Source organism: Pseudomonas sp. S1(2024), assembly GCF_046557535.1.
In genome coordinates this window covers 1-56,943 of the sequence record NZ_JBKGFP010000044.1, presented here as the reverse complement: position 1 = coordinate 56,943, position 56,943 = coordinate 1, and the positions used below count along the sequence as shown (strand labels likewise).

The following is a 56,943-nucleotide window of genomic DNA, read 5'->3' as shown; positions in this document are numbered from 1 at the left end:
TCACTGGGTTTGTGCAGGCCGGGCAGCAGGATGATGAACTCATCGCCACCCAGGCGGGCCACGGTGTCGACATCACGCACCTGCTCTTTCAGGCGTTGGGCGATGCCCTTGAGTAGCAGATCGCCGACCGGGTGGCCGAGGCTGTCGTTGATGTGCTTGAAACGGTCGAGGTCAAGGAACAGCACCGCGCCCTTGCGGTTGGAGACCTGCGCGCAGGTGAGCGCGGCCTGCAGGCGGTTCTCGAACAGGGCACGGTTGGGCAGGCCGGTCAGTGGGTCGTGGTGGGCCTGGTAGTCAAGCTTGGCCTGGGCGTGCTTGAGGCTGGAGATGTCGGCGAACACAGCGACGAAGTGGGTAATCTCGCGCTCGCTGTTGCGCACGGCGCTGATGGTCAGCCAGCCGGGGTACAGTTCGCCGTTCTTGCGCTTGTTATAGATCTCGCCTTGCCAATGGCCTTCATCGGTCAGCTGGTGCCACATGGCGGCATAGAACGCACTGTCGTGCTGGCCGGAGGCGAGCAGGCGTGGGGTCTGACCGAGGGCTTCGATCTCACTGTAACCGGTGATTTCGCTGAAGGCGCGGTTTACGGCACTAATGTGCTGGTCGATGTCGGTGATCAGCACGCCTTCGGCGGTGTTCTCGAACACGGTGGCGGCCAGCTGCAGCTTTTCCTGCATCAGATGGCGCTCAGTGATGTCGCGGGCGATGGTCAGTATGCAGTCGTCGCCAGCAATCGGCAGCGGCCGTGCAGAGAGTTCGCAGAGGCGAATCTGCCCGTCGCTGCGGCGCAGGTGGCACGTGAAGTCGCGTACGAAGCCGTCGCGTTTTAGCTGTTGGACCAGACGCTTGCGCTCGTTGAGGTCGACCCAGATGCCCAGGTCCAGCGAGGTCTGGTCGATGGTCGGGCTGAGGTCATAGCCGGTCAGGCGGCAGAAGCCTTCGTTCACTTCGAGCAGCAAACCGTCGCTCTGGCGCGACAGCAGCAGGCCATCGGGCGAGGCATGGAAGGCCTTGGCGAATTTCTCTTCCGAGGTTTGTAGCTGCTCCTGGGTTTCCTTGAGCTGGCTGATATCGCGTACCGCCACCACCAGCGCGAGGTTGCCGTCGAGTTCAAAGGTTTCGGCCGAGGTCAGGCCGGTGAAGAGTTGGCCGTTGCTGCGGCGGAAGCTCATTTCCAGGTTGCGGATACCGCCTTGGTGCAGGCGTTCGAGCAGCCGCGGGCCGTCGCCTTCGACGCCCCACAGGTTGAGCTCGGTGGCGGTGCGGCCAATTACCTGGCTCGGGGTGAGGCCGATCTGCTCTTCGAAGGCCTCGTTCACCTCCAGCAGGCAGCCATCGCTGTGGCGGGCGATCAGCAGGATGTCGGGGCACTGCTGGAACACCGAGGCGAACTTCTGCTCGGACAGGCGCAGGGCGTCCTCGGTGCGCTTGGTCTCGCTGATGTCGATCATCAGGCCACGCATCACCGGCTGGTGGCCATGCTCGATCATGCTGACGATGTTGCGTACCCACAGTGGCTGGCCATCGGCCCTGATCACCCGGTAGTCGAGGCTGTGGTCGCGGCCGGCGGCAGTCTCGCTGTCGCAGTAGGCCTGGGCCCAAACGGCATCCTCCGGGTGCAGGATGCTGCGCCAGAAGCCAGGTTTGAGCCAGTCGGCCAATGGGTAGCCGAGCAGGCCTTCTGCGTGGGGCGAGACGTAGCTGTAGGTGAAGTCGTTGGCGTCGGCCTCCCAGGCTATGGCGGACAGGCTCTCGACCAGGCTGCGATAGTGGTACTCGCTGCTGCGCAGTTCCTGCTCCAGGGCGATGCGCCGTGAAATTTCCGAACTGAGCCGGCGGTTGATGCGGATGACCGCTGCCAGCACGGCCATCAATACCAGCACCGTGGGCAGGCCATACACCAGCAGGTCCGACCAGAACATCCGTTGGTCGACCACATTGCCCACCCAGCGTTGCTGGATCTGGCTGACTTCGCTGCTGCTCATGTCGGCTATCACTTTGTCGAGAATGCCGACCAGTACTTTCTTGTCGCGCGGGGCGGCCATGGCCAATTGGTAGCGGTAGGGCGTTTCGCCGCTGACGTAGAGGCCGTCGAGCTTGAGCTGGCGCAGGCTCCAGATGCTTGAAGCGAGGTCACCGACCACGGCGTCCACTTCGTCGGTGGCCAGGGCCTGCAGGGTAGAGCTGACGTTAGGCAGGGCCACCAGGTTGAGGTCTGGGTGTTGGGTGCGCAGCAGTTCGTGCGGGGCGTAGTTTTCGACCACGGCAATCTTCAGGCCGTAAAGGTCGTCCAGGTTGCGCGGCTGTGCACCGCCTTTGTGGGCGAGGATAACGATGGGAAAGTCGAGGTACGGCCGGGTGAAGGCCAGGTAGCCTTGGCGCTCGGGGGTGGACATGATGCCGGGCAGCAGGTCGATGCGGCTTTCGCGTGCCTGCGCCAGTACCTCGGTCCAGCTGCTGGGTTCGACCGGTTTGAGCGTCACGCCCAGGCGTTGCTGGATCGTGGCGATGTAATCGGCGGCCAATCCCTGGTACCGGCCCTCCTGGTCGCGAAACTCGAACGGTGGCCAAGAGGCGTCTACACCCAGGCTTAGCTGCGGGTGGGCAGCCAACCAGGCTTTCTCCTCGTCTGTCAGGGTCAGGGCGCCGGCCGCTGTGTTCCACAAAATCAGGAGCAGCAACAGGATGGCCGGCATCAGCGGCATAGCGGCCTCACATTCAAGTGGTATGAAGTCGAGTGTAGACGGGCATTGCTGTAGGTGTGCGGTGGAAGGACGGGCTTTGTGTTCTGGCTGTCGGAAGGGGAAGGTAATGAGGAAATGGGGCTGCTGCGCAGCCCATCGCCGGCAAGCCAGCTCCCACAGGGATCGCGCAAGGCTGAAAGGTGGCGCAGTACCTGTGGGAGCCGGCTTGCCGGCGATGAGGCCAGAACAGGCAGTGGAAGGGCCGGAAAAGAAAAACCCCGGCCTGGGCCGGGGTTTTGTCTTCACTCGTCGAGGAAGGAGCGCAGATGCTCGCTGCGAGTCGGGTGGCGCAGTTTGCGCAACGCCTTCGCTTCGATCTGACGGATCCGCTCGCGGGTCACGTCGAACTGCTTGCCCACCTCTTCGAGGGTGTGGTCGGTGTTCATGTCGATCCCGAAGCGCATACGCAGCACCTTGGCTTCGCGGGCGGTCAGGCCCGAGAGCACGTCACGAGTGGCTTCCTTGAGGCTTTCGACCGTGGCCACGTCAATCGGGGACTGCATGGTCGAGTCCTCGATGAAGTCGCCCAGGTGCGAATCTTCGTCGTCACCGATCGGGGTTTCCATGGAGATCGGCTCTTTGGCGATCTTCAGTACCTTGCGGATCTTGTCCTCAGGCATTTCCATGCGCTCGCCCAGCTCTTCCGGGGTCGGTTCGCGACCCATTTCCTGCAGCATCTGGCGGGAAATACGGTTGAGCTTGTTGATCGTCTCGATCATGTGCACCGGAATACGGATGGTGCGCGCCTGGTCGGCGATCGAACGGGTGATCGCCTGGCGGATCCACCAGGTGGCATAGGTCGAGAACTTGTAGCCGCGACGGTATTCGAACTTGTCCACCGCTTTCATCAAGCCGATGTTGCCTTCCTGGATCAGGTCGAGGAATTGCAAGCCACGGTTGGTGTACTTCTTGGCGATGGAGATCACCAGACGCAGGTTCGCCTCGACCATTTCTTTCTTGGCGCGGCGGGCCTTGGCTTCACCGATCGACATGCGACGGTTGATTTCCTTGATCTCGGCAACGGTCAGGCCGGTTTCGGTCTCAAGGTCGATCAGCTTCTGCTGGCAAGCGACGATGGCAGCGTCCTTTTCACCCAGGGCGGCAGCCCATTTGGTGTTGCGCTTGGCCAGGTCACCGCTCCAGGTCTGGTCGGTTTCGTTGCTCGGGAACATGCGCAGGAAGTCGGCACGCGGCATGCGGGCGTCACGCACGCACAGCTGCATGATGGCGCGTTCCTGCTGGCGCAGGCGGTTCAGGGCGTCACGAACACGCTCTACCAGTACCTCGAACTGCTTCGGTACCAGCTTGATCGGCATGAACAAATCCGCCAGGGCCTGCAGGGCGTCGATGCTTTCCTGGTGGGTGCGACCATTCTTCTTCAGAACCTTGTTGGTGGCCTGAAGCTGGTCGTTGACCGCGCCGAAACGCTGACGGGCGACTTCCGGGTCCGGGCCGCTCTCGGCCTCTTCCTCGTCGTCACCGCTTTCGGATTCGTCCTCGTCGTCGTCGGACTCTTCCTTCGCAGCGGCGGCCTTGGTGCCCGGGATCGGCACTTCTTCGGTCGGCGCGGCGATATTGTCGTCAGGATCGATGTAACCGCTGAGAACGTCCGACAGACGGCCGCCTTCGCTGGTGACACGGTCATATTCGCTGAGAATGTAGTCGACAGTGCCCGGGAAGTGAGCGATGGCGCCCATGACTTCACGGATGCCTTCCTCGATACGCTTGGCGATTTCGATCTCGCCTTCGCGGGTCAGCAGCTCGACGGTGCCCATTTCGCGCATGTACATGCGCACCGGGTCGGTCGTGCGGCCGATATCGGTTTCAACTGCCGCCAACGCAGCAGCGGCTTCTTCGGCCGCGGCTTCGTCGGTGTCGGCTTCCGCCAACAGAAGGGCATCCGCATCCGGAGCACTCTCGAATACGTTGATCCCCATGTCGTTGATCATGCGGATGATGTCTTCCACCTGTTCCGGATCTGAAATATCCTCAGGCAGGTGGTCGTTGACCTCCGCGTAAGTCAGGTAGCCCTGCTCACGACCGCGGGTGATCAACTCTTTGATACGAGACTGCTGTTGCGCTTTTCCGGACATAACACCCTATCCACTGAAGGTCTTGGCGGGCAAAAAACAAGCCGAGGATTATACCCGAGCATGGGCCTCACGCGCCAGATGAGGTCGGCGTTTGTGCGGGAACATTCCGGCTCAGCAGGGCGAGGAGCTGGTTTTTTTCCTCGCTGGTCAATTCGCTTTGACGTGATTTCCTGAGCAGTTGTTCCAGGCTGCGCTCGCGTTGGCGGGCGGACAAGCTAGTTATAGTGTCGAAAAACTGTTGTTCAAGGTTGTCGGCCACGATCAGCCATTCCTTTTCCGCCAGGGCCCGCAGCAGGCGCCCCTGTTCGGTGCCGTGCCAACGTGCGATCAACTGCATTGAGCTTAGCCCAGGATTTTTCTGCGCGGCTTCGATCAGTGCCACCAGCAGCTGGCTGTACAAGTGTTCTTCATCGGCGAAGTGGCTGGCATCTTCCACCTTGCCGGCCAGCAGAGGGTGGTGCAGCAAGGTGCGCAGGGCGGCCAGGGTGGGTGGCTCGACCGGGGCCGGTACGCGTGGTGGTGCTTCGTCACGCTGCTGCCATGGCTTGCCACCCTTGCGGTTCTTGTCCCAGGGTTTGTCGCCCCATTGCTTCTTGCCAGCGCCCTTGTTCGGCTTCCACTCCTGTTCCTGATGAACGGGGGCGAAGTCGTGCTGCGGCATGTCGCCGTAATCGGGGGTATAGCTGGCCATGGCGTCATAGTCGTAGCCAGGGTCGTAGTCCGGCACGCTGCTGGTGGCCGGGGCGTGTTGCGCCAGTTGCTCGACCTGCTGCGGGTCGAGGCCGGTGATTTCCTTAAGCCGGTTGCGCATCAGCTGGCGCAGGTTGGCGCCGGGGATCTTTTCGATCAGCGGTGCGGCAAGGGTCGCCATGTGCGCCTTGCCTTCCAGCGAGCGCGGGTCGGCTTCAACGCTTAGCTGCTCGAAGAAGTAATCGGCCAGCGGCTGGGCGTGCTGGTTGATGCGGGCCATGAAGGCGTCGGTGCCTTCGGCGCGCACCAGGCTGTCCGGGTCTTCGCCTTCGGGCAGGAACAGGAAGCGCGCGCGGCGGCCGTCCTGCAGGTTCGACAGGGTCGACTCCAGGGCGCGCCAGGCGGCCTTGCGCCCGGCCTGGTCACCGTCGAAGCAGAACAGCACGCTGGGTACCACGCGGAACAGGCGCTTGAGGTGCTCTTCGCTGGTGGCGGTGCCGAGGGTGGCCACGGCGTTGCGCAGGCCCTGCTGGGCCAGGGCAATGACGTCCATGTAGCCCTCGACGACGATGATTTCGTCGAGGTTGCGGTTGTGCTTGCGTGCCTCGTACAGGCCGTAGAGTTCCTGGCCCTTGTGGAACACCGGGGTTTCCGGGGAGTTCAGATACTTGGGCTTGTCGTCGCCGAGCACTCGGCCACCAAAGGCGATGATGCGTCCGCGGCTGTCGCGGATCGGGAACATCACCCGATCGCGGAAACGGTCGTAGCGCTTGCCGCTTTCGGCGTTTTCGATCAACAGGCCGGCATCGATCATCACCTTCTGCTGCAAGGTGTCGGCACCCAGGTGCTTGAGCAGGTTATCCCAGCCTGGCGGGGCGAAGCCCAGGCCGAAGTCACGGGCGATTTCCCCGGACAGGCCGCGGCCCTTGAGGTAATCCACCGCTGCCTTGCGGGTCGGGTGGCTGCGCAGGGCCTGGCGGTAGAACTCCGAGGCGGCGTCCAGCAGCGGGTACAGCGGCGAATCGGTTGGCTGGCGCGGCTTGTGGTCGCGGCGACCTTGCTCGCGGGGTACTTCCATGCCGGCGGCGCGGGCCAGCTCCTCGACCGCCTGGGGGAAGTCCAGGTTGTCGTGGTCCATTACGAAGCCCAGGGCGTTGCCGCCGGCGCCGCAGCCGAAGCAGTAGTAGAACTGCTTGTCGGGGCTGACCGTGAAGGAAGGGGTTTTTTCCTTGTGGAACGGGCAGCAGGCGGAATAGTTCTTGCCGGTTTTTTTCAGCTGGACGCGCGAACTCACCACGTCGACGATGTCGAGGCGGTTGATAAGGTCGTCAATGAAACTCTGGGGAATCAGCCCGGCCATGGCAGTCTCGTCATCTGGCAGCTGGCAAGTCTAATCGCTCACGCGCCGAATGGGGCGAGTGCCGCTTGGGAAAGTGCGAGGGAATGTGTGCTCGTCGCCAGCCCCTGAGGGCTCGTCAGTCGGACGTGCACGTCTGGTCATACAACAAGGAGGACCAGCTCTGACGTTTCAGGCAGGTTGCCCATGTGCAGTTCGCATGAAGCTTGTGCAGGGCCTTGAGCTAGCTGCTCAAGTTTGAAGCGACCACTGCCATCGCCCGGCGGTTAGCCGGGCAGGGCAGAAGCTTTGCGTAGAACGTCTGTATTAGTACAGACGAACGGCGCGGCGCTGTTCGCGCTGAACTTTCTTGGCGTGACGCTTAACAGCAGCAGCTGCTTTGCGCTTACGCTCGGCGGTCGGCTTCTCGTAAAACTCGCGGCTACGAACTTCAGCCAGTACACCGGCTTTTTCGCAGGAGCGCTTGAAACGACGCAGAGCTACGTCGAAGGGTTCGTTCTCTTTAACTTTGACGGCTGGCATCCAGGGCTACCTTAATTCATTACCGGGGTAGACGTGCTCCTGGCAAAACAAAGGTGTGCTGGAGAACGTCGGTTTTCAAGGGTTGCGGATGTTAACCCTTAGCAAGCCGGAATGCAAAGCCTCTGATCGAAAACCGCTGGTCGGCATCCGACACGGGGACTATCATGCGCGGCTTCGAATTCAGCCCCCACAAGGGACGAACCCATGCTAGTACTGGGATTGGAAACATCCTGCGACGAAACTGGCGTCGCATTATACGACAGCGAACGCGGTTTGTTGGCCGACGCGCTGTTCAGCCAGATCGACCTACACCGCGTGTTCGGCGGTGTGGTGCCTGAGCTTGCCTCGCGCGACCACGTCAAGCGCATGCTGCCACTCATCCGCCAGGTGCTGGATGAGGCCGGCTGCGTCGCCACCGAAATCGACGCCATCGCCTACACCGCGGGCCCTGGCCTGGTCGGTGCCCTGCTGGTGGGGGCCTCCTGTGCCCAGGCGCTGGCCTTTGCCTGGGACATCCCGGCGATTGGCGTACACCACATGGAAGGCCACCTGCTGGCACCCATGCTGGAAGAAAACCCGCCGGAGTTTCCGTTCGTCGCTTTGTTGGTTTCTGGTGGCCACACGCAGTTGGTGCGGGTCGATGGCATCGGCCAGTACGAGCTGCTAGGCGAGAGCCTGGACGACGCCGCCGGCGAAGCGTTCGACAAGACCGCCAAGCTGATCGGCCTGAACTACCCCGGTGGCCCGGAAATCGCCCGCCTGGCCGAGCGCGGCGTGCCTGGCCGCTTCGTGTTCCCGCGGCCGATGACCGACCGCCCGGGCCTGGAGTTCAGCTTCAGCGGCCTGAAAACCTTTGCCCTGAACACCTGGCAGCAGTGCCGCGATGCCGGCGACGACAGTGAGCAAACCCGTTGCGACCTGTCCCTGGCATTCCAGCAGGCGGTGGTGGAGACTTTGACCATCAAGTGCAAGCGGGCGTTGAAACAGACTGGCCTCAAGCGCCTGGTCATTGCCGGTGGCGTCAGCGCCAACAAGGCACTGCGTGCGTCCCTCGAGGGCATGCTCGGCAGCATCAAGGGCAACGTGTACTACGCGCGCCCGCAGTTCTGTACCGACAACGGTGCGATGATCGCCTATGCCGGCTGCCAGCGGTTGTTGGCCGGGCAACAGCAAGACCTGGCAATCAGTGTGCAGGCACGCTGGCCGATGGAGCAGTTGCCGCCGCTTTAAGCTTCAGAAGTGCCGTTCGCGGCCTGCGAACAGGTCGCGCAGGTTGCTGCGATGGCGCCATACGATCATTGCCGTCAACACAGTGATCGGCAGCAGGGCCTCTGGCTCGCGCCAGGCCAGCAACGGCAAGGTCAGTGGTGTGGCGATCAGTGCCGCCAGCGAACTGGTGCGGGTGAGGTAGAAAGTCAGCAGCCATGCGCCGATGGCCAGCAGCGCGGCTGGGAAATACAGGGCCATGAGCATGCCGGCGGCGGTTGCCACGCCCTTGCCGCCCTGGAAGCGGAAGTACAGCGGGAACAGGTGGCCCAGCACTGCGCAAACGCCAATCCAGGCCTGCGCTTGCAGGTCCAGGCCGGCGCCGCGGGCAAGCAATACCGGCAACAGGCCCTTGCACAGGTCGCCAAGCAGGGTCAGGATCGCCAGTTTGCGGCCTGCCAGGCGTAGCATGTTGGTAGCGCCGGCATTGCCTGAACCGCTGGAACGCGGGTCCGGGCTGCCCGTAAGGCGGCTGAGGACGATGGCGAAGGACAGCGAGCCAAGCAGGTAGGCGAGCAACGCCAGTAACCAAAACATGCTAACTATTCCGGGCGAGGACGCCCTGATTCTAACGGCGCCAGTCGCCCTTGTCGTGCTGTGGAGAGAAGTGCTTGGACAGAGTGTTCATCGAAGGCCTGGAAGTCGATACCGTCATCGGTGCCTATGACTGGGAGCGGGATATTCGCCAGTGCTTGCGCCTGGACCTGAGCTTTGCCTGGGATAACCGCCCGGCTGCGGCGGGTGACGACCTGAACCTGGCGCTGGATTATGCCAGTGTGTCGGCCCGTATCCAGGCGTTTGCCGAACAGGCGCGTTTCGAGTTGGTTGAAACTTTCGCCGAGCGCCTGGTGGCGACGTTGATGGAGGAGTTCCACATCCCGTGGGTGCGGTTGAAGCTGACCAAGCCGGGTGCGGTACCGGCGGCCCGTGGCGGTGTTGGCGTGGAGATCGAGCGCGGATGTCTCTGAGCACGGTTTACCTGGGCCTTGGCAGCAACATTGATCGCGAGGTGCATTTGTGCGCCGGGCTCGATGCGTTGGCAGGCATCCTGACCGACATGCGCTGCTCGCCGGCGTTCGAAAGCCAGGCGGTGGGGATCAAGAGCGGTCCGTTCATCAACTTCGTGGTGACTGGGCAGACTGCGTTGCCGTTGATCGAACTGGACCGCCGGTTGAAGTTCATCGAGGCCGACAATGGCCGCTATGCCCCGGACCGCAAGGGGCTGCCGCTGGATATCGACGTGCTGATGTATGACGACTTGCACGGCACGTTCGATGGGCTGGTGTTGCCTCGGGCCGAGATCCTGAAGAACGCCTTTGTGCTGTGGCCACTGTCGCTGCTGGCGCCGGAGCTTGTGCATCCGGGGGTAGGCAAGACAATGGCGCAGTTGTGGCAGGAGGCGCGGATTGATCAGGTGCTGGCGCCGGTTGCCTTTGAGTGGCGTGGGTTGCAGCTGACTCCCGCGTAAGCCTGTTCCGGCCCTTTCGCGGCTAAAGCCGCTCCCACGGGGATCGCACACTTGGCATCATGCGATCCCTGTGGGAGCGGGCGAGCCTTAATGCCGGTCAGTTAAGCAAATTGGGGCCGCTTTGCGGCCCTTCGCGGGCTTGCCCGCTCCCACAGGTTAGGTGCGAGGCTCGGAAAATGTGCAGTTCCTGTGGGAGCGGGCGAGCCCGCGAAAGGGCCGGTATGTTCAACCGAGCTTGTAAGCCTCGAGGACTTTCAGCCGCTCACCTTTGAGCGCTTCACCCAAGGCCTGGCCAGTCAGCCCTGCCTGCACCAACGGCTTGACATCCACTGCCCGCGCCGCCGCCGCTGCCCCTCGCAGGTAGTCGGCCTGTGGATAACCCGCTTTGCCCTCGCCCAGCGCTGTCATCTCGCAAGCGATCAGGAAGTCTTCGAACCGCTGTGGCCGCCGGTACACATCGAACTTCTGCAACAGCTCCAGCAGTGTCGTGGCAGGCAGCTCCTGCGCCTGGTTGCCCAGCTTCAGGCACTCACCCGTCAGCAGCGCCAGCTCCTGGCACTCCCGCGGCGCCTTCAGGCGCTGGTTGATGGCTTTGATCGCGGCTGATGCCAGCGACTGCAGCAGGCAGGCCCAGCGTACATGCAGGGGCTTTTCATGCATTGCCGCCTGTTCCAGCGCCGCCAGGGCCTGGGGGGCGTCACCAAGCTCTGGCAGCAGCTCCTGCAGGGCCCCACAAGCATGCAGCACCTGGAAGAACACCTGCGGCTGCGCCTCCATCAGCGCCCGCTCGATTTCCTTCCAGCTGCGCTCGGCGGTCAGCGCCTGCAATTCGCCAGAGGCACTGATCTGACGCATCAGCTCAAGCGTCTCATCGGCAACCCGGAATCCCAGCGGTGCATAACGGGCAGCAAAGCGCGCGACACGCAGTACGCGCAACGGATCTTCGGCGAATGCCGGGGAAACATGGCGTAAAATGCGTTGATCGATATCGTCCTGGCCATGATAGGGATCGTATACCGTACCCGTCTCGTCCTCGGCCATTGCATTGATGGTCAGGTCACGACGGATCAGGTCTTCTTCCAGGGTCACATCGGGGCTGGCGTGGAAAGTGAAGCCGCCGTAGCCACGCCCGCTCTTGCGCTCGGTGCGCGCCAGGGCGTATTCCTCGCCGGTTTTCGGGTGCAGGAACACCGGGAAATCAGCGCCGACCGGTCGAAAGCCCTTGGCGTGCATTTCCTCGACCGTGGCGCCGACCACCAGCCAGTCGATATCGCTGACAGGGCGGCCGAGCAGGCGGTCGCGCACGGCGCCGCCGACTTTGTAGATGTGCATGTGCAGCTCTCCATAACTGCCGACAGGATAACCCGTCGGCAGCCTTGAAGTTGCACTAGAGGTGGTGAATGACAGCCAGATCCATGCGGCCATAGTCGGCGCTTTCGCCGTGCTCGCCGCGTGGTGGCATGTGGTGGGTTTTCATCACCTGCTCGCCCTGGACGGTCTCCAGGTGGATGTCGAAGCCCCACAGGCGGTGCAGGTGCTTGAGCACTTCATCGGTAGAATCGCCCAGCGGTTTGCGGTTGTGTTGCTGGTGACGCAAGGTCAGCGAGCGGTCGCCGCGGCGGTCAACGCTCCAGATCTGCACGTTCGGTTCGCGGTTGCCCAGGTTGTACTGCGCCGCCAATAGTTCGCGAATGGTCCGGTAGCCGGCCTCGTCGTGGATGGCAGGTACATACAGGTCGTCGCGCTGGTCGTCATCGAGGATGCTGAACAGCTTCAGATCGCGAATGACCTTCGGCGACAGGTACTGCAGGATGAAGCTCTCGTCCTTGAAGCTGCTCATGGCGAACTTGATGGTAGAAAGCCAGTCGCTGCCGGCAATGTCGGGGAACCAGCGCCGATCTTCTTCGGTCGGGTTTTCGCACATGCGGCGGATGTCGGTATACATCGCAAAGCCCAGTGCGTAGGGGTTGATGCCGTTGTAGTAGGGGCTGTCGAAGCCGGGCTGGAATACCACGCTGGTGTGCGACTGCAGGAACTCCATCATGAAGCCTTCGGTGATCAGCCCCTCGTCGTACAGGTCGTTCATCAGCGTGTAGTGCCAGAATGTCGCCCAGCCTTCGTTCATCACCTGGGTCTGGCGCTGCGGGTAGAAATACTGGGCGATCTTGCGCACGATGCGCACCACTTCACGTTGCCAGGGCTCCAGCAGCGGGGCGTTCTTCTCGATGAAATACAGGATGTTTTCCTGCGGTTCGGCGGGGAAGCGCGCATCATCTCGCTCGTTACCCTTGTCGGCGCTCTTCGGAATGGTCCGCCAAAGGTCATTGATCTGCCGCTGCAGGTGCTCCTCGCGTTCCTTCTGCCGCCGCCGCTCCTCTTCGGCGGAAATCGGATAAGGCCGCTTGTAACGGTCGACGCCGTAGTTCATCAGGGCGTGGCAGGAGTCGATCAGGTCTTCCACGGCATCGATGCCATGGCGCTCTTCACACTGGGCGATGTACTGCTTGGCGAACACCAGGTAGTCGATGATCGAGCTGGCGTCGGTCCAGGTGCGGAACAGGTAGTTGCCCTTGAAGAAACTGTTATGGCCGTAGCAGGCATGGGCAATCACCAGTGCCTGCATGCACATGGTGTTTTCTTCCATCAGGTAGGCGATGCACGGGTCGGAGTTGATCACGATCTCGTAGGCCAGGCCCATCTGGCCACGGCTGTAGGACTTCTCCGTGCTGAGGAACTGTTTGCCGTAGGACCAGTGGTGATAACCCAGCGGCATGCCGACCGAGGCGTAGGCGTCCATCATCTGTTCGGCGGTAATGACCTCGATCTGGTTGGGGTAGGTGTCCAGGGCGTAACGCTCGGCCAGGCGGCTGATTTCCCGGTCGTAGGTCTGGATCAGTTCGAACGTCCACTCGGACCCGGTGGAAATAGGTTGGCGTCTCTGTGCTCTGGCGGTCATGTGGCTAACCTGCGCTGGAAGAGTTCACGGAAGACCGGGTAGATATCGCCGGCCGATACCAACTGCTGCTGGGCGAACGTGTCGGGGAAGGCTTCGCCGATGCGCTCGTATTCGTACCACAGCGCCTGGTGTTCACGCGGGGTGATTTCAACGTAAGTGTAGTACTGCACATGCGGCATGATCTGCTTGGCCAGGATGTCACGGCAGATCGGCGAGTCGTCGTTCCAGTTGTCGCCGTCGGAGGCCTGGGCGGCGTAGATGTTCCAGTCGCTGGCCGGGTAGCGTTCGGCCATGACCTCCTGCATCAGCTTCAGCGCGCTGGAAACGATGGTGCCGCCGGTTTCCCGCGAATAGAAGAATTCTTCCTCGTCGACTTCACGTGCGCTGGTGTGGTGGCGGATGAACACCACTTCGATGCGGTCGTAGTTACGCTTGAGGAACAGGTACAGCAGGATGAAGAAGCGCTTGGCGATGTCCTTGGTGGCCTGGGTCATCGAGCCGGACACGTCCATCAGGCAGAACATCACAGCCTTGGAGCTGGGGTTGGGCTGCTTGACCAGCAGGTTGTACTTGAGGTCGAAGGTGTCGAGGAAGGGCAGGCGGTTGATGCGTGCCTTCAGGCGTTCGATCTCGTGTTCGACTTCCTGGATATCGGTGAAGTTGTCTGGCTCCTCGACCTTCAGGCGGGCGAGTTCCTTCTGTGCTTCGCGCAGCAGTGCGCGGCTGCTGCCGGTCAGGGCGATGCGCCGGGCATGGGCCGAACGCAGGGTGCGCACGATGTTGATGCGTGACGGGTTGCCTTCGTTGGCGATACCGGCGCGCACGGTCTTGAAAGTGTCGGCCCCGGTCAGGTGACGTTTGACCAGGTTGGGTAGCTCGAGGTCCTCGAACATGAACTCGAGGAATTCTTCCTGGGTGATCTGGAATACGAAGTCGTCCATGCCTTCGCCGGAGTTGCCGGCCTTGCCGCGGCCGCTGCCACCGCCGCCGCCTTGTGGCCTTGGGATGTGTTCACCGGCAGTGAATTCCTTGTTGCCTGGATGCACGATGGTCTGCTTGCCCCCGCGACCATGGTGCAGCACCGGTTCGTCGATGTCGCGCCCCGGAATGCTGATCTGCTCGCCATGTTCCATGTCCATGATGGAACGGCGGCTCACCGCCTCTTCGACGGCTTTCTTGATGTGTTCGCGGTACCGCCGCAGGAAGCGCTGGCGGTTCACCGTGCTCTTGTTCTTGCCGTTCAGGCGTCGATCTATAACGTAGCTCATGGTCCCTCCGGTAGCTGGGAACAGCTGCACGCTTCAAGCTACGAGCTGCTGCATATAAAGGCAGCAAAGCAGCTGCCGCCGCCCAGGGCTGGCATAGCAGCCCTGGGCGCGCGGTGGGTAGCTTGTCGCTTTATTGCGATTTCCTGACCCGCAGGTACCATTCCGACAGCAGACGAACCTGTTTGTCGGTGTAGCCACGCTCCACCATACGCGTGACGAAGTCGTTGTGTTTCTGTTGGTCCTCCTTGCTTGCCTTGGCGTTGAAGCTGATGACCGGCAGCAGGTCTTCGGTGTTGGAGAACATTTTCTTCTCGATCACCACCCGCAGCTTTTCGTAGCTCAGCCAGCTCGGGTTCTTGCCGTTGTTGTTGGCACGGGCACGCAGCACGAAGTTGACGATTTCGTTGCGGAAATCTTTCGGGTTGCTGATGCCGGCCGGCTTCTCGATCTTCTCCAGTTCTTCGTTGAGGGCGATACGGTTGAGGATTTCGCCGGTTTCCGGGTCGCGGTATTCCTGGTCCTGGATCCAGAAGTCTGCGTACAGCACGTAGCGGTCGAAGATGTTCTGGCCGTATTCGCTGTAGGACTCCAGGTAGGCGGTCTGGATCTCCTTGCCGATGAACTCGATGTAGCGCGGGGCCAGGTATTCCTTCAGGTAGCGCAGGTAGCGTTCGCGCACCTCGGCCGGGAACTGTTCCTGCTCGATCTGCTGCTCCAGCACATACAGCAGGTGCACCGGGTTGGCGGCCACTTCATGTGGGTCGAAGTTGAACACCTTGGACAGGATCTTGAATGCGAAGCGGGTCGATAGGCCGTTCATGCCTTCGTCGACGCCGGCCGCATCGCGGTACTCCTGGATCGACTTGGCCTTCGGATCGGTGTCCTTGAGGTTCTCCCCGTCGTACACCCGCATCTTCGAGTAGATGTTGGAGTTTTCCGGCTCTTTCAGGCGCGACAGCACGGTGAACTGGGCAAGCATCTTCAGCGTGTCTGGCGCGCAGTGCGCCTTGGCCAGCGAGCTGTTGATCAGCAGCTTGTCGTAGATCTTGATTTCGTCGCTGACGCGCAGGCAGTACGGCACCTTGACGATGTAGATCCGGTCGATGAACGCCTCGTTGTTCTTGTTGTTACGGAAGGTGTGCCACTCCGATTCGTTGGAGTGGGCCAGCAGAATCCCGGAGTAGGGGATGGCGCCGAGGCCTTCGGTACTGTTGTAGTTGCCTTCCTGGGTGGCGGTAAGCAACGGGTGCAGGACCTTGATCGGGGCCTTGAACATCTCGACGAATTCCATCAGGCCCTGGTTGGCCCGGCACAGCGCGCCCGAATAGGCATATGCGTCGGCGTCGTTCTGCGGGAATTCCTCGAGCTTGCGGATATCGACCTTGCCGACCAGGGCCGAAATGTCCTGGTTGTTCTCGTCGCCAGGTTCGGTCTTGGCGATGGCGATCTGGTTGAGGATCGACGGGTACAGCTTCACCACCTTGAACTTGCTGATGTCGCCGCCGAACTCCTGCAGGCGCTTGGTGGCCCAGGGCGACATGATGGTGTTCAGGTAGCGCCGCGGGATGCCAAACTCTTCCTCGAGAATGGCCCCGTCTTCGGTGGCATTGAACAGGCCCAATGGCGACTCGAATACCGGCGAGCCCTTGATGGCGTAGAACGGTACCTTTTCCATCAGCTGCTTGAGTTTTTCGGCCAGCGACGACTTACCGCCGCCCACCGGGCCCAGCAGATAGAGGATCTGTTTCTTTTCCTCCAGGCCTTGGGCGGCGTGGCGGAAGTAGGACACGATCTGGTCGATGCACTCTTCCATGCCATGGAAGTCGGCAAAGGCCGGATAGCGGCGGATAACCTTGTTGGAGAAGATTCGCGACAGTCTGGAGTTGGTTGAGGTGTCGATCAGCTCCGGCTCACCGATGGCCAGCAACAGCCGTTCGGCCGCCGATGCGTAGGCACTGCGATCCTCTTTGCACAGCTCGAGGTACTCCTGCAGCGAGAGTTCTTCCTGGCGCGTAGACTCGAAACGTTGTTGGAAGTGGCTAAAAATACTCATGACGTCACCTCGCTCGATACGTGGAGACGACGCCGGATCAGTCAGCTGATGCTGGCATGCAACCGGGGCTGCCGATTGCTGTATACCCCCCAGAACACCCTTTAACGCTACCGATGACCCGCACGCCGGTGTACCGGCTCTCCCCTTTTTCTGGATGGCCTGCGCTTAAGAATAGTTGGTTATCCGCAAGGTCAAGGGCGAGGGGCGGAGAAGTTGCGAACGACCGTTCGTCAGATAAGCCGCAAGCCCGCATGGGGCGCGGGCTGCAGTAAAAATGAAAAAATTATTCAGCAGTGCCCTGGGCGGTTTCGGCCGGGTAGGTGGCGCGCCACAGCTCAAAGCCGCCGTCGACGCTGTATACGTCCGAGAAACCCTGGTTCACCAGATAGGCCGCAGCGCTCTGGCTGGAATTGCCGTGGTAGCACACCACCAGGGTTGGGGCGTCGAGGTCGGCATTGCGGATGAACTCGGCAACAGAATGGTTATCCAGATGCTTGGCGCCAGTGATGTGGCCGGCGGCAAAGGCCTGCGGGTCGCGAATGTCGACGACTACCGCACCTTGCGCGCGAAGGGCCAGGGCCTGTTCGGGAGGGATGCGCTTGAATTCGCTCATGGGTACGGCTTCCTTCAGGATTGATCGTTCAGTGTAGGCGTTTGGGTGGGGAGGCGTAAGTTGCCGTCGTCGCTGCAGTCACAGCGGTGGTATTCGCCGCTGTCGACGTTGTACAGGGTCATGGCACCGCCCCATACGCAACCGGTGTCCAGGGCGATGATGCCGGGCTCGTCGACCTGCCCCTGCAGGGCGGCCCAGTGGCCGAAGATGATCTTCACGTGGCGCGAGCGGCGGCCTTTGTGTGCGTACCAGGGCTTGTAGCCTTTGGGGGCGGTATCCAGGCCTTCCTTGCTCTTGAGGTCGAGCTTGCCCTCGGCGGTGCAGAAGCGCATGCGCGTGAGGCAGTTGGTGATGACCCGCAGGCGTTCGATGCCGGTGAGGCTTTTGCTCCACTTGTTCGGCTCGTTGCCGTACATGCCGTCAAGGTACAGTTTCAGGCGCTCGTCGTCGCGCAGCACTTCCTCGACCTCGGCGGCCAACTCCAGGGCTTTGCCCAAGGTCCATTGCGGTGGAATGCCGGCGTGAACCAGGGCAATGCCGCGGGGTTCGTCGTAATGCAGCAGCTTTTGCTGGCGCAGCCAGTCGAACAGCTGGTCGGCGTCAGGCGCTTCGATGATCTCGCGCAGGGTGTCGCTTTTCTTCAGGCGTTCGACGTTATGCCAGGCGGCCAGCAGGTGCAGGTCATGGTTTCCTAGCACGCACACCAGCGACTGGCGGATCGAATAAAGGAAGCGCAGGGTTTCCAGTGACTCGGGGCCGCGGTTAACCAGGTCGCCGACCAGCCACAGGTGGTCGACGGCGGGGTTGAAATTGACCCGTTCGAGCAGGCACTTGAGTGGCTGCAGGCAGCCCTGCAGGTCACCGACGGCATAGGTAGCCATCAGTGCAGCGCCCCGGGCACCGCCAGGCGGAAGGGGGCGATCTCGGCATCGAAGCGTTTGCCGTCTTCGGCGAACATCTGGTAGCTGCCCTGCATGGTGCCCACGCGGGTGCTGATGACCGCGCCGCTGCTGTAGGTGTGGCTCTGGCCCGGGTCGATATTGGGCTGCTGGCCGACCACGCCGGCGCCACGCACCTCCTCGACCTCGCCGTCACCGTTGGTGATCAGCCAGTGGCGCGACAGCAGCTTGGCCTTGAGCGAGCCATTGTTCTGCACGGTGATGGTGTAGGCGAAAGCGAAACGACTGTTTTCGGGGTCGGATTGTTCTTTGAGGTAGCGGGTCACGACGCTGACGTCGATCTGATAGCGGGGGTCGGACATGCAAGGGCCTTGGGCGAACTGACGCAATAATGCAGTCTAGGCCATTGGGAGGGGGGAGGGCCAGCGGTGAGGGGCTTGGGGATTGTGTTGTCTGTCCCGGCCCTTTCGCGGGTAAACCCGCTCCTACAAGGTACTGCGCAGATTTTGAGAGCTGTGCAGTACCTGTGGGAGCGGGTTTACCCGCGAAGAGGCCGGTACAGGAGATATCAGGCTTGTAGGTCAGCCAACTGGTCAGCCAGGCGCACGAAGGCGGCCAGGTCCAGCTGTTCAGGGCGCAGGCTGCCATCCACGCCGGCAGCTTCGATGGCCGCGCTATCGAGCAGGCCTTTCATGGTGTTGCGCAGGGTCTTGCGACGCTGGTTGAAGGCTTCGCGTACCACCTGCTCCAGCAGCTTTGCGTCCTTGGCCGGGTACGGCAGCACTTCGTGCGGCACCAGGCGTACGATGGCCGAGTCCACTTTCGGCGGCGGGTTGAATGCGCCAGGGCCAACGTTGAACAGGTGCTCGACCCGGCAGTGGTACTGCACCATGATCGACAGACGCCCCCAGTCACCACCGCCAGGGCCGGCGGCCATGCGCTCGACCACTTCCTTCTGCAGCATGAAGTGCATGTCGCGGATCAACCCGGCATGGCTGAGCAGGTGGAAGATCAGTGGGGTGGAAATGTTGTAGGGCAGGTTGCCCACTACCTTGAGGCTGCGCGGTGGCACGCCTAGCTGGTTGAAGTCGAACTTCAAGGCGTCGCCCTGGTGCAGGCGGAAATTGCTGCGGTCGGCGAACTTGTGCTGCAGGATCGGCACCAGGTCCTTGTCCAGTTCTACCACGTCCAGTTGTGCCCCGCTGCCCAGCAGGCCTTCGGTCAAGGCGCCCTGGCCTGGGCCGATTTCCAGCAGATGTTCGCCGGCCTTGGCGTTGATGGCACGCAGGATGCGGTCGATGATGCCGGCGTCGTGCAGGAAGTTCTGGCCGAAGCGCTTGCGCGCCCGGTGTTGGTATTGCTCGTTCATGGTCGGTTCTCGGCCATCTGGTAGGCGGTTTCCAGCGCGACGCGCAGGCTGCCGGTGTCGACCTTGCCGGTGCCGGCCAGGTCGAGGGCCGTGCCGTGGTCGACCGACGTGCGGATTATCGGCAGGCCCAGGGTCACGTTGACCGCAGCGCCGAAGCCTTTGTACTTGAGTACGGGCAGGCCCTGGTCGTGGTACATCGCCAGCACCGCATCGCAGTGCTCCAGATATTTGGGGGTAAACAGGGTATCGGCCGGCAGCGGCCCGCGCAGGTCCATGCCTTCGGTGCGCAGGCGGGCCAGGGTCGGCTCGATGATGTCGATTTCTTCGCGGCCCAGATGGCCACCCTCGCCCGCGTGCGGGTTGAGGCCGCACACCAGGATACGCGGGTTGGCAATGCCGAACTTGTCGCGCATGTCGGCATGCAGGATACGGGTTACACGCTCGACGCGCTCGGCAGTGATGGCGTCGGCAATGTCGCGCAGCGGCAGGTGCGTGGTCACAAGGGCCACGCGCAGGCCACGGGTGGCCAGCATCATCACCACTTGCGCGGTGTGGGTCAGCTCGGCAAGGAATTCGGTATGCCCGGAGAAGGCGATACCGCTTTCGTTGATTACGCCCTTGTGTACAGGGGCGGTGATCATCCCGGCGAAATGCCCTTCCAGGCAGCCTTGCCCGGCACGGGTCAGGGTTTCCAGCACAAACGTGGCATTGGCCTTGTCGAGCTGGCCCGGCACTACCGGGGCCGCCAGGGGGGTATCCCAGACGTACAGGCTACCCGCTGGCGCCGGCTGCTCGGGCCATAGGCCCGGCGCTACCGGCAGCAGGTTGACGGCCAGCCCCAGCTGCGTGGCCCGCTCGGCGAGCAGGTCACGGCTGGTGATGGCGATCAGGGGGTGGGGCTGGGCGTCTGCGGCGAGCAGCAGGCACAGGTCAGGGCCTATGCCGGCCGGCTCGCCGGGGGTGACGGCGAAGCGCAGGGGCTTCACTGGGCGGCCTGGTCAGCGCCAGGCAGCTTGATTTCAACGTAGGCCTCGTCGCGGATCTGGCGCAGCCAGGTCTGCAGCTCTTCGTCGTACTTGCGGTTGCGCAGTACGTTCATGGCCTGTTGCTCACGAGCCTGCTCGGTGCTGTCGGTGGCGCGACGGCCCAGCACTTCCAGGACATGCCAGCCGTACTGGGTCTTGAACGGTTTGGTCACGACGCCTTGCTGGGCGTTGGCCATCTGTTCACGGAATTCCGGTACCAGGCTGTTCGGGTCAACCCAGTTGAGGTCGCCGCCGTTGAGCGCCGAACCCGGGTCTTCCGAGAAGCTCTTCGCCAGCTCGCCGAAGTCTTCGCCGCTCTTGATGCGATCGTACAGGCGCTCGGCCAGTTGCTCGGTGGCCGCCTCGCTGCGGATCTCGCTCGGCTTGATCAGGATGTGGCGAACGTGTACTTCGTCACGTAGCACGTTCTCGCTGCCACCGCGCTTCTCCTCGAGCTTGAGGATGATGAAGCCGTTGGGGATGCGGATAGGCTGGGTAATTTCGCCAACCGGCATGCTGCTGAGCATCTTGGCGAAGTCTGGTGGCAGCTGGCCGGCTTTACGCCAGCCCATCTCGCCGCCTTCCAGCGCGTTTTCGCTGGCGGAGCGGGCAATGGCCATCTGGCCGAAGTCCGCGCCCTGCTTGAGCTGCTGGTACACATCGCCAACCTGGCGTGCGGCGGCCTGGATGGCTTCCGAGTTGGCCGCTTCCGGGGTCGGGATCAGGATGTTGGCCAGGCGGTACTCTTCCGACATCTGCATCTTGCCAAGGTCGGAGTTGAGGAAGTTCTTCACTTCCTGCTCGGAGACCTGGATACGCTCGGCCACGCGGCGCTGGCGCACGCGGCTGATGATCATCTCGCGCTTGACCTGCTCACGGGCGTCGTCGAACGACATGCCGTCACGAACCAGGGCGGCGCGGAACTGGTCCAGCGACATGCCATTGCGCTGGGCAATGGTGCCCATGGCCTGGTTCAGCTCTTCGTCGGTGATGCGGATGCCGGAGCGCTCGCCGATCTGCAACTGCAGGTTCTCGACGATCAGGCGTTCCAGCACCTGCTGATCCAGCGCACTGGCAGGCGGCATGCCGCCGCCACGCTTGGCGATGGTTTGCTGCACCTCTCGGACACGCTGGTCCAGCTGGCTTTGCATGACCACGTCGTTGTCGACGATGGCCACCACGCGATCAAGAGGTTGTACCGCGGCATGCACCGCGCCACTCAGCAATGCAACGCCCAGCAACGCCGGGCGCAGTCGATCAATAAGCTTGGTCTTCACGTTCACGATAACCTTGAATGCCTTGGTCGAGGAAAGATTCGACCTTGTTGCCGACTACACCACCGAGGCCTTTCAGCACGATCTGAAGGAAGATGCCGTGGTCGCCCTTTTCGTTTGTCGGAAGGGCTTGGCTGAAGTCGTCGTAATCGATCCAGTAACGGTTGATCAAACGCAGCTTCCAGCAGCAGTTGTCGTACTCGAAACCGCCCATGGCTTCCAGGGTGCGGTTGCGGTTGTAGTCATGCTGCCAGCGAGCGATGACGCTCCACTGCGGAACGATCGGCCAGATGACCGAGAAGTCATGCTGCTGGATCTTGTAGTAGTCCTTGATGTAGTTCGGGTCGCCCGGGTTGCCATAGTCGCCGCCGCCCACTTTCCAGGTACCGGTGGTGGAGTCGTAGGCGATGGTGTCGTTACGGTAGCGATAACCGAGGTTGACCACCTTGTTCGGGTTGTCTTCAGGCTGATAATGGAACATCGCGCTGCCCGAGCGGGTGCTGCGGCTGTCCGGGTCCCAGTTGAAATCCGAATTGAAGCGCCAGTCGCGGTTGAAATAGTAGTTGTACAGCAGAGCGTACGGCGACACATCGGATTGCGCGTCTTTGCGGTCGCGGTAGTCGATGCCTGGCAACTGGACCTTGCGGTCTTTGAAGTAGTAGGCCTGGCCGATACTGAAGTTCTGGCGCTCGAAGCCGTTTTCCTCGATCCAGCGGGTGGTCACGCCCAGCGACAGCTTGTTCTCGTCGCCGATGCGGTCGACACCGCTGAAGCGGTTGTCGCGGAACAGAGAGTCGTAGCTAAAGAGCGTCTCCCCAGAGTCAAACAGCGGAATGTCGACCTGGTCCTTGTATGGAACGTAGAGATAGAACAGGCGCGGTTCGAGGGTCTGCTTGTAGTTCGTGCCGAACATGGATGTGTTGCGGTCGAAGTACAGGCCACTGTCGACGCTGAAGATCGGAACGTCACGGTTCTGGTTGCTCTTGAAGTCACCGTAAAGATCGATCCGGCCCGGGTTATCGATCAGGTCTTGTTTGCCCTTGCTGTCCAGATCAAGGTCATAATGTGTGTACATGTACTTCAGCTTTGGCGTGATATAGCCATAGCTGGCTTCCATCGGCAGGCTGATCGACGGTGCGACATTGAAGCGGTTGCCCGTGGAGCGAGCTACGCCGAAGATATTTTCGTCGAGTCGCTTACCCGGCACGCCGCCAACGCTGGTGTCTGGGTTGCCATCTTCGTCGAAGACGAAGTCATCTTTCAGATCGCGATCAAAGCGTACTGCTTCCGTCTCGTAACCGAAGTTCAAGCCGCTAGGATGGAACGGCAGCGTACCGTTGAATGTGATTTGCGGCAGGCGATCGTACGGCGTGATCTGGGAGATGGTCGCCATTTCATGGGCGTGCACGTTCAGTCGCGCGGTGTAGCTGTCGCCGCGCCAGGTCAGTGCACCCTGTTGATCCAGGATGTCCTTGCTTTCAACACCGATCTGATCAGACTCCAGGTCCTGGAAATAGAACGGGTCGCTGATGTCGGTGTAGTCCACCTCGGTCATCAGGCGCTCGTCCAGCCCGCCCTTGTGCTGCCAGTTGACCATCCAGCGCTGCTCTTTGTAGTCAGTCTGGTCTTTACGGTCGTCGTTCTTGTCGTTGAGGTACGCGCCACCGAACTGGCCTTCGCTGGAAGGCGTCAGGTAGCGGAACTCGCCTTCCATCAGCAGGCCGCGCTTGGTCATGTAGCGCGGATACAACGTGGCATCGTAGTTCGGCGCCAGGTTGAAGTAGTACGGCGTGACCAGCATGAAGCCGGTATCGCTGGTGCTGCTGAACGATGGCGGCAGGAAGCCGGACTGGCGACGGTCGTCGATCGGGAAGTAGATGTACGGTGTGTAGAACACCGGGAAATCCTTGACCCGCAGCGTAACGTTGGTCGCGGTACCGAAACCGGTGGCCGGGTTCAGGGTGATGTTGTTGCCCTTCAGCTGCCAGGCGTTGCTGCCCGGTTCGCAGGTGGTGTACGTACCGTCCTTGAGGCGGATGATGGCGTTCTCGCCACGCTTGGCGTAAAGGGCACTGCCGCGGATGTGCGACTTGTGCATCACGTATTCGGCGTTGTCGACCTGGGCCTCGCCCGTGTCGAGCTGGATCTGTGCCTCGTCACCGACCACCAGAGAACCGTTGTCACGGATCTTGACGTTGCCCTTGAGCTCGCCACGGTTTTCGGTCTGGTAGAGGTTGGCCTCGTCGGCCTCGGCCTGCATGCTGCCCTGGCGCATCACCACGTCACCGGCGAGGGTAGCGATCTGCTGCTCTTGCTGGTACTTGGATACCTTGGCGTTGATGTAGGTCGGCGACTCGTCCTTTGGCGTGGTGTCGGCCATGCCAGGGCGGGTTGGCTCGATGTAGGCGCCACCGCAGTACGGGCCGGTTTCGGCCAGCTGTGCGGCAGTGAGCTTTTCACGCGGAACCCAGTCCAGGTGGCTGTAGTCTTCGCTACGCGACTTCAGGCCACGGCCCTTGGCCTCGGTGACCAGCATCGGCCGATCCGCGGTTTCGCCTTCGCTCGCGGCTTCGGTGCCGGTGCTGACGGCAGCACCCTCGTGCACCGGGCGCGGCGGCAGGTTGTTGGCTGGGGTCTTGGGCTTGCAGTCCCAACCACCGGAGGCGGACACTTGGCAGTCGAACTGTTCGGCTGCCACCACGTAAGACGTGGCCAGAGGTTGCAGGGCCAGCAGACCGCCGGTTACCAGCAACGGAAACTTTCTACGAAACGCGGGGGATTTCAATGCCATCTTATTAGTCCGGGCTTCCTGCGTGCCATCTGCCCGCGTGTGGGGCCGCACGCCTCTCGATGGTCTGAAAAAGATGCTGGATAATAAAGCATGACCCGCTTGACGGCTAGGGCCGTCGGAGACCCTTGTAATGCCTGAACACGATGTACGCCTGCAACAACTGACGGTCTGGCTCGATGAGCAGCTCAATGATCTTTTCCGGAAAAATGCCTGGGGCGACGTGCCTGCAGGCAGCTTGACCGCGGCCAGCAGCGACGCCAGCTTCCGCCGTTATTTCCGCTGGCAGGGGGCCGGCCACAGCTTCGTGATCATGGATGCACCACCTCCACAGGAAAACTGCCGACCGTTCGTCGCCATCGATCACCTGCTGGCCAGCGCCGACGTGCACGTGCCGCTGATCCATGCCCAGGACCTGGAACGTGGCTTCCTGCTGCTGGGTGACCTGGGCCACCAGACATACCTTGATATCATTGATGCGGACAACGCCGACGGCCTGTTCGCCGATGCCATCGACGCGCTGCTGGCGTTCCAGCGCCTGCCGATGGACGCGCCGTTGCCCAGCTACGACGATGCGCTGTTGCGCCGTGAAGTCGAGTTGTTCCCGGAGTGGTACGTGGGTCGTGAGCTTGGGCTGGCCTTCAGCGATGCCCAGAAAGCCACCTGGCAACGAATCAGCCAGCTGCTGATCGACAGCGCACTGGCCCAGCCCAAGGTGCTGGTGCACCGCGACTACATGCCGCGCAACCTCATGCAGAGCACGCCCAACCCCGGCGTGCTGGACTTCCAGGATGCCGTGTATGGCCCGGTCACCTACGACATCACCTGCCTGTTCAAGGACGCGTTCCTCAGCTGGCCGCAGGCACGGGTCGAAGGCTGGCTGCGCGACTACTGGCAGAAGGCGCAGGCTGCCGGCATCCCGGTGCAGGCCGATTTCGAGGCGTTCCAGCGTGCCAGCGACCTGATGGGTGTACAGCGCCACCTGAAGGTGATCGGTATTTTCGCCCGTATCTGCCACCGTGACGGCAAACCCCGTTACCTGGGCGACGTACCGCGCTTCTTCGCCTATATAGAAGAAGTGATCAGCCGCCGGCCCGAATTGGCGGAGCTGAGTGAGCTGATTGCTGAGTTGCGGGCCGGAGCGCGTGCATGAAGGCAATGATCCTGGCAGCGGGCAAGGGCGAGCGCATGCGCCCGCTTACCCTGCACACCCCCAAACCGCTGGTTCCGGTCGCCGGTCAGCCATTGATCGAGTACCACCTGCGGGCCCTGGCTGCGGCGGGCGTCACCGAGGTGGTGATCAACCATGCCTGGCTCGGCCAGCAGATCGAGGACCACCTGGGTGACGGCAGCCGTTTCGGCCTGAGCATCCGCTATTCGCCCGAAGGAGAGCCGCTGGAAACCGGCGGTGGCATCTTCAAGGCCCTGCCATTGCTGGGTGACGCGCCGTTCCTGTTGGTGAACGGCGATGTCTGGACCGACTATGACTTCGCGCGCCTGCAGGGCCCCCTGCAAGGTTTGGCCCATCTGGTACTGGTCGATAACCCTGGCCATCACGGCCGCGGCGACTTCCGCCTGGTGGGCGAGCGGGTGGTCGATGGTGACGATGCGCCTGGCACGCTGACCTTCAGCGGGCTGTCGGTGCTGCACCCGGCGCTGTTCGAAGGCTGCCAGCCTGGCGCCTTCAAGCTGGCGCCGTTGCTGCGTCAGGCCATGGCTGCGGGCCAGGTCAGTGGCGAGCACTACCGTGGGCACTGGGTTGATGTCGGTACGCTCGAACGCTTGGCCGAGGCCGAGCGCCTGATCGGCGAGCGTGCCTGACATGTGGTGGCCAGGCACGGTGATTGGTGTCGGTGCCGGCTTTGCCGTTGCCAGCATCCCCGGGGCCTTGCTCGGGGCGTTGCTCGGACAGGCCATGGACCGTCGCCTGCGTTTGCAAGGCTGGGAGGACATGCGCGAACGCCTGGGCGGGCGCCCGGCGTTGCAGGACGACGAATTGCTGTTCGTGATGCTCGGGCGCCTGGCCAAGTGCGATGGCCGGGTGGGCGAGCAGCATATTCAGCAGGCACGCCAGGAGATGGTGCGCCTGGACCTGGCCGAAGCGGCTCGGCTGCGTGCGATTGCTGCGTTCAACCGCGGCAAGGCGGGCAAGGACCGGCTGGGTGGGCACCTGCGGCGCATTCGCCAGCAGCCGCATGCGGCCGAAGGTACCCTGCGTGCCTGTTGGCGCATGGTCTGGGCCGACGGCAAGATGGGCAATAAGGAGCGTGAACTGCTGCTGGACTGGGGGCAGAAACTGGGCCTGAGCCGGCGGCAGGTGCAGGCCATGTCGCTGGAGTACGAGCCACGCAAGGCGGCGGGGCCGGAAGGGGTCGCCATGACCTATGCGGCGGCGTTGCGCTTGCTGGCGGTCGAGGCGGATACCGATGGCGACAAGGTCAAGCAGGCGTATCGTCGACTGGTCAGTCGGCATCACCCGGACAAGCTGGCGGGTACTGGTGCCAGTGAGTCGCAGGTGCGTGAAGCGACTGAACGGACCCGGGAGCTGCATCAGGCTTATGCCATGATCCGCAAGCGGTGTGGGCTTTGGTTGCCCCATCGCCGAAAAGCCAGCTCCCACAGGTATTGCACTGACCCTGAACACTGTGGCGTACCTATGGGAGCTGGCATGCCGGCGACAGGGCCATCATGGCAAACCTTACCCCTGCGGACTCATCCACCCCCGCACCCGGCGGAACAGTTGCTCCTGCTCGGCCGCCTTGTTCCCCGGCATCGCAATTAGCGACAACTGTCGGTACTGGCTGTCCTTCTGCCGCTTGCTGGCCTGCAGGCGCTGTGCGGCTGCATTGCGGTCACTGCTGCGGGTGGCGTAGTAGATGTCGGCAGTCGGCACTTTCAAGGTTGGCGCCAGGCTTTCCAGGTCATGCTCCACCCGCGCCGGTGTCTGCGCGGCAACCATCACCAGTTTCTGCACCTGCGGTGGCCGTTTCTCGCTCAGGTAGCGGGCCGCCCAATATGCGCCGCTGCCATGGCCGATCAGCACGATGCTGCGGGCGTTGTGCTGCTGGGCAAAGGTCACCGCAGCATCCAGGCGGGCGAAAATGCGCTCGGCATCGGCTGGGTCGGTTTGTTCGCTGGCCTGTTTGGCGTCAGTGCTCTCTGCGGTGTCGGCATCGGCTGCGGTAGCCTGGGCGACGTTGGCATTGGCATCGGCTGGTACGTCCTTGGCCGGGGCGCTTTCGCCCTTGTCTGGCTGCGGCTCGGTAGCCGGCTTGGCCTCGACCCGCGCCTGCGGGCTGTCGGCGAGCAGGTCGGGCAGGCTGATGCTCAGGCTGTGCCAGCCGATATCGGGGAACTTTTGCCGCAGCGGGCCGACCGCGTTTGGCCAGTCAGCCGTTTCGCCAGCCCCCGGGACGATGATGACCGCGCCCTGTGGATCGCTGTCGTTGGCCGGTTTCCACAAGGCCAGGAAACTGTCGGCACCGGCCTGAAGGGTCTGCTGTTCGGCCTTGGGCGCCAGCCGTTCAAGTGCCTGGGCATCCTCCTGGCTGCGTTCCAGCAGCGGCGGGCGAGGAGCTTGGGCAACGGGTGCCTCGGTGGTGGTGGATGGTTTTTCGGCATCGGCGGCCAGGGCGCCGAGTGGAAGGATCGAGGCCAGGCAGCACATTGCCAGCGTCGTGCGATAAAGTGTGGACATGAGTCAACCCGGGGCCAGAATGATACCGGCAGCCTAATGGTATTTGCCCGTGACGGCCATGCTGCATGGCCGCTTTGCCAAGACGAGCGTGTAGATGAAGCGAGTGCGTCGCCTGTTGGTTATCGGCTGCTTTTGGCTGCCCTTGATTGCATTGGCCAGGCCCGAAGCGGTGCCCACGGTTGCCCTGGAACCGGCCCAGCAGCAATGGCTGGATACACACCGCAGTCTGCGTGTCGGCCTGGTGTTGCAGGCGCCTTACGCTCAGTTCGACCGGCGCCTGCAGCAGCTGTACGGGGCCAACGTGGAACTGGTGAGCAGCCTGGCGCAGGCGCTGCGGCTGGACCTTACCTGGCGCAACTTCGCCGACCAGGCCAGCCTCGAGCATGCCCTCCAGACCGGCGAAATCGACTTTGCCCCAGGGCTTACCCAGACCCCCGCCAGCCTGCGTCTGTGGCTGTTCAGCGACCCATACATGCGCGTGCCGCAACTGGTGGTGGGGCCGCGCACCGGGACGATGGCCGTGGAACTGGAAACGCTCGGAGCCGAGCAGCGGGTGGCGGTGCGCATGCCCAGCCAGCTGGCGGACTACCTGCGCGGTAACTACAGCAACCTCAACCTGCAAGGGGTACCCAACGAGCGCGAGGCCCTGCAATTGGTGGTGGGTAGCCAGGCCAGTTTCGCCGTGCTGGATGAAGCCCAGCTCAGCCGCCTGTCGCGCGAAAGCGAGTTCGGCGAGCTGGCTGTGGTCGGCGATATCGGCCTGCCGCAACTGTTGCGCATCGGTTCGCGGCGCGACTGGCCGCTGCTGGCTGATGTGCTGGAGCGTGGCCTGCAGGCGCTGCCAGCCAAGGAACTGGAGCAACTGCACCAGCGTTGGCTGCAGCCAAAGTACCCACGCTTGAGCGAGTCGACAGGATTCTGGAAGAACCTGGCACTGCTGTTCGGCTTGCTGCTGTTGTGCGCGCTGGCCACCCTGGTGTGGCAGCGTCGGCAACAGCGCCAGCTGGAGCGCAGCCTGTTGGCCACGCGCGAAAGTCTTGTGGAGCGGCAAGTGCGCGAAGAAGCGTTGCGCCTGAGTCAGTTTGCCATCGACCAGAGCACGGTGGGCATCCTCTGGGTCAACTGGGACAGCCACGTACGCTACGCCAACCATGCCGCCGAGCGCATGCTGGGCTACGGCGAAGGCGCACTGCTGGAGCGGCCGCTGAGCGACTTTGAACCCAGCCTGACCATGGATCGCTGGCTGGAGCTGTGGAAGGGCGCACGTACCGGGGCGGGCGGTGTTGGTCAGTTCGAGACGCAGTGCCGCCGGGCTGACCGCAGCCTGTTGCCGGTCGAGCTGTCGCTGAGTTTTCTGCGCTTTCGTGACTCCGAGTACCTGGTGGTGTACCTCGCCGATGTCACCGAGCGCTACCGCGCCTTGGCGGCCCTGCGCGAAAGCGAGGCGCGGCTCAAGGGCATTGCCGGCAACGTGCCGGGGCTGGTGTTCCGCCTGGAGCGCGACCCGGCCGAGGGCGACCTGGAATTCCCCTACATCAGCGAAGGCAGCGAGGCCTTGGTGGGCTATTCGCCCAGTGAGATCCAGGACCCGCAGATGGGCCTGCGCAACCTGGTGCACCCTGAGGACCGTGCCGATTACCACCGGGTGCAGGACCTGGCCTTGGCCAGCGACCAGGACTGGTCATGGCAGGGGCGCATCCTCACTCGCCAGGGTGAACAGCGCTGGGCCGACATCAAAGCCAGTACCCGGCGCCTGGGTAACGGCCGGGTGGTATGGGACGGTGTGGTTTGGGACATCACTCAGGGCAAGCGGGCCGAGTTGGCGCTGGCCAGGTCCCAGGAGCAGCTGCGCGAACTGTCGGCCCACCTGGAAAGCGTGCGTGAGGAAGAAAAAGCCCGCATCGCCCGAGAAGTGCACGATGAACTGGGGCAGATGCTGACCGTGCTCAAGCTGGAAGTGTCGATGTGCGAGCTGGCCTTCGCCGAGCTGGACCCGGGGCTGAACGAGCGGCTGGCCAGCATGAAGCGCCTGATCGCCCAGCTGTTCCAGCTGGTGCGCGACGTAGCCACTGCCTTACGTCCTCCGATTCTCGATGCCGGCATCGCCTCGGCCATTGAATGGCAGGCGCGGCGCTTTGAAGCACGCACGCAAATCCCCTGCCTGGTGCAAGTACCGGATAATCTGCCAGCATTGAGCGATGCCAAGGCCATCGGGCTGTTCCGTATCCTCCAGGAGGCGCTGACCAACGTGATGCGCCATGCCCAGGCGCATAGCGTGGAGATCGAACTGGTGCGTGAGCACGGGCAATTGCGCATGACCGTCAGCGATGACGGCCAGGGCTTTTGCCGCGACCAGCCTCGGCCCACCTCGTTCGGCCTGGTAGGGGTACGTGAGCGGGTGCTGATGCTGGGCGGCAGCATGGCGCTGGACAGTGAACCGGGCGAAGGCACCAGCCTGAGCGTGGCCATACCGTTGGAGTAGGAGAGCGATCGTGATTCGAGTGCTGGTGGCCGAAGACCACACCATTGTCCGTGAGGGTATCAAGCAGTTGATTGGCCTGGCCAAGGACATGCAGGTGGCGGGGGAGGCCGGTAACGGCGAGCAGTTGCTGGAAACCTTGCGCCACACCCCGTGCGAGGTGGTACTGCTGGATATCTCGATGCCAGGCGTGAATGGCCTGGAGGCGATTCCGCGAATCCGCGCGTTGCAGGACGCCCCGGCGATCCTGATGCTGTCGATGCACGATGAAGCGCAGATGGCGGCGCGGGCGCTGAAGGCCGGAGCGGCGGGCTATGCCACCAAGGACAGCGACCCAGCGTTGTTGCTGACCGCGATTCGCCGGGTTGCCGCTGGCGGGCGCTATATCGACCCGGCGCTGGCCGACCGCATGGTCTTCGAAGTGGGCCTGACGGAGTCGCGGCCGTTGCACACGCTGCTGTCCGAGCGGGAGTTTTCGGTGTTCGAACGCCTGGCCCAGGGCGCCAACGTCAACGACATCGCCCAGCAGCTGGCGCTGTCGAGCAAGACCATCAGCACCCACAAGGCGCGCCTGATGCAGAAGCTGAAAGTGAACTCGCTGGCTGAGCTGGTGAAGTACGCCATGGAGCACAAGCTGGTCTGATTGCGACATGCCTGTTCTCGGAACTTGCCGAGGTCCCTGGGGGAGCGGGCGTGCCCGCGAAAGGGCCTGACCTGCCGATCTCTATGGCTGAACCGGCCCCTTCGCGGGCATGCCCGCTCCCACAGGTTGGGCGGGTGGCTCGGATGAGCATTCCAAACCCGCCATCTTTGTAGGGGAATCCCTACAACAAATCTTCCATCCGGATGATGGTATTCTCTCAGCACCCCCGATTTTCCGGCGCTTGCCGCTTGTCTAGTCTATGCCTACGCAGTCATCCAACAAGAAGGTGCAGGCATGAGCGAGGCGAAGTCGAACGCTGCAACCAGCGAAACGCTGGTCAGCTTCCGTGGTGTGCAGAAGAGCTACGACGGCGAGTCGCTGATCGTCAAAGACCTCAACCTGGATATTCGCAAGGGCGAGTTCCTCACCCTGCTTGGCCCGTCCGGCTCGGGCAAGACCACCAGCCTGATGATGCTGGCCGGCTTCGAAACCCCCACCGCCGGTGAAATCCAGCTGGCCGGGCGCTCGATCAACAACGTGCCGCCGCACAAGCGCGACATCGGCATGGTGTTCCAGAACTACGCGCTGTTCCCGCACATGACCGTGGCCGAGAACCTGGCCTTCCCGCTGACCGTGCGCAACCTGAGCAAGACCGACATCAGCGAGCGGGTCAAGCGGGTGCTGAACATGGTCCAGCTCGATGCCTTCGCCAAGCGTTACCCCGGCCAGCTGTCCGGCGGCCAGCAGCAGCGTGTGGCCCTGGCCCGGGCACTGGTGTTCGAGCCGCAGCTGGTGCTGATGGACGAACCGCTGGGCGCGCTGGACAAGCAGCTGCGCGAGCACATGCAGATGGAGATCAAGCACATCCACCAGCGCCTGGGCGTGACCGTGGTGTACGTGACCCACGACCAGGGCGAAGCGCTGACCATGTCCGACCGGGTGGCCGTGTTCCACCAGGGTGAAATCCAGCAGATCGCCGACCCACGCACGCTGTACGAAGAACCCTGCAACACCTTCGTCGCCAACTTCATCGGCGAGAACAACCGCATCAACGGCACTTTGCTGGCCAGTGATGGCAAGCGCTGCCAGGTGCAGTTGCCACGTGGCGAGCGGGTCGAGGCGCTGGCGGTGAATGTCGGCCAGGCCGGCGAGCCGGTGACCCTGTCGATCCGCCCAGAGCGCGTGCGCCTGAACGGCCACAGCGAGAGCTGCGTGAACCGCTTCTCGGGCCGGGTGGCCGAATTCATTTACCTGGGCGACCACGTGCGGGTGCGCCTGGAAGTTTGCGGCAAGGGCGACTTCTTCGTGAAACAGCCGATTGCCGAGCTCGACCCGGCCCTGGCCGTGGGCGATGTGGTACCGCTGGGCTGGGAGGTGGAGCACGCCCGCGCGCTCGATCCGATTGCCGAAGCCCATTGATGGATTGCTTCACCAACCCTGTACTGTGGAGAGAATAATAATGCGCAAGCAGTTGAAACTGACCGCCCTGGCCCTGGGGCTGTTCGCCGCTGGCCAGGCCATGGCCGCAGACCTGACTGTTGTCTCGTTTGGTGGTGCCAACAAGGCGGCCCAGGTGAAGGCGTTCTACGAACCGTGGGAAAAGGCCGGCAAGGGCAAGATCATCGCGGGCGAGTACAACGGCGAGATGGCCAAGGTCAAAGCCATGGTCGACACCAAGAGCGTGTCGTGGAACCTGGTGGAAGTGGAGTCGCCAGAGTTGGCCCGTGGCTGTGACGAGGGCATGTTCGAAGAACTCGACCCGGCCCTGTTCGGTAATGAGGCCGACTATGTGCCGGGTGCCATTCAGCCATGTGGTGTTGGCTTCTTCGTATGGTCCACGGTACTGGCCTACAACGCCGACAAGCTGAAGACCGCACCGACCAGCTGGGCCGATTTCTGGGATACCAAGAAATTCCCGGGTAAGCGCGGCCTGCGCAAGGGCGCCAAGTACACCCTGGAATTCGCCCTGATGGCCGACGGTGTGGCGCCGAAGGATGTGTACCAGGTGCTGGGCACCAAAGAGGGCGTGGACCGCGCCTTCAAGAAGCTCGACGAACTCAAGCCAAGTATCCAGTGGTGGGAAGCCGGCGCCCAGCCGCCGCAGTACCTGGCCTCGGGTGACGTGGTCATGAGCTCTGCCTACAACGGCCGCATCGCTGCGGTGCAGAAAGAGAGCAACCTGAAGGTGGTGTGGAACGGCGGCATCTACGACTTCGATGCCTGGGCCATCCCGAAAGGTGCCAAGGATGTCGAGGAAGCGAAAAAATTCATCGCCTTCAGCGTGCAGCCAGAGCAGCAGAAGACCTACTCCGAGAACATCGCCTATGGCCCGGCCAATTCCAAGGCCGTGAGCCTGCTGTCGGACACGGTGAAGAAGGACATGCCGACCACGCCTGAAAACATCGCCAACCAGGTGCAGATCGATGTGGCCTTCTGGGCCGACAACAGCGAGCAGCTGGAGCAGCGCTTCAACGCCTGGGCGGCGAAGAAGTAAACGACCAGTGTAGGGGGCCGCTTTGCGGCCCATCGCCGGCAAGCCAGCTCCCACAGGGGGCCGCTGCCCTGGAGCCAGCGCAGTATCTGTAGGAGCTGGCTTGCCTGCGATGGGCTGCGCAGCAGCCCCATTTTCAGTTCGTATCGCGGAGTTCGCCATGGCCATTGCAGTGCCCCTCAAAGAAGGCGCAGGTCCAAGTCTCAAGCAGCGCCTCAAGCATGCCGAGCGGGTCAACCGCTGGAAGGCGCAGGCGTTGATCGCGCCGCTGGCGCTGTTTCTCCTGCTGGTGTTCCTGGTGCCTATTGCGGCGCTGCTGTACAAGAGCGTCGGCAACCCGGAAGTGGTTGGCGGCTTGCCGCGCACCGTTGGCGTCATCACCCAGTGGGATGGCAAGAGCCTGCCGGGCGAGGACGTTTACAGGGCGTTGAGCCAGGATTTGGCCGAATCGCGCAAGAACCAGACCTTGGGCGACCTTTCCAAGCGCCTGAACATGGAGCTTGCCGGTTACCGCAGCCTGTTGGCCAAGACCGCGCGGGCGCTGCCGTTCAAGAGCGAACCCGCTTCGTATAAAGATGCCTTGCAGGCTCTCGACGAGCGTTGGGGCGACCCGGCCTACTGGCAGGCAATCCGCCGCAACACCAGTACGGTCACCTCTTTCTACCTGTTGGCTTCGCTCGACCACCGTATCGATGACCTTGGCGAACTGGCCAAGGCCACCCCGGACCAGGCCATTTACCTGGACATCTTCGCCCGCACCCTGTGGATGGGTGTGGTGATTACCGCAATCTGCCTGGTGCTGGCCTACCCGCTGGCGTACCTGCTGGCCAACCTGCCGACCCGGCAGAGCAACCTGCTGATGATTCTGGTGCTGCTGCCGTTCTGGACCTCGATCCTGGTGCGGGTGGCGGCGTGGATCGTGCTGCTGCAGTCGGGCGGCCTGATCAACAGCGCGCTGATGGCCATGGGCATCATCGACCAGCCGCTGGAACTGGTGTTCAACCGCACCGGCGTATACATCTCGATGGTGCACATCCTGTTGCCGTTCATGATCCTGCCGCTGTACAGCGTGATGAAGGGCATTTCGCCGAGCTACATGCGTGCGGCGATCTCGCTGGGCTGCCACCCGTTCGCCAGTTTCTGGCGGGTCTACTTCCCGCAGACCTACGCCGGGGTTGGCGCTGGTTGCCTGCTGGTGTTCATTCTGGCCATCGGCTACTACATCACCCCGGCACTGCTGGGCAGCCCGAATGACCAGATGGTCAGCTACTTCGTGGCCTTCTACACCAACACCAGCATCAACTGGGGCATGGCCACCGCGCTTGGCGGGCTGTTGCTGCTGGCGACCGTACTGTTGTACCTGATCTATAGCTGGCTGGTCGGCGCCAGCCGCCTGCGCCTGAGCTGAGGAGCCTTGTCATGCTGAGCCCTTACATGTCGCCCGTGGAGCGGGTGTGGTTCTACAGCCTGCGCATTCTTTGCGGCTTGATCCTGCTGTTCCTCATACTGCCGGTCCTGGTGATAGTGCCGCTGTCGTTCAACAGTGGCAGTTTCCTGGTGTACCCGCTGCAGGGCTTCTCGCTGCAGTGGTACCAGGACTTCTTCGGTTCGGCCGAGTGGATGCGGGCCTTGAAGAACAGCATCATCGTCGCCCCGGCAGCCACGGTGCTGGCCATGGTGTTCGGCACCCTGGCGGCCATCGGCCTGACCCGTGGCGACTTCCCGGGCAAGTCGCTGGTGATGGCGCTGGTGATTTCGCCGATGGTGGTGCCGGTGGTGATCATCGGTGTGGCCAGCTACCTGTTCTTCGCCCCGCTGGGCATGGGCAACAGCTTCACCTCGCTGATTCTGGTGCATGCGGTACTCGGCGTGCCGTTCGTGATCATTACCGTGTCGGCGACCTTGCAGGGCTTCAACTACAACTTGGTGCGTGCGGCAGCCAGCCTGGGCGCCTCGCCACTGCTGACTTTCCGCCGGGTAACCCTGCCGTTGATCGCGCCCGGGGTGATTTCGGGGGCGTTGTTCGCCTTTGCCACGTCGTTTGACGAAGTAGTGGTGACCCTTTTCCTGGCCGGGCCGGAGCAGGCAACCCTGCCGCGACAGATGTTCAGTGGTATTCGCGAGAACCTGAGCCCGACCATTGCCGCGGCGGCGACCTTGCTGATTGCCTTCTCGGTAGTGTTGCTGCTGACTCTGGAGTGGTTGCGTGGGCGTAGCGAGAAGCTGAGGACCCAGCAGCCTGGTTGAAGGTATGTTGCCTGTGCTGGCCTCTTCGCGGCTAAAGCCGCTCCCACAGGATTTGTGCAGCTTTCGATGCCTGCGCGGTCCCTGTGGGAGCGGCTTTAGCCGCGAAGAGGCCGGTACAGGTTGATGCTAATCAGCCTTCATCCGCTTCCCTGGGTTACAATGCGCGCCACCGTGATTCTGCCAACAGGTGCGCCATGCAGCCCTACGCTATTGCCCCCTCCATTCTCTCCGCCGATTTCGCCCGACTGGGCGAGGACGTCGACAAGGTATTGGCCGCGGGTGCCGACATCGTCCACTTCGATGTCATGGACAACCACTACGTCCCCAACCTGACCATCGGCCCGATGGTCTGCACCGCCCTGCGCAAGTACGGCGTCACCGCCCCGATCGACGTGCACCTGATGGTCAGCCCGGTCGACCGCATCATCGGCGACTTCATCGAAGCTGGTGCCACCTACATCACCTTCCACCCGGAAGCCTCGCAGCACATCGACCGTTCGCTGCAGCTGATCAAGGATGGTGGCTGCAAGGCGGGCCTGGTGTTCAACCCGGCCACCAGCCTGGACGCCCTGAAGTATGTGATGGACAAGATCGACATGGTGCTGCTGATGAGCGTCAACCCGGGCTTCGGCGGGCAGAAGTTCATCCCTGGCACCCTCGACAAGCTGCGCGAGGCGCGTGCGCTGATCGACGCCAGCGGCCGTGATATCCGCCTGGAAATCGACGGTGGCGTCAACGTCAACAACATCCGCGAGATCGCTGCCGCTGGCGCCGACACCTTCGTGGCCGGCTCGGCAATCTTCAACGCCCCGGACTACCAGGAAGTCATCGCCAGGATGCGTGCCGAACTGGCTCAGGCCCGCCCATGAGCGGCTTCGAGCAGCTGTTCCCGGGGACGCTGCCCAGGCTGGTGATGTTCGATCTGGACGGTACCCTGATCGATTCCGTGCCAGACCTGGCCGCCGCCGTGGACCGCATGCTGCTCGAACTGGGGCGCCCGCCTGCCGGCCTGGAGGCGGTGCGCCACTGGGTGGGCAACGGTGCCCAGGTGCTGGTGCGCCGGGCGCTGGCCGGTGGCATCGACCACGCTGCCGTGGAAGATGCACTGGCCGACCAGGCGCTGGCGCTGTTCATGGACGCCTATGCCGAAAGCCACGAACTGACCGTGGTCTACCCCGGTGTGCAGGACACCCTGCGCTGGCTGCGCAAGCAGGGCGTGGAGATGGCTCTGATCACCAACAAGCCCGAGCGCTTCGTTGGCCCGCTGCTGGACCAGATGAAGATCGGCAACTACTTCCGCTGGATCATCGGCGGCGACACCCTGCCGCAGAAAAAACCCGACCCTGCGGCGCTGCTGTTCGTCATGCAGATGGCCGGTGTCACCCCGCAGCAGTCGCTGTTTGTCGGCGATTCACGCAGTGACGTGCTGGCGGCCAAGGCGGCTGGCGTGCAGTGCGTCGGCCTGACCTACGGCTACAACCATGGCCGGCCGATCCACGACGAATCCCCCAGCCTGGTGATCGACGACCTGCGTGCATTGCTGCCCGGTTGCGCAGACCCGGCCACTGGGATAACGTTGGCGGACCTTCAAGCCTCACAAGACAGAGAGTCCACCGTGGCGGTTACCGGCAAATTCTGGATGAAAGTCATCAAGGCCCTGGCCCGTTGGCGTTGGCGCGCCTGACTTCAGCCTGCCGGCGCGTGCCGGCCCGTCCGTTTGCCTGACCTATTGCTGCTTGCCACGAGGCTACCCATGACCCGCGAAGAATTCCTGCGCCTGGCCGCTGCCGGCTACAACCGCATTCCCCTGGCCTGCGAAACCCTGGCCGACTTTGACACGCCGCTGTCGATCTACCTGAAACTGGCCGACCAGCCCAACTCGTACCTGCTCGAATCGGTGCAGGGCGGCGAGAAATGGGGCCGTTACTCGATGATCGGCCTGCCGTCGCGCACCGTGATGCGTGTGCACGGCTACCACGTCAGCATCCTGCAGGATGGCGTGGAGGTGGAAAGCCACGATGTCGAAGACCCGCTGGCCTTCGTCGAAACCTTCAAGGACCGTTACAAGGTCGCCGATATCCCTGGCCTGCCGCGCTTCAACGGTGGCCTGGTCGGCTACTTCGGCTACGACTGCGTGCGCTATGTGGAAAAGCGCCTGGGCGCTAGCCCCAACCCGGACCCGCTGGGTGTGCCGGATATCCTGCTGATGGTGTCCGATGCGGTGGTGGTGTTCGACAACCTGGCGGGCAAGATGCACGCGATCGTGCTGGTCGACCCGGCTGAAGAGCAGGCTTTCGAACAGGGCCAGGCACGCCTGCAAGGCCTGCTGGAAACCCTGCGTCAGCCGATCACTCCACGCCGTGGCCTGGACCTGAGTGGCCCGCAGGCTGCCGAGCCGGAATTCCGCTCCAGCTATACCCGCGAGGATTACGAGAACGCCGTCGGCCGCATCAAGGAATACATCCTGGCTGGTGACTGCATGCAGGTGGTGCCGTCGCAGCGCATGTCGATCGACTTCAAGGCGGCGCCTATCGACCTGTACCGCGCGCTGCGCTGCTTCAACCCGACGCCGTACATGTACTTCTTCAACTTTGGCGACTTCCATGTGGTCGGCAGCTCGCCCGAGGTGCTGGTACGCGTCGAGGACAACCTGGTCACCGTACGCCCGATTGCCGGCACCCGCCCGCGTGGTGCTACCGAAGAGGCCGACCGCGCGCTGGAAGACGACCTGCTGTCGGACGACAAGGAAATTGCCGAGCACCTGATGCTCATCGACCTGGGCCGTAACGACGTCGGTCGCGTGTCCTCGACCGGCAGCGTGCGCCTGACCGAGAAGATGGTGATCGAGCGTTACTCCAACGTGATGCACATTGTGTCCAACGTCACTGGCCAGCTGCGCGAAGGGCTGACGGCGATGGACGCACTGCGGGCGATCCTGCCGGCCGGTACGCTTTCGGGTGCACCGAAGATTCGCGCGATGGAGATCATCGACGAGCTGGAGCCGGTCAAGCGTGGGGTTTACGGTGGTGCCGTCGGTTACTTCGCGTGGAACGGCAACATGGATACCGCCATTGCCATCCGTACCGCGGTAATCAAGGGCGGTGAGCTGCATGTGCAGGCCGGGGGCGGCATCGTTGCCGACTCGGTGCCGGCGCTGGAGTGGGAAGAAACCATCAACAAGCGCCGGGCGATGTTCCGCGCGGTGGCGTTGGCTGAGCAGACTTCGGCCAAATAAGTTGATCGGGGCTGCGTTGCAGCCCTTCGCGGGCATGCCCGCTCCCACAGGGAAATCACATGCTGCAAGGCCTGTGCAATACCTGTGGGAGCGGGCGAGCCCGCGAAGGGCCGCAAAGCGGCCCCATCAATTCAGAAGTCGACGCTGACGCCCAAACTCACTCCCTGCTGCGTCAATTCATCACTCTTGCGCCAGTTATAGTTACCGCGCAAATGCACCCCCGCCACCACTTCATGGCTCACCCCCAGGCTCGCCCGGGTCAGGTCGCTGTGCGGCGTATACCCTGTCAGGGTGAAGTCATTCGCCGGCAGGCTGGTCAGGTGCATCGTCACATCCTGCTGGTCATCCTCGAACTCATGCTCCTGCGCCACCTCGGCGAACAGCCGGGTACTCGGCAGCACCTGCACACTGCCCAGCAACCCCACACCCAAACGGCGTGATGTACGTTCCTGATCATCGAAGCCCAGCGCCGTCGAGCGCCCGCTTTTCTCGTCATAACCATCCACCTTCACCCGCGCATAGTCGGCGCTGATGAACGGCGCCAGCTGCCAGCTGCTGCTCTCGGCCGCCAGGTTGTAGCCCAGCCGCCCCGACACCGCCCAGGCCTCGCCATCGGTATCGCCCTTTTCGCTGCGGTCGTTCACGCCAAGGGCGAAGGTGCGCTTGAGGTCGCTGTAGTCCAGGTGCCCGGCGGTCAGCGCCGCGTCGGCCCACCAGCGGTCCTGGCGGTATTGGGCGAAGGCGCTGGCAAGGTAGCTGTCCAGCTTGTAGTCCGAATCCTGTGCGCCGGCTTCCAGCTTCTGCCGGTACACGCCACCGGCCAGGCCCAGGCGCCATGCATCGTTCAGGCGGTAGCTGCCGCCCAGGGTCAGGTTGTAGCCGCGGCCATCGCCGCTGGCCGCGCTGCGCTGGCCGTCGAAGTCCAGGTCCTGGGCGCCGGTGGCAACGAAGGCTTGCCACTGGCCAACTGCCTGCCAGGGTGTCTGCCACTGGTTGCGCAGTTCGTCCTGGTGGGCACGCAGGCTGGCGTGGGCCATTTCCGGAAGCAAGGTCAGTTCCCAGGGGGCGGCGATAATCGAATAGGCGTAGTCGGCAATCAGTTGCTGGCCGGCTATGGTCGGGTGGACCGAGTCGTTGAACAGCAGCTTGGTCGGGTCTGGCGTGGCGCCGTTGATACCGTACACCGGATTTTCCACACAGCCTTCGCCGCTGTAGCAGGTGCCGACCAGGTTCTGGCCGCTGGCCAGGCCGAACTGCTCGGGGCTGGCCAGCGCTTCGCTCAGCAGCACGGGGATGTTCAGCGGAATGATTTCGGCATCGATCTGCCCCAGCTGGCTGAGCAGGGACTGGTTGAACGCGCCGGACAGCAGCGACAGCGGGTTTTGTTGCGGCGTACCGCTGAAGTTCGGTGTCTGCCCGAGGTCGGGCAGCAGCCAGACCATGATGTAGCGGGCACCGCCTTGCTGCAGGGCCTGGGCGCTGGCGGCCAGGCGGGCGCCGGCGGCCACGGCATCGGCCGGGCTGTTGACCAGGCCTTGCAGGAAGTCATTGCCGCCGCCAGTCAGGTAATACAACGCGTTGGGGTCGGCGCGCAGGCCGTTGGCCAGGTAGCCCGGTTTATCACGCAGTACCTGCCCGGCGTCGGGGCGCCCTGGCGGGATGACGGTCTCGGAGGTAGTGGTGATCGAATCCAGGATCTGCTGGGTGGTGTAGCCACCGACTGCCCAGTTGTTGCCGTCGGGAAGGCCCAGCACCGGATTGACCGGGGAGGTGGAGGGGCCAAGCTCGGTCGGGCTCACACCAAGCCGCCCGCCCAGGATCATCGGTGACACTGGAGCATAACTGCCATTGGCATCGCGGTTGGTGAAGCGCACCCCGCCAAACTGCCCGGCGTCGCTGAGGCTGTCACCAAACACGATCATGCTGGAGTAGGGCGAGGGTGCCGCGAAGGCCTGGCTGCAGGCTAACGTCAATGAGGCGAGGGTAAAGCGCAATAGCGGTGCTTTTCGCATCAGGGAACATCCTTTTCTTTGTTTTTATCAGGACAACCCCATCGACCTTAGCAAATCGCAGTGCATCCCTCCCAAGTCCATTCGTTTCCCCGTGTTTACAGGCATATTGCGCCCGTCGCCCCGGTAGGCTACTGTGCCGGAACGTATGAGCGAGACCTATCCTGTGTTGATCGTCAGCAAACTCTTGATGCGCGTTATCAAGGCCCACGCCCGTTGGCGTTGGCGCGCCTGACTTTATCCCCTGCCGGCCCGTCCGGCCCGCCCCCGTTTGCCTTCCTGTCTACCGCCCCTGAATGGCCAAGCTGCGCCTTTGGCAGAAGCAGGAAGGTTCGAATTTTGAAGTCAGTAGATTCAAGAGGTTTAACCCGATGTTACTGATGATCGACAATTACGACTCATTCACTTACAACGTCGTTCAGTACCTTGGCGAGCTGGGTGCCGAGGTAAAGGTCATTCGCAATGACGAAATGACCATCGCCCAGATCGAAGCCCTCAACCCCGAGCGCATCGTCGTATCTCCAGGCCCGTGCACGCCGAGTGAGGCGGGCGTGTCCATCGAGGCCATCCTGCACTTTGCCGGCAAGCTGCCGATCCTTGGTGTATGCCTGGGCCACCAGTCCATCGGCCAGGCCTTTGGTGGTGATGTGGTACGTGCCCGCCAGGTGATGCACGGCAAGACCAGCCCGGTACATCACCGTGACCTGGGCGTGTTCGCCGGCCTCAACAACCCGTTGACCGTTACCCGTTACCACTCGCTGGTGGTAAAGCGCGAAACCTTGCCCGAGTGCCTGGAAGTGACCGCCTGGACCGCCCATGCTGACGGTTCGGTCGACGAGATCATGGGCCTGCGCCACAAGACGCTGAATATCGAAGGGGTGCAGTTCCACCCCGAGTCGATCCTGACCGAACAGGGCCACGAACTGTTCGCCAACTTCCTCAAGCAGACCGGCGGCCGCCGCTAAGGATCGAACATGGATATCAAGAGTGCGTTGAGCCGTATCGTCGGCCAGCTGGACCTTTCAACCGAAGAAATGCGCGACGTCATGCGCCAGATCATGACCGGCCAGTGCAGCGAAGCGCAGATCGGCGCCTTCCTGATGGGCATGCGCATGAAGAGCGAAAGCATCGACGAGATCGTCGGTGCGGTGTCGGTGATGCGCGAGCTGGCTGACAAGGTCGAACTGCAAAGCCTCGATGGCGTGGTCGATATCGTTGGTACCGGCGGTGATGGCGCCAACATCTTCAACGTGTCCACCGCCTCGTCGTTTGTCCTGGCGGCGGCAGGTTGCACTGTGGCCAAGCATGGTAACCGGGCGGTGTCGGGCAAGAGCGGCAGTGCCGACCTGCTGGAAGCCGCCGGCATCTACTTGAACCTGACGCCCACCCAGGTAGCCCGCTGCATCGACAGCCTGGGCATCGGCTTCATGTTCGCGCAAAGCCATCATTCGGCCATGAAGCACGCAGCCGGCCCGCGTCGCGACCTGGGGCTGCGCACCCTGTTCAACATGCTCGGCCCGCTTACGAACCCGGCCGGGGTGAAGCACCAGGTGGTCGGTGTATTCGCCCAGACCCTATGCCGCCCGTTGGCTGAAGTGCTGCAGCGCCTGGGCAGCAAGCACGTGCTGGTGGTGCACTCGAAAGACGGCCTGGACGAGTTCAGCCTGGCTGCACCGACCTTCGTCGCCGAACTGAAGAATGGCGAAATCACCGAATACTGGGTAGAGCCGGAAGACCTAGGCATGAAGAGCCAGAGCCTGCACGGCCTGGCCGTCGAGAACCCGCAGGCGTCGCTGGAGCTGATCCGCGATGCACTGGGCCGACGCAAGACCGAAAACGGCCAGAAGGCCGCCGAGATGATCGTGCTCAATGCGGGCGCGGCGCTGTATGCCGCTGACCATGCCATGAGCCTGAAAGCCGGTGTGGAACTGGCCCACGACGTACTGCACACCGGGCTGGCCTGGGAGAAGCTGCAGGAGCTGGGTGCCTTTACTGCAGTATTCAAGGTGGAGAACGAAGCATGAGTGTGCCGACGGTGCTGGAAAGGATCATTGCCCGCAAGTTTCAGGAAGTGGCCGAGCGCAGCGCGCGCGTCAGCCTCGCCGAACTGGAGGCCCTGGCCAAGGCTGCCGACGCCCCGCGTGGCTTTGCCAAGGCCCTGATCGAGCAAGCCGCGCGCAAGCAGCCGGCGGTGATTGCCGAAATCAAGAAAGCCTCGCCGAGCAAGGGCGTGATTCGCGAGCATTTCGTGCCGGCGGAAATCGCCGTCAGCTACGAGAAGGGCGGGGCGACTTGCCTGTCGGTGCTGACCGATGTGGACTACTTCCAGGGCGCCGACGAGTACCTGCAGCAGGCCCGCGCGGCGGTGTCGCTGCCGGTGATCCGCAAGGACTTCATGGTCGACCCGTACCAGATCGTCGAGGCCCGGGCCCTGGGCGCGGACTGTGTACTGCTGATCGTGTCGGCGCTGGATGACGTGAAGATGGCCGAACTGGCGGCCACGGCCAAGGATGTCGGCCTCGACGTGCTGGTGGAAGTGCACGACGGCGATGAGCTGGAGCGCGCGTTGAAAACCCTGGATACACCGCTGGTGGGGGTGAACAACCGCAACCTGCACACCTTCGAGGTCAGCCTGGAAACCACCCTCGACCTGCTGCCGCGTATTCCGCGTGATCGCCTGGCGATTACCGAGAGCGGCATCTTGAACCGGGCCGATGTGGAGCTGATGGCGATCAATGAGGTCTACTCCTTCCTGGTCGGTGAGGCGTTCATGCGCGCCGAGCAGCCGGGGCTGGAGCTGCAGCGGTTGTTCTTCCCGGAACAGGTGAAGAAGACTGTTCAGCAACTGGACTGATCAAATGAAGCCGGCGTTATTGCCGGCTTTTTTGTATGTCTGTAATGGCCCCTTCGCGGCGGTCGGACGCTTCGGCTCGCCCGCTCCCACAGGTTTTCCATCACCCTCGGGGTCTGTGGTAATCCCTGTGGGAGCGGGCGTGCCCGCGAAGAGGCCCTGAATAACAACATCAAAGGTGGATCAATGACCGATCAACCCCTGGCCCTGACCGTAGAACAAGGCCTGCACGCCGAACAGGAATTGCTGGCCGCCGTCTGCCGCGGGGAGTGCGACAGTGGCGTGCTGTTCTGGCGCCCGACCGACCACGCCCTGGTCATGCCCCGGCGCATGAGCCGTCTGGACAATTTCGAAGCCGCCTGCGCGGAGCTGGCGATTGCCGGCTGGCCGGTGCTGCTGCGCGAAACCGGCGGCGAACCGGTGCCGCAGTCACACTCCACGGTGAACGTAGCCCTGGTCTATGTTGCCCCCCGCAGCGAAGGAGACCACGGCCGTATCGAAAACGCCTACGAGCGCTTGTGCCTGCCGCTATGCGACGTGCTGCGCGAGTGGGGCGGGGTGGCGTCGGTGGGCGAAATCGACGGTGCCTTCTGCGATGGCCGCTACAACGTCAACCTCAATGGCCGCAAACTGGTGGGCACCGCCCAGCGCTGGCGCCAGGGGCTGGGTGGAAAGCGCCCGGTGGTGCTGGTGCACGGTGCGCTGCTGCTGGACAACGAGCGTGATTCGATGGTGGCTGCGGTCAACCGCTTCAATGAGTGCTGCGAACTGGAGCAGCGCTGCCGCGCCGATGCGCACATCGCCCTGCACGAAGTGGCGCCCGCGGCCCCATGGTTCGAGCGGCTGTCGCAGGCCTATGCCAAGGTGCTGACCGACCTGCCCAGAGACTAGCGGGTACCGTAGACCACCATGGTCTTGCCTTTGACCTGCACCAGGCTGCGTTCCTCAAGGTCCTTGAGGACGCGGCCGACCATTTCCCTCGAGCATCCTACGATGCGGCCGATTTCCTGACGGGTGATCTTGATCTGCATGCCATCGGGGTGGGTCATGGCGTCGGGTTGCTTGCACAGCTCCAGCAGGCAACGTGCGACACGCCCGGTAACGTCGAAGAACGCCAGGTCGCCGACCTTGCGCGTGGTGTTGCGCAGGCGCTGGGCCATCTGGCTGCCCAAGGCATAAAGGATTTCCGGGTCTTGGCGCGCGAGTTCGCGAAATTTCTCATAACTGATTTCGGCCACTTCGCATTCGGTCTTGGCGCGCACCCAGGCACTGCGCTGCTGTTCACCTTCGACTGGTTCGAACAGGCCCAGCTCGCCGAAGAAGTCGCCATTGTTGAGGTAGGCGATGATCATTTCATGGCCGTCATCGTCCTCGATGAGGATGGTGACCGAACCCTTGATGATGAACGACAGTGTCTCGGCCCGGTCGCCGGCGCAGATGATGTTGCTTTTTGCGGTATAGCGACGGCGCTGGCAGTGCACCAGCAGCTTGTCGATGTTCTTGATCTTGGCGGGTAGGGCGGAAGCAACCATCACGAAATCCTGTTCGATATGACGCATAGGCTTTTTATAAAGGTCGGCTGGCGGAACGCGCCAGTCATTTGGCGCCAGCTTATCAGACACTACAGGATGTTTCGGTACTAAACCGACACGACTCGTGCTTTTCCCACAGCCGTACAAGGTCTAAGCTGACACCCTTTTCCGAAAATCAGGAGTCCGGGTAGATGAAGGCACGTATCCAGTGGGCCGGTGAGGCGATGTTCCTCGGCGAATCGGGGAGCGGCCATGTCGTCGTGATGGACGGCCCGCCCGATGCCGGTGGCCGTAACCTGGGCGTGCGCCCGATGGAGATGCTGCTGCTGGGCCTGGGTGGCTGCAGCAGCTTTGACGTGGTCAGCATCCTGAAGAAGTCGCGCCAGGCGGTGGAAAGCTGCGAGGCGTTCCTGGAGGCCGAGCGTGCCAGCGAAGACCCGAAGGTGTTTACCAAGATCCACATGAACTTCGTGGTGAAGGGGCGTGGGCTGAAGGAAGCCCAGGTCAAGCGTGCGGTGGAGCTGTCGGCGGAGAAGTATTGCTCGGCTTCGATCATGCTCGAGCGTGCCGGGGTTGAGATTACCCACGGGTACGAGATTGTAGAGCTGGGTTGAACAGCAAATTTTGGGGGCTGCGTTGCAGCCCATCGCCGGCAAGCCAGCTCCCACAGGGATAGCACATGGCTTGAGGTCAATGCGGTCGAGGTGGGAGCTGGCTTGCCGGCGATGGGGCGCAGAGCGGCCCCAACAATTTCAGCTGCGAAGCGCCGGCAGCGCAGCCCGCACCCATCCCGGCAAACAATCGCGCATCACCCGGCTCAACCGCTCCCGCCGCTTCTGGTAAACCAGCCCCAGCCCGATAACCCCCAGCCCGATCAGGGTCACCACCACCGGGAACAGCAGCGAGTCGGCAAACACCTCGTACGACAGGTACCCCAGGTAAGCCGCCACACCCAACGCCCCGAACACCATGAACACCGGCCGGCGCAACAGCACCGCCATACCCATCAGGGCAATATTGATCAGGCAGTACAGGGCCTTGCCCAACTCACTGCCGCTGTCCACCAGCGTCAGCCCGCCCCAGAATGCCGCCAGCCCGGCCAGGTAGCCCCAGTGGGCATAGTCTTCGCGGGTGCGGCCGTCCACACCAACAAAAAACACCAGCAAGCCCAGACCGAACCACAGCGAAACCTCGCGGCGCTGTTCCCAGCTGAATGGCGAGCCGAAGAACCATTCGCTCAAGTCCATTGACATGAACCACAGGGCGACGGCAATCGGCATGACGATAAACGGGTAGGGGATCAGCCTCAGCATCAACAGCCCGGCAAGTACCGTGGCTGCTTCCATTGCCAGCCAGCCGCCCTGCACGTAGGTGTAGTACTGGTGATAGTTCGCCTGCGCATCATCCATTGGCCACCAGCCGACCAGCCGTTCGATGGCGAACACCGCCAACGGCACGATGCTGACCGCCACCGCCGCCAGCACCCCGGCCGCGACGGGCTGTACGCGCCGTTGCAGGTTAACGGCGAACAGTGTGAGCAGCAGAATATAGAGGCTGGCGATGAGCAGCAGCGCCCAGTCGCCGATGCGCATCCAGGCTTCGGTGAGCAACCAGCCCATGGCTGCCATGATCAGCATGGCGCCGAAGTAGAACGCGACATGGGCCAGCTGGAAGCTGCCACGCTGTGCTGGTCGCTGGCGCAGGAACGCCAGCAGGGCCTGGTCCTGGCCCGGCTGGAGAATGCCGGCTTGCACGGCGCGCGCCAGGTCCTTGGCGTCGAAACGGTCCGTCATGGTGATGCCTTCAGATACGGTAGGTACTCTTGGTCATGACTTTGGCCAACAGGCTCATGCCAAAACGGACTGGGGCAGGGAAGCGATAACCGCCGGCTTCCAGTGCAGACTCGGCGTGCTGTTCCTCGTCGACGCGCATCTGTTCGAGGATGGCCCGGGACTTTTCGTCTTCCTGCGGAATCTGCTCCAGGTGCTCGTCGAGGTGCTTGCACACCTGATGCTCGGTGGCGGCGACGAAGCCAAGGCTGACCTTGTCGCTGACCAGCCCGGCGAGTGCACCGATACCGAACGACATGCCGTAGAACAACGGGTTGAGCACGCTGGGGTGGCTGTTCAGTTGGCGAATGCGCTGTTCGCACCAGGCCAGGTGGTCCACTTCTTCCTCGGCGGCGTGTTCCATGGCCTTGCGCACTTCGGGCAGCTTGGCGGTCAGGGCCTGGCCCTGGTACAGCGCCTGGGCGCAGACTTCACCGGTGTGGTTGATACGCATCAACCCGGCAACATGGCGGGCCTGCTGTTCGTCAAGGTCGACGTCCGGCTGGACGATGGCCGGCGAAGGGCGGGCGGGTTGGCCGCTGAAGGGCAGCAAGGTGCGCATGGCGGTATCGGCCTGCAGCAACAAGCGGTCGAGCGGCGAGTAGTGACGTTCGGTAGCCATCGGGCACCTCCGCAAGAATGTGCCCGACAGTTTACCGCAATAGTGGCAGGGTCGCTTGCCGTGGATCAGCCCGGTGGCCAGTGCATCTGGCGCTGGCCAAGCACGTGCATGTGGATGTGGTAGACGGTCTGGCCGCCTTTCGGGTTGCAGTTCATGACCACGCGGAAGCCTTCCTCGCAGCCTTGCTCGACGGCCAGGCGCTGGGCGGTGAACAGGAGGTGGCCAGCCAGGGCCTTGTCCTCTTCGGTCAGGTCATTGAGGGTACGGATGTGCTTTTTCGGGATGACCAGAAAATGTACTGGTGCCGCAGGGGCAATGTCCTTGAAGGCCAGGATCTGGTCATCTTCATAGATGATATCCGCCGGTATTTCCCGGTTGATGATTTTGAGGAATAGATCGTCCACAGCACTAACTCCATGGTGAGGGTCGGGCCGAGTGTACTCAGCCGGGCGCCGCTCGCCCAGTGGCTATTCCATGCCGACCGGGCAATAGCGGCGGTGGATGGCCCCGGCCAGCTTGCGCACCAGCCAACGCGGCAGCAGGCGCGGGGCGAACGCCAGCCAGCGATTACGCCGGCCGGGCAGTATCAGTGCGCGGTTCTTGTCCAGCGCGCGCACGGTGTACAGCGCCACTTCCTCAGGGCTGAGGCAGCGTGGCTTGCCATCCAGCCGCGGAATGCGTCGGCGCGAGGAGCGCACCGGGCCGGGGCACAGTACCGAAACCTTGATGCCGGTGCGCTTGAGTTCTTCACGCAAGGCCTGGGAGAAGCTCAGTACATAGGCCTTGCTAGCGGCATAGGCGGCCATCCACGGGCCAGGCGCCACCCCGGCCAGGCCCGCGACATTGAGGATCTGTCCGCCGCCCTGCACGGCCATCAGGTTACCGATGGCGTGGCACAGGCGGCTCAGGGCCAGCACGTTGACTTCCAGCAAGTCCTGCTCGTCCGCCCACTCATGGGCCAGGAATGGCCCGTAGGTGCGCAGGCCGGCACAATTGACCAGCAGGTCTATACGTCGCTCGCCTTCCTCCAGTTCAAGCACGAAGCCTGACAGGCGTAACGGTTGGCTGAGATCGCAGGCGCGGAATAGCACCTCGACACCGAAGCGTTGGGTCAGTTCGATGGCCACCGGCTCCAGCGTTTCACGCTGGCGAGCCACCAGGATCAGGTTGCGCCCGCGCCGCGCCAGGGCTTCCGCCAGGGCGAGGCCCAGGCCGCTGGAAGCACCAGTGATCATGGCGTAACGGGTCATGCAAGGCTCCTGGGGGCTGAAGAGGGCGCCTAGTGTACAGCTTGGCCAGTCAAGGTGTTGCCTTTTGCTACAAGGTACGGGCGCGCAGGGCCTGGCAGCGTTCCAGGGCGTCCCGGTACTCGTCATGCAGCCGTCCGATCAGCGCGCTGGCGCTGGGCAGGTCGTCTATACCGCCGACCCCCTGGCCCGCCGACCACACGGTCTTCCAGGCCTTGGCTTCGTCGTCGATCGGCTTGAGCTTGCCTTGCTCATGGCCGCCCTTGATGGCGTTCATGTCATAGCCGGCCTGTTCCAGGCTCGGGCGCAGGAAGCTGGCGGGGACGCCGGACACCGCCGGGGTGTGGACGATATCGGCGGCATGGGAATCGAGCAGCATCTGCTTGTAGGCGCTCGGGGCCTGGCTTTCTGCGGTGGCGATGAAGCGGGTGCCCATGTACGCAAGGTCCGCACCCAGCATTTGCGCGGCGAGGATCTCGTGGCCGTGGTTGAGGCAACCGGCCAGCAGCAGGGTCTTGTCGAAGAACTGGCGGATCTCCGCGGCCAGGGCGAACGGGCTCCAGGTGCCCGCATGGCCGCCTGCGCCTGCAGCAACGGCGATCAGGCCATCGACACCGGCTTCGGCGGCTTTCTCGGCATGGCGGCGGGTGGTGACATCGTGGAACACCAGGCCACCGTAGCCATGCACGGCATCGACCACTTCCTTCACCGCGCCGAGGCTGGTGATGACGATCGGCACGCGGTGTTCCACGCACAACGCCAAGTCGGCCTGCAGGCGCGGGTTGGTCGGGTGGACGATCAGGTTGACGGCATAGGGTGCTGGCGCCTGCAGCTGTGCCAGGCCTGCCTCTATTTCCTCCAGCCAGGCCTTGAAGCCGGTGCTGTCGCGCTGGTTCAGGGCCGGGAAGCTGCCGACCACGCCGCTGGAGCAGCAGGCCAGTACCAGCCTGGGGTTGGAGATCAGGAACATCGGTGCGGCAACCACGGGCAGGCGCAGGCGTTGTTCGAGGGAGGCAGGTAACGACATGGCAAGGCTCCTTGAGCGGGTGGCTATGTCAGAACGGTTTGACCACCACCAGAATTACGATACCCAGCAGGAACAGCACGGGCACTTCGTTGAACCAGCGATAGTAGACGTGGCTGCGGGTGTTGCTGCCGCTGGCGAAGCGCTTGCGCTGGGCGCCGCACATGTGATGGTAGACGGTCAGCAGGATGACCAGGGTCAGCTTGGCATGCAGCCAGCCCTGGCTGAGCCAGCCGGGCGTGAGATAGAGCATCCACGCGCCGAACACGTAGGTGGCGATCATCGCCGGGTTCATGATGCCGCGAAACAGCTTGCGCTCCATGGTCACGAAGCGTTCCTGGCTGATGCTGTCCTGGCTTTGGGCGTGGTAGACGAACAGCCGCGGCAGGTAGAACAGGCCGGCGAACCAGCAGACCACGCTGACGATATGCAGCGCTTTGATCCATAGGTAAAGCATGGGGGAGTTCCTTCAGGTATTCACGGTCGTCAGATAGTAGTGGTCAAGCGCCCGAAGGGTCACCCGAAGAGTTGTTACAGGCGCCTTGCGCCCCTATTATCGTGCGCTTTCCAGACGGCTCGTTGATAAGGGGCAAGCGTTATGATCAAGGTCGGTATCGTCGGCGGCACGGGTTACACCGGCGTCGAACTGTTGCGTCTGCTGGCACAGCATCCACAGGCCGAAGTGGCGGTCATCACTTCTCGCTCCGAGGCGGGCGTTGCAGTGGCGGACATGTACCCGAACCTGCGCGGCCACTATGACGGGCTGGCGTTCAGCGTGCCGGACAGCAAGACCCTGGCCGCCTGCGACGTGGTGTTCTTCGCCACCCCGCACGGTGTTGCCCACGCCCTGGCTGGCGAACTGCTGGCGGCCGGTACCAAGGTGATCGACCTGTCGGCCGACTTCCGCCTGCAGGACGCCGCCGAGTGGGGCAAGTGGTACGGCCAGCCGCACGGTGCGCCAGAGCTGCTCAAGGACGCGGTATACGGCCTGCCTGAAGTCAACCGCGAGAAGATTCGCCAGGCACGCCTGATCGCTGTGCCGGGTTGCTACCCGACCGCCACCCAACTGGGCTTCCTGCCGCTGCTGGAAGCTGGCCTGGCCGACCCGTCGCGCCTGATCGCCGACTGCAAGTCGGGTGTCAGCGGCGCTGGCCGTGGTGCGGCGGTGGGCTCGCTGTTCTGCGAGGCCGGCGAAAGCATGAAAGCCTACGCAGTGAAGGGCCATCGCCACCTGCCGGAAATCAGCCAGGGCCTGCGCCTGGCCGCTGGCAAGGATATCGGCCTGACTTTCGTGCCGCACCTGACGCCAATGATCCGTGGTATCCATGCAACCCTGTACGCTACCGTCGCCGACACCTCGGTGGACCTGCAGGCGCTGTTCGAGAAGCGTTACGCCGATGAACCGTTCGTCGACGTGATGCCGGCTGGCAGCCACCCGGAAACCCGCAGTGTGCGCGGCGCCAACGTCTGCCGCATTGCCGTTCATCGCCCGCAAGGTGGTGACCTGGTGGTGGTGCTGTCGGTGATCGACAACCTGGTCAAGGGCGCGTCCGGCCAGGCGGTGCAGAACCTCAACATCCTGTTCGGCCTGGATGAGCGCATGGGCTTGTCACACGCGGGCCTGCTGCCGTAAGCCGCCAGCGTTCAAAAAGGCCCGCGTCGTGCGGGCCTTTTTGTAGGTCGCGACTAAAGCCGCACAATTCTTGACCGATTTTCTCGGGAAAGCGGATAATGCGCGTCATCGAGTTTTATGGCGGCTACCACGCCGGGAGAATCAACATGAGCGTCGAAACCTTCACCCCCACCGCTTTGGAATTCACCCACGGCGCTGCGCAAAAGGTGAAGAACCTGGTTTCCGAGGAAGGCAACGATCGTCTGAAGCTGCGCGTGTTCGTCACCGGTGGCGGCTGCTCGGGCTTCCAGTATGGCTTCACCTTCGATGAGGACGTGGCCGAAGACGACACCATCGTCGAGCGCGAAGGTGTTTCCCTTGTGGTCGACCCGATGAGCTTCCAGTACCTGGCCGGCGCCGAGGTGGATTACCAGGAAGGCCTGGAAGGCTCGCGCTTCGTGATCAAGAACCCGAACGCTGCCACCACCTGTGGCTGCGGATCCTCGTTCTCGATCTGAGGCCTGGCCATACGAAAACGCCGCGCAATTGCGCGGCGTTTTGCTTTCTGGCGTAACGTTCAGGCCGGGTAGATTGCGCCGAGTACGCGCAGGCCCTTGGCCGCTGTCACGCTAGGCCGATTGGCAGCGATGCCTTCCAGGCAGCAGTGGGCCAGCCAGGCGAAGGCCATTGCTTCGACCCAGTCCGGGTCCACGCCATGGACGCCGGTGCTGGCGACACGGGCGTCGGGCAGCAACTGGCCAAGGCGTGCCATCAGGGCGCCGTTGCGCGCACCGCCACCGCAGACCAGCAGCGCTTCGGTGCCTTGCTGGGCGTTGCTCAACGAGTCGATGATGCTGCGTGCGGTCAGTTCCAGCAAAGTTGCCTGTACGTCCTCGTCGCGGTAAGCGGGCAGGCGGGCCAGGTGACCTTCCAGCCAGGACAGGTTGAATACTTCGCGACCGGTGCTCTTCGGGCCGATTCCGGCGAAGAACGGGTCGGCCAGCAGTGCGCTGAGCAAGTCGGCTTGCACCAAGCCCGAGGCAGCCCAAGCCCCATCCGCATCGTAGGCCTGGCCGCGCTTGCGTTCGATCCAGGCATCCAGCAGCACGTTGCCCGGGCCGCAGTCGAAGCCGTGGACTGGCTTGTCGTGTTCGATCAGGCTGAGGTTGCTGAAGCCGCCCACGTTGAGAATTGCCAGGCGCTGGCCCAGATGGCTGAACAGGGTTTCATGGAAGGCCGGCACCAGTGGCGCACCTTGTCCGCCGGCGGCCACATCGCGGCGGCGGAAGTCGGCTACCACGCTGATACCGGTAAGCTCGGCCAGCAGCGCCGGGTTGCCGATTTGCACGGTAAAGCCGCGTGCAGGTTCGTGGCGAATGGTCTGGCCGTGGCTGCCGATGGCGCGGATGGCTCCGGCCGGCAGTCCTTGCCTGGCCAGCAGTTGGCAGATGCCTTCGCCTGCCAGGCTGGCCCAGCGGTTTTCCGCCAGTGCAGCGCGGGCGATCTCGTCAGGGCCGCTGCTGCAAAGGCCCAGCAGTTCTTGGCGCAGGTCGCCGGGCATGGGCAGGTAGTGGGTGGCGAGCAGTTCGAGTTGCTCGCCTTGTTCAATCAAGACAATGTCCAGGCCATCGAGGCTGGTGCCGGACATCACCCCCAAGTATAGCGCCATGTGCTTAGCGCTTGTTCGCTGCGAGCAGGGTGGCCTTTTCCTGATCCATGCGGGCGATCAAGGGCTGGCTCTGCTGCAGGAAACGCTGGCGTTCGTTCCTGGCAATCGGGTCGGCCATCGGCACTTTCTGGCTCAGCGGGTCAACGTGCACACCGTTGACCTGGAACTCGTAGTGCAGATGCGGTCCGGTGGACAAGCCGGTGGTACCGATGTAGCCGATGATCTGGCCCTGCTTGACCGAGCTGCCGGTCTTGATGCCCTTGGCAAAGCCCTGCATGTGGCCATACAGCGTCTTGTAGCGGTTGCCGTGCTGGATGATCACGGTATTGCCGTAACCACCGCGACGCCCGGCCAGTTCGATGCGGCCGTCACCGGCTGCCTTGATCGGAGTGCCGCGTGGGGCGGCGTAGTCGACGCCTTTGTGGGCACGGATCTTGTTCAGGATCGGATGCTTGCGGCCGGCAGAGAAGCGCGAGCTGATGCGGGCGAAGTCGACCGGGGTGCGGATGAATGCCTTGCGCAGGCTGTTGCCATCTGCGGTGTAGTAACTGGTGTTGCCCTGCTTGTTGGTATAGCGCACGGCGGTGTAGGTCTTGCCGCGGTTGGTGAAGCGCGCGGAGAGGATGTTGCCGGTACCGACGACCTTGCCGTCCATCACCTTCTGCTCGTAGACCACGTCGAATTCATCGCCCGGGCGGATGTCCTGGGCAAAATCGATGTCGTAACCCAGCACGCGAGCCATGTCCATGGTCATGCTGTGGGACAGGCCGGCACGTTGGGCCGAGGCCGACAGCGAGCTTTTGATCACGCCGTGGGCGTAGGCGGTACGCACAACCGGCTTACTGATCTCGCGGTTGAAGGTATAGCCCTTGTCGGTCTTGGTCAGGCGAATGGTTTCGAGGTTGCTGACCTTGCTGTGCAGGCTGGCCAGCTGGCCGTCCTTGTCAAGCTCGAACTGCAGCACCTGACCATGCTTGAGCTGGCTGAACTGCTTGGCCTGCTTGTTGCTGGCCAGAAGGTCGTGCACCGCGTTGCTCGGCAGGCCGACCTTGGCGAACAGTGTGGACAGGGTGTCGCCACGGGCCACGGTGACTTCGCGGTGGCTGGGCTGCTTGGCAGCTTCGACGACCGGTTCGGCCGCAGGGGCTTCCTGCTCGGCCTTCTGGGTCTCGGGGGCGGCCTCTTCGATCTGGGCGAATGGTGAGCCTTGCTCACCTTCTGCCTGCACCAGGGGCGCAGCGCGGGATTCGTCCTTCAACTGCTCGGCAGGGCTCTCCAGCTCGAGGTTGAGGGTGGTTTTCTTGGCTTCCACTTCGCTGGAAGGAAACACCAGCAGGGCCAGGCTGAGCAGGGCGGCTATGCCGCTGGCGGCCAACAGATGGCTTTTCGGATAAAGCGGGGGCGCTTTAGGCGGTTCGTTGGTCATGGGCAAGGTGACTTTGAAAAAGGTGAAATGGAAAAGATGAATGACATGATGAAGATGAAATAACTGTATAAAATATAACCAAAACCATTTTCACGCAAGGGCGCGTAGACGCCGCAAGCCCGGGCTCGGGTCACATTCCTTTGCGAAACTTGTAATTGACGGCCGATCTTGTATGGTTGGCTCCCCCTGAATCTGAGCCTTGCGGGTTTGTCTATGAAGTCGGTTGAAGAGCAGCTGGCGCTTATCAAGCGCGGCGCGGAAGAAGTACTGGTCGAGTCGGAACTGGTGGAGAAGCTCAAGCGCGGCCAACCTCTGCGCATCAAGGCCGGCTTCGACCCGACCGCGCCTGACCTGCACCTTGGGCACACGGTGCTGATCAACAAGCTGCGCCAGTTCCAGGATCTGGGGCATCAGGTCATCTTCCTGATCGGTGACTTCACCGGCATGATCGGCGACCCGAGCGGCAAGAGCGCCACGCGCCCGCCGCTGACCCGCGAGCAGGTGCTGGAAAACGCCGAGACGTACAAGCAGCAGGTGTTCAAGATCCTTGACCCGGCCAAGACCGAGGTTGCATTCAACTCCACCTGGATGGACAAGCTGACTCCGGCTGATTTCATTCGACTGGCGTCGCAGTACACCGTGGCGCGCATGCTCGAGCGCGATGACTTCGACAAGCGCTACACCACCAACCAGCCTATTGCCATCCACGAGTTCCTGTACCCGCTGGTGCAGGGCTATGACTCGGTGGCACTGAAGGCTGATGTCGAACTCGGTGGCACTGACCAGAAGTTCAACCTACTGATGGGGCGTGAACTGCAGCGCGCCTATGGCCAGGAGGCGCAGAACATCGTGACCATGCCGCTGCTCGAAGGGCTCGACGGCGTGAAGAAGATGTCCAAGTCGCTGGGTAACTATGTAGGTATCCAGGAAGCGCCGGGGGTTATGTACAGCAAGTTGGTGTCGATCCCGGATACCCTGATGTGGCGCTACTTCGAGCTGCTGAGCTTCCGTTCCATGGAAGAGATCGAGCAGTTCCGTACCGACGTCGCCAATGGCGCAAATCCACGCGACATCAAGATCAAGCTGGCGGAAGAGATCGTTGCACGCTTCCATGGCGAAGAGGCTGCGGCCAATGCTCACCGTGCCGCGGGTAACCGCATGAAGGAGGGCGAGTTGCCGGAAGATCTGCCGGAGGTCGAAGTGGCTGCGGCTGAAAGCCTGCCAATTGCTGCCGTGCTGAATCGGGCTGGCCTGGTGAAGAACTCGGCCCAGGCGCGTGATTTGCTGAGTGGTGGTGCGGTCAAGGTTGATGGTGCGGTGGTCGATCGTGACTTCGTGTTTGCGCTGGGTGCAACCCATGTGTGTCAGGCGGGCAAGAAGTCGTTTGCCCGGGTTACCCTCAAGGCTGAGTGATAGTCGGTAGGTGTAGCTATATAGAAGCGGGGAGGCCGACAGGCCTCCCCGCTTTGTTTTTCAGCGATATTAAAGTTTCTTGAAATTAAGGGTTGACGGGGTTTCGAATCCCCTTATAATGCGCCCCACTTCCAGCGACGCCGGAACGACAAACTCCTTGAGATTCAATGGGTTAGGTAGTCAGGGCGAAGTTGAAAGGGCTACGATCGAATGATCGCCAGCGGCTGAGATGATGGTTGACAGCGCTTCTAAACGCTGTATGATTCGCCTCCCGCTACGAGAGATCGCAGCGAGTCAAGTGTTTGAGGCTAAACGAGTTTCTCGCAAAAAGCTTCAAAATAAACGCTTGACAGCAAATGAGGAAAGCGTAGAATGCGCGCCTCGGTTGAGACGAAAAGCTCTTAACCAAACGCTCTTTAACAAATCGAATCAAGCAATTCGTGTGGGTGCTTGTGAGTACGGACTGATAGTCACAAAGATTATCAGCATCACAAGTGGCCATGCGAGAAATCACATAGTCATTTGAGATTGC

Annotated in this window: 49 protein-coding genes and 1 pseudogene (1 of these 50 only partly in view); 23 read left to right on the top strand and 27 right to left on the bottom strand. The window is 62.7% G+C overall.

Annotated elements, in window-relative coordinates; all coding sequences use genetic code 11:
- The 4 genes from ACLCGK_RS12430 to rpsU form a co-directional block, all read right to left on the bottom strand.
- Positions 1–2,705: the 5' portion of an EAL domain-containing protein gene (locus ACLCGK_RS12430; RefSeq protein ID WP_410952094.1), read on the bottom strand. The gene continues 1,039 nt to the left of window position 1, outside the view; only the first 2,705 of its 3,744 coding nucleotides appear in the window; it begins with the start codon at positions 2,703–2,705; the stop codon falls past the left edge of the window.
- 281 nt (positions 2,706–2,986) lie between these two features.
- A complete protein-coding gene (gene rpoD, locus ACLCGK_RS12425) occupies positions 2,987–4,837 on the bottom strand; it encodes an RNA polymerase sigma factor RpoD (RefSeq protein WP_013970578.1) in 1,851 nt (616 codons plus the stop codon).
- A gap of 67 nt (positions 4,838–4,904) precedes the next feature.
- Positions 4,905–6,887: a DNA primase gene (gene dnaG / locus ACLCGK_RS12420; protein ID WP_410952093.1), complete on the bottom strand. Its 1,983-nt coding sequence runs from the start codon at positions 6,885–6,887 to the stop codon at positions 4,905–4,907.
- Positions 6,888–7,190: 303 nt separating this feature from the next.
- A complete protein-coding gene (rpsU, locus tag ACLCGK_RS12415) occupies positions 7,191–7,406 on the bottom strand; it encodes a 30S ribosomal protein S21 (RefSeq protein WP_003255575.1) in 216 nt (71 codons plus the stop codon).
- Between the two features lie 204 nt (positions 7,407–7,610).
- On the opposite strand from rpsU, the gene tsaD reads away from it, so the two are divergent.
- Positions 7,611–8,636 (top strand): tRNA (adenosine(37)-N6)-threonylcarbamoyltransferase complex transferase subunit TsaD, encoded by a 1,026-nt coding sequence (tsaD, locus tag ACLCGK_RS12410; RefSeq protein WP_410952092.1) that lies wholly within the window; start codon positions 7,611–7,613, stop codon positions 8,634–8,636.
- A gap of 3 nt (positions 8,637–8,639) precedes the next feature.
- On the opposite strand, the gene plsY is transcribed toward tsaD, so the two are convergent.
- Positions 8,640–9,209 carry a glycerol-3-phosphate 1-O-acyltransferase PlsY gene (plsY, locus tag ACLCGK_RS12405; RefSeq protein ID WP_004375186.1) on the bottom strand — a complete coding sequence of 190 codons (570 nt, stop codon included), beginning with the start codon at positions 9,207–9,209 and terminating at the stop codon, positions 8,640–8,642.
- Positions 9,210–9,283: 74 nt separating this feature from the next.
- Here plsY and folB point away from each other — a divergent pair, with 74 nt between their 5' ends.
- Together folB and folK are read left to right on the top strand one after the other, a co-directional pair.
- The gene (gene folB / locus ACLCGK_RS12400; protein ID WP_004375185.1) at positions 9,284–9,640 is read left to right on the top strand and encodes a dihydroneopterin aldolase; all 357 of its coding nucleotides are present in this window, start codon (positions 9,284–9,286) and stop codon (positions 9,638–9,640) included.
- Positions 9,631–10,140, top strand: coding sequence for a 2-amino-4-hydroxy-6-hydroxymethyldihydropteridine diphosphokinase (folK, locus tag ACLCGK_RS12395; protein WP_013970583.1), 510 nt, complete (start codon positions 9,631–9,633; stop codon positions 10,138–10,140). Before folB ends, folK begins: the two co-directional genes overlap by 10 nt.
- Positions 10,141–10,365: 225 nt before the next feature.
- Here the strand turns inward: folK and ACLCGK_RS12390 are convergent, their stop codons facing one another.
- From ACLCGK_RS12390 to ACLCGK_RS12340, 11 genes are all read right to left on the bottom strand, one after another.
- Positions 10,366–11,472, bottom strand: a complete 1,107-nt coding sequence (locus tag ACLCGK_RS12390) for a multifunctional CCA addition/repair protein (protein ID WP_410952091.1) — start codon at positions 11,470–11,472, stop codon at positions 10,366–10,368.
- A gap of 55 nt (positions 11,473–11,527) precedes the next feature.
- Positions 11,528–13,096 (bottom strand): SpoVR family protein, encoded by a 1,569-nt coding sequence (locus ACLCGK_RS12385; protein WP_013970585.1) that lies wholly within the window; start codon positions 13,094–13,096, stop codon positions 11,528–11,530.
- A complete protein-coding gene (locus tag ACLCGK_RS12380; protein WP_013970586.1) occupies positions 13,093–14,364 on the bottom strand; it encodes a YeaH/YhbH family protein in 1,272 nt (423 codons plus the stop codon). Before ACLCGK_RS12380 ends, ACLCGK_RS12385 begins: the two co-directional genes overlap by 4 nt.
- Before the next feature lie 130 nt (positions 14,365–14,494).
- Positions 14,495–16,417, bottom strand: coding sequence for a PrkA family serine protein kinase (locus ACLCGK_RS12375; protein WP_015268718.1), 1,923 nt, complete (start codon positions 16,415–16,417; stop codon positions 14,495–14,497).
- Between the two features lie 283 nt (positions 16,418–16,700).
- Complete coding sequence (glpE, locus tag ACLCGK_RS12370; protein ID WP_061303896.1) at positions 16,701–17,030, bottom strand: thiosulfate sulfurtransferase GlpE; 330 nt, start codon at positions 17,028–17,030, stop codon at positions 16,701–16,703.
- A gap of 14 nt (positions 17,031–17,044) precedes the next feature.
- A complete protein-coding gene (locus ACLCGK_RS12365; protein ID WP_410952090.1) occupies positions 17,045–17,911 on the bottom strand; it encodes a symmetrical bis(5'-nucleosyl)-tetraphosphatase in 867 nt (288 codons plus the stop codon).
- Positions 17,911–18,291, bottom strand: a complete 381-nt coding sequence (gene apaG / locus ACLCGK_RS12360; protein WP_012270198.1) for a Co2+/Mg2+ efflux protein ApaG — start codon at positions 18,289–18,291, stop codon at positions 17,911–17,913. The genes ACLCGK_RS12365 and apaG overlap by 1 nt, the downstream gene beginning before the upstream one ends.
- A 206-nt stretch (positions 18,292–18,497) precedes the next feature.
- On the bottom strand, positions 18,498–19,298 hold the full coding sequence (rsmA, locus tag ACLCGK_RS12355) for a 16S rRNA (adenine(1518)-N(6)/adenine(1519)-N(6))-dimethyltransferase RsmA (RefSeq protein ID WP_410952089.1): 801 nt from the start codon (positions 19,296–19,298) through the stop codon (positions 18,498–18,500).
- Positions 19,295–20,284, bottom strand: a complete 990-nt coding sequence (gene pdxA / locus ACLCGK_RS12350) for a 4-hydroxythreonine-4-phosphate dehydrogenase PdxA (RefSeq protein ID WP_410952088.1) — start codon at positions 20,282–20,284, stop codon at positions 19,295–19,297. Before pdxA ends, rsmA begins: the two co-directional genes overlap by 4 nt.
- On the bottom strand, positions 20,281–21,600 hold the full coding sequence (locus tag ACLCGK_RS12345; RefSeq protein WP_410952087.1) for a peptidylprolyl isomerase: 1,320 nt from the start codon (positions 21,598–21,600) through the stop codon (positions 20,281–20,283). Before ACLCGK_RS12345 ends, pdxA begins: the two co-directional genes overlap by 4 nt.
- Positions 21,581–24,388 (bottom strand): LPS-assembly protein LptD, encoded by a 2,808-nt coding sequence (locus ACLCGK_RS12340; protein ID WP_397462105.1) that lies wholly within the window; start codon positions 24,386–24,388, stop codon positions 21,581–21,583. Before ACLCGK_RS12340 ends, ACLCGK_RS12345 begins: the two co-directional genes overlap by 20 nt.
- Positions 24,389–24,518: 130 nt before the next feature.
- Here ACLCGK_RS12340 and ACLCGK_RS12335 point away from each other — a divergent pair, with 130 nt between their 5' ends.
- The 3 genes and pseudogenes from ACLCGK_RS12335 to ACLCGK_RS12325 all read left to right on the top strand — a co-directional run.
- On the top strand, positions 24,519–25,538 hold the full coding sequence (locus tag ACLCGK_RS12335; RefSeq protein ID WP_013970595.1) for an aminoglycoside phosphotransferase family protein: 1,020 nt from the start codon (positions 24,519–24,521) through the stop codon (positions 25,536–25,538).
- Entirely contained in the window at positions 25,535–26,206 is a 672-nt protein-coding gene (gene murU, locus ACLCGK_RS12330; RefSeq protein WP_410952086.1) for an N-acetylmuramate alpha-1-phosphate uridylyltransferase MurU, read from the top strand. The genes ACLCGK_RS12335 and murU overlap by 4 nt, the downstream gene beginning before the upstream one ends.
- Before the next feature lies 1 nt (position 26,207).
- Positions 26,208–26,972, top strand: a pseudogene (locus tag ACLCGK_RS12325) (TerB family tellurite resistance protein); the annotation flags it as partial.
- 111 nt (positions 26,973–27,083) lie between these two features.
- Here ACLCGK_RS12325 and ACLCGK_RS12320 read toward each other — a convergent pair.
- Positions 27,084–28,082: an alpha/beta hydrolase family protein gene (locus tag ACLCGK_RS12320; protein ID WP_410952085.1), complete on the bottom strand. Its 999-nt coding sequence runs from the start codon at positions 28,080–28,082 to the stop codon at positions 27,084–27,086.
- 94 nt (positions 28,083–28,176) lie between these two features.
- Here ACLCGK_RS12320 and ACLCGK_RS12315 point away from each other — a divergent pair, with 94 nt between their 5' ends.
- The 9 genes from ACLCGK_RS12315 to trpE all read left to right on the top strand — a co-directional run bounded on the left by ACLCGK_RS12315 (position 28,177) and on the right by trpE (position 39,177).
- Positions 28,177–30,564, top strand: a complete 2,388-nt coding sequence (locus ACLCGK_RS12315) for a PAS domain S-box protein (protein ID WP_410952084.1) — start codon at positions 28,177–28,179, stop codon at positions 30,562–30,564.
- Between the two features lie 7 nt (positions 30,565–30,571).
- A complete protein-coding gene (locus ACLCGK_RS12310) occupies positions 30,572–31,204 on the top strand; it encodes a response regulator transcription factor (RefSeq protein WP_169774891.1) in 633 nt (210 codons plus the stop codon).
- 294 nt (positions 31,205–31,498) lie between these two features.
- Positions 31,499–32,623 carry an ABC transporter ATP-binding protein gene (locus ACLCGK_RS12305; RefSeq protein ID WP_012270208.1) on the top strand — a complete coding sequence of 375 codons (1,125 nt, stop codon included), beginning with the start codon at positions 31,499–31,501 and terminating at the stop codon, positions 32,621–32,623.
- Between the two features lie 40 nt (positions 32,624–32,663).
- The gene (locus ACLCGK_RS12300) at positions 32,664–33,698 is read left to right on the top strand and encodes an ABC transporter substrate-binding protein (protein ID WP_410952083.1); all 1,035 of its coding nucleotides are present in this window, start codon (positions 32,664–32,666) and stop codon (positions 33,696–33,698) included.
- 157 nt (positions 33,699–33,855) lie between these two features.
- Positions 33,856–35,103, top strand: coding sequence for an ABC transporter permease (locus ACLCGK_RS12295; protein WP_409279812.1), 1,248 nt, complete (start codon positions 33,856–33,858; stop codon positions 35,101–35,103).
- 11 nt (positions 35,104–35,114) lie between these two features.
- A complete protein-coding gene (locus ACLCGK_RS12290; protein ID WP_013970603.1) occupies positions 35,115–35,942 on the top strand; it encodes an ABC transporter permease in 828 nt (275 codons plus the stop codon).
- A gap of 194 nt (positions 35,943–36,136) precedes the next feature.
- Complete coding sequence (rpe, locus tag ACLCGK_RS12285; protein WP_003260678.1) at positions 36,137–36,811, top strand: ribulose-phosphate 3-epimerase; 675 nt, start codon at positions 36,137–36,139, stop codon at positions 36,809–36,811.
- Positions 36,808–37,626 (top strand): phosphoglycolate phosphatase, encoded by an 819-nt coding sequence (locus ACLCGK_RS12280; protein WP_013970605.1) that lies wholly within the window; start codon positions 36,808–36,810, stop codon positions 37,624–37,626. Before rpe ends, ACLCGK_RS12280 begins: the two co-directional genes overlap by 4 nt.
- Positions 37,627–37,695: 69 nt before the next feature.
- Positions 37,696–39,177: an anthranilate synthase component I gene (gene trpE, locus ACLCGK_RS12275; protein WP_410952082.1), complete on the top strand. Its 1,482-nt coding sequence runs from the start codon at positions 37,696–37,698 to the stop codon at positions 39,175–39,177.
- 131 nt (positions 39,178–39,308) lie between these two features.
- On the opposite strand, the gene estP is transcribed toward trpE, so the two are convergent.
- Positions 39,309–41,189: an esterase EstP gene (estP, locus tag ACLCGK_RS12270; RefSeq protein ID WP_410952081.1), complete on the bottom strand. Its 1,881-nt coding sequence runs from the start codon at positions 41,187–41,189 to the stop codon at positions 39,309–39,311.
- Positions 41,190–41,557: 368 nt separating this feature from the next.
- Here estP and ACLCGK_RS12265 point away from each other — a divergent pair, with 368 nt between their 5' ends.
- The 4 genes from ACLCGK_RS12265 to ACLCGK_RS12250 all read left to right on the top strand — a co-directional run bounded on the left by ACLCGK_RS12265 (position 41,558) and on the right by ACLCGK_RS12250 (position 44,928).
- On the top strand, positions 41,558–42,151 hold the full coding sequence (locus ACLCGK_RS12265; RefSeq protein WP_003259809.1) for an aminodeoxychorismate/anthranilate synthase component II: 594 nt from the start codon (positions 41,558–41,560) through the stop codon (positions 42,149–42,151).
- Positions 42,152–42,160: 9 nt separating this feature from the next.
- Complete coding sequence (gene trpD, locus ACLCGK_RS12260) at positions 42,161–43,210, top strand: anthranilate phosphoribosyltransferase (protein WP_013970609.1); 1,050 nt, start codon at positions 42,161–42,163, stop codon at positions 43,208–43,210.
- A complete protein-coding gene (trpC, locus tag ACLCGK_RS12255; RefSeq protein ID WP_410952080.1) occupies positions 43,207–44,040 on the top strand; it encodes an indole-3-glycerol phosphate synthase TrpC in 834 nt (277 codons plus the stop codon). Before trpD ends, trpC begins: the two co-directional genes overlap by 4 nt.
- Before the next feature lie 183 nt (positions 44,041–44,223).
- On the top strand, positions 44,224–44,928 hold the full coding sequence (locus tag ACLCGK_RS12250; protein ID WP_410952079.1) for a biotin/lipoate A/B protein ligase family protein: 705 nt from the start codon (positions 44,224–44,226) through the stop codon (positions 44,926–44,928).
- Here ACLCGK_RS12250 and crp read toward each other — a convergent pair.
- Positions 44,925–45,569 carry a cAMP-activated global transcriptional regulator CRP gene (crp, locus tag ACLCGK_RS12245; RefSeq protein ID WP_012270218.1) on the bottom strand — a complete coding sequence of 215 codons (645 nt, stop codon included), beginning with the start codon at positions 45,567–45,569 and terminating at the stop codon, positions 44,925–44,927. The two genes, ACLCGK_RS12250 and crp, sit on opposite strands and share 4 nt — an antisense overlap.
- A gap of 191 nt (positions 45,570–45,760) precedes the next feature.
- On the opposite strand from crp, the gene ACLCGK_RS12240 reads away from it, so the two are divergent.
- On the top strand, positions 45,761–46,183 hold the full coding sequence (locus ACLCGK_RS12240) for an OsmC family protein (RefSeq protein ID WP_410952078.1): 423 nt from the start codon (positions 45,761–45,763) through the stop codon (positions 46,181–46,183).
- Between the two features lie 138 nt (positions 46,184–46,321).
- On the opposite strand, the gene ACLCGK_RS12235 is transcribed toward ACLCGK_RS12240, so the two are convergent.
- The 6 genes from ACLCGK_RS12235 to hemJ form a co-directional block, all read right to left on the bottom strand.
- Positions 46,322–47,362 carry a hypothetical protein gene (locus ACLCGK_RS12235; protein ID WP_015268737.1) on the bottom strand — a complete coding sequence of 347 codons (1,041 nt, stop codon included), beginning with the start codon at positions 47,360–47,362 and terminating at the stop codon, positions 46,322–46,324.
- Positions 47,363–47,372: 10 nt separating this feature from the next.
- Positions 47,373–48,020, bottom strand: coding sequence for a 2-polyprenyl-3-methyl-6-methoxy-1,4-benzoquinone monooxygenase (gene coq7, locus ACLCGK_RS12230; RefSeq protein WP_003258825.1), 648 nt, complete (start codon positions 48,018–48,020; stop codon positions 47,373–47,375).
- A gap of 65 nt (positions 48,021–48,085) precedes the next feature.
- Positions 48,086–48,424 carry a histidine triad nucleotide-binding protein gene (locus ACLCGK_RS12225; protein WP_085705561.1) on the bottom strand — a complete coding sequence of 113 codons (339 nt, stop codon included), beginning with the start codon at positions 48,422–48,424 and terminating at the stop codon, positions 48,086–48,088.
- A 63-nt stretch (positions 48,425–48,487) separates the two neighbouring features.
- On the bottom strand, positions 48,488–49,270 hold the full coding sequence (locus ACLCGK_RS12220; protein ID WP_085618970.1) for an SDR family NAD(P)-dependent oxidoreductase: 783 nt from the start codon (positions 49,268–49,270) through the stop codon (positions 48,488–48,490).
- Positions 49,271–49,337: 67 nt separating this feature from the next.
- Positions 49,338–50,294, bottom strand: a complete 957-nt coding sequence (locus tag ACLCGK_RS12215; RefSeq protein ID WP_410952077.1) for an NAD(P)H-dependent flavin oxidoreductase — start codon at positions 50,292–50,294, stop codon at positions 49,338–49,340.
- A gap of 28 nt (positions 50,295–50,322) precedes the next feature.
- On the bottom strand, positions 50,323–50,748 hold the full coding sequence (gene hemJ, locus ACLCGK_RS12210) for a protoporphyrinogen oxidase HemJ (protein ID WP_003258833.1): 426 nt from the start codon (positions 50,746–50,748) through the stop codon (positions 50,323–50,325).
- Between the two features lie 141 nt (positions 50,749–50,889).
- Between hemJ and argC the strand changes: the two genes are divergently transcribed.
- Both argC and erpA read left to right on the top strand, forming a co-directional pair.
- A complete protein-coding gene (gene argC / locus ACLCGK_RS12205) occupies positions 50,890–51,924 on the top strand; it encodes an N-acetyl-gamma-glutamyl-phosphate reductase (RefSeq protein WP_025337480.1) in 1,035 nt (344 codons plus the stop codon).
- A 146-nt stretch (positions 51,925–52,070) separates the two neighbouring features.
- A complete protein-coding gene (gene erpA / locus ACLCGK_RS12200; protein ID WP_015268740.1) occupies positions 52,071–52,421 on the top strand; it encodes an iron-sulfur cluster insertion protein ErpA in 351 nt (116 codons plus the stop codon).
- Positions 52,422–52,480: 59 nt separating this feature from the next.
- Here erpA and ACLCGK_RS12195 read toward each other — a convergent pair whose 3' ends face one another.
- Complete coding sequence (locus ACLCGK_RS12195; RefSeq protein ID WP_410952076.1) at positions 52,481–53,572, bottom strand: anhydro-N-acetylmuramic acid kinase; 1,092 nt, start codon at positions 53,570–53,572, stop codon at positions 52,481–52,483.
- A gap of 4 nt (positions 53,573–53,576) precedes the next feature.
- A complete protein-coding gene (locus ACLCGK_RS12190) occupies positions 53,577–54,998 on the bottom strand; it encodes a peptidoglycan DD-metalloendopeptidase family protein (RefSeq protein WP_015268742.1) in 1,422 nt (473 codons plus the stop codon).
- 213 nt (positions 54,999–55,211) lie between these two features.
- Here ACLCGK_RS12190 and tyrS point away from each other — a divergent pair, with 213 nt between their 5' ends.
- The gene (tyrS, locus tag ACLCGK_RS12185) at positions 55,212–56,411 is read left to right on the top strand and encodes a tyrosine--tRNA ligase (protein ID WP_013970622.1); all 1,200 of its coding nucleotides are present in this window, start codon (positions 55,212–55,214) and stop codon (positions 56,409–56,411) included.
- The last annotated feature ends 532 nt before the right edge of the window (positions 56,412–56,943 follow it).

Bases quoted from the DNA above. Each gene is read 5' to 3' on its own strand.
- rpoD (WP_013970578.1), bottom strand. From the start codon at position 4,837: ATGTCCGGAAAAGCGCAACAGCAGTCTCGTATCAAAGAGTTGATCACC.
- dnaG (WP_410952093.1), bottom strand. From the start codon at position 6,887: ATGGCCGGGCTGATTCCCCAGAGTTTCATTGACGACCTTATCAACCGC.
- rpsU (WP_003255575.1), bottom strand. From the start codon at position 7,406: ATGCCAGCCGTCAAAGTTAAAGAGAACGAACCCTTCGACGTAGCTCTG.
- tsaD (WP_410952092.1), top strand. From the start codon at position 7,611: ATGCTAGTACTGGGATTGGAAACATCCTGCGACGAAACTGGCGTCGCA.
- plsY (WP_004375186.1), bottom strand. From the start codon at position 9,209: ATGTTTTGGTTACTGGCGTTGCTCGCCTACCTGCTTGGCTCGCTGTCC.
- folK (WP_013970583.1), top strand. From the start codon at position 9,631: ATGTCTCTGAGCACGGTTTACCTGGGCCTTGGCAGCAACATTGATCGC.
- ACLCGK_RS12390 (WP_410952091.1), bottom strand. From the start codon at position 11,472: ATGCACATCTACAAAGTCGGCGGCGCCGTGCGCGACCGCCTGCTCGGC.
- ACLCGK_RS12385 (WP_013970585.1), bottom strand. From the start codon at position 13,096: ATGACCGCCAGAGCACAGAGACGCCAACCTATTTCCACCGGGTCCGAG.
- ACLCGK_RS12380 (WP_013970586.1), bottom strand. From the start codon at position 14,364: ATGAGCTACGTTATAGATCGACGCCTGAACGGCAAGAACAAGAGCACG.
- ACLCGK_RS12375 (WP_015268718.1), bottom strand. From the start codon at position 16,417: ATGAGTATTTTTAGCCACTTCCAACAACGTTTCGAGTCTACGCGCCAG.
- glpE (WP_061303896.1), bottom strand. From the start codon at position 17,030: ATGAGCGAATTCAAGCGCATCCCTCCCGAACAGGCCCTGGCCCTTCGC.
- ACLCGK_RS12365 (WP_410952090.1), bottom strand. From the start codon at position 17,911: ATGGCTACCTATGCCGTCGGTGACCTGCAGGGCTGCCTGCAGCCACTC.
- apaG (WP_012270198.1), bottom strand. From the start codon at position 18,291: ATGTCCGACCCCCGCTATCAGATCGACGTCAGCGTCGTGACCCGCTAC.
- rsmA (WP_410952089.1), bottom strand. From the start codon at position 19,298: ATGAACGAGCAATACCAACACCGGGCGCGCAAGCGCTTCGGCCAGAAC.
- ACLCGK_RS12340 (WP_397462105.1), bottom strand. From the start codon at position 24,388: ATGGCATTGAAATCCCCCGCGTTTCGTAGAAAGTTTCCGTTGCTGGTA.
- ACLCGK_RS12335 (WP_013970595.1), top strand. From the start codon at position 24,519: ATGCCTGAACACGATGTACGCCTGCAACAACTGACGGTCTGGCTCGAT.
- murU (WP_410952086.1), top strand. From the start codon at position 25,535: ATGAAGGCAATGATCCTGGCAGCGGGCAAGGGCGAGCGCATGCGCCCG.
- ACLCGK_RS12320 (WP_410952085.1), bottom strand. From the start codon at position 28,082: ATGTCCACACTTTATCGCACGACGCTGGCAATGTGCTGCCTGGCCTCG.
- ACLCGK_RS12315 (WP_410952084.1), top strand. From the start codon at position 28,177: ATGAAGCGAGTGCGTCGCCTGTTGGTTATCGGCTGCTTTTGGCTGCCC.
- ACLCGK_RS12305 (WP_012270208.1), top strand. From the start codon at position 31,499: ATGAGCGAGGCGAAGTCGAACGCTGCAACCAGCGAAACGCTGGTCAGC.
- ACLCGK_RS12300 (WP_410952083.1), top strand. From the start codon at position 32,664: ATGCGCAAGCAGTTGAAACTGACCGCCCTGGCCCTGGGGCTGTTCGCC.
- ACLCGK_RS12295 (WP_409279812.1), top strand. From the start codon at position 33,856: ATGGCCATTGCAGTGCCCCTCAAAGAAGGCGCAGGTCCAAGTCTCAAG.
- ACLCGK_RS12290 (WP_013970603.1), top strand. From the start codon at position 35,115: ATGCTGAGCCCTTACATGTCGCCCGTGGAGCGGGTGTGGTTCTACAGC.
- rpe (WP_003260678.1), top strand. From the start codon at position 36,137: ATGCAGCCCTACGCTATTGCCCCCTCCATTCTCTCCGCCGATTTCGCC.
- ACLCGK_RS12280 (WP_013970605.1), top strand. From the start codon at position 36,808: ATGAGCGGCTTCGAGCAGCTGTTCCCGGGGACGCTGCCCAGGCTGGTG.
- trpE (WP_410952082.1), top strand. From the start codon at position 37,696: ATGACCCGCGAAGAATTCCTGCGCCTGGCCGCTGCCGGCTACAACCGC.
- estP (WP_410952081.1), bottom strand. From the start codon at position 41,189: ATGCGAAAAGCACCGCTATTGCGCTTTACCCTCGCCTCATTGACGTTA.
- ACLCGK_RS12265 (WP_003259809.1), top strand. From the start codon at position 41,558: ATGTTACTGATGATCGACAATTACGACTCATTCACTTACAACGTCGTT.
- trpD (WP_013970609.1), top strand. From the start codon at position 42,161: ATGGATATCAAGAGTGCGTTGAGCCGTATCGTCGGCCAGCTGGACCTT.
- trpC (WP_410952080.1), top strand. From the start codon at position 43,207: ATGAGTGTGCCGACGGTGCTGGAAAGGATCATTGCCCGCAAGTTTCAG.
- ACLCGK_RS12250 (WP_410952079.1), top strand. From the start codon at position 44,224: ATGACCGATCAACCCCTGGCCCTGACCGTAGAACAAGGCCTGCACGCC.
- crp (WP_012270218.1), bottom strand. From the start codon at position 45,569: ATGGTTGCTTCCGCCCTACCCGCCAAGATCAAGAACATCGACAAGCTG.
- ACLCGK_RS12240 (WP_410952078.1), top strand. From the start codon at position 45,761: ATGAAGGCACGTATCCAGTGGGCCGGTGAGGCGATGTTCCTCGGCGAA.
- ACLCGK_RS12235 (WP_015268737.1), bottom strand. From the start codon at position 47,362: ATGACGGACCGTTTCGACGCCAAGGACCTGGCGCGCGCCGTGCAAGCC.
- coq7 (WP_003258825.1), bottom strand. From the start codon at position 48,020: ATGGCTACCGAACGTCACTACTCGCCGCTCGACCGCTTGTTGCTGCAG.
- ACLCGK_RS12220 (WP_085618970.1), bottom strand. From the start codon at position 49,270: ATGACCCGTTACGCCATGATCACTGGTGCTTCCAGCGGCCTGGGCCTC.
- ACLCGK_RS12215 (WP_410952077.1), bottom strand. From the start codon at position 50,294: ATGTCGTTACCTGCCTCCCTCGAACAACGCCTGCGCCTGCCCGTGGTT.
- hemJ (WP_003258833.1), bottom strand. From the start codon at position 50,748: ATGCTTTACCTATGGATCAAAGCGCTGCATATCGTCAGCGTGGTCTGC.
- argC (WP_025337480.1), top strand. From the start codon at position 50,890: ATGATCAAGGTCGGTATCGTCGGCGGCACGGGTTACACCGGCGTCGAA.
- erpA (WP_015268740.1), top strand. From the start codon at position 52,071: ATGAGCGTCGAAACCTTCACCCCCACCGCTTTGGAATTCACCCACGGC.
- ACLCGK_RS12195 (WP_410952076.1), bottom strand. From the start codon at position 53,572: ATGGCGCTATACTTGGGGGTGATGTCCGGCACCAGCCTCGATGGCCTG.
- ACLCGK_RS12190 (WP_015268742.1), bottom strand. From the start codon at position 54,998: ATGACCAACGAACCGCCTAAAGCGCCCCCGCTTTATCCGAAAAGCCAT.
- tyrS (WP_013970622.1), top strand. From the start codon at position 55,212: ATGAAGTCGGTTGAAGAGCAGCTGGCGCTTATCAAGCGCGGCGCGGAA.